The organism is Bacteroides sp. Phil13 (genome assembly GCF_001940965.1).
Classification (GTDB): Bacteria; Bacteroidota; Bacteroidia; order Bacteroidales; family Bacteroidaceae; genus Bacteroides; species Bacteroides intestinalis.
On sequence record NZ_MSHA01000023.1, the window covers coordinates 1 to 57,671 of the forward strand.

A 57,671-nucleotide genomic window follows, 5' to 3' on the forward strand; every position below is an offset into this window, starting at 1 on the left:
CGACTGAGCTAAGGAAGAATGTTGTTTTTTCTCAAATGCGGTGCAAAAGTAATAGGATATTTTGAAATATGCAATATCTTTGCAAAAAAAAAAATCGAAATGGATAAAATAATTGGTATGGGCAACGCCCTTGTTGACGTTCTTGCTACTCTCAACGACGACCAAATTCTAAAAGAAATGGAATTGCCCAAGGGGAGCATGACTTTGATTGATGAAACAAAACTGCTGATAATCAATGAGTATTTCAGTAAACTCGAAACAGAACAGGCTACCGGAGGCTCTGCTGGAAATGCAATTCGTGGTATGGCATGCCTCGGAGCAGGAACAGGATTCATTGGCAAGGTTGGCAACGACGCTTATGGAAAGTTTTATCGGCAAAGTTTGTTGGAACGGGGAACTGAAGCAAATTTATTGGTATCTTCCGAGCTACCTTCGGGGGTAGCTTCCACTTTTATATCGCCTGACGGGGAACGTACTTTCGGTACTTACCTGGGTGCTGCTGCTACATTAAAGGCAGAAGACCTTTCACGGGAGATGTTTAAGGGCTATACTTATTTGTTCATTGAAGGTTATCTGGTACAGGATCATGATATGATACTTCGTGCCATTGAACTGGCAAAAGAAGCCGGATTGCAAATCTGCCTGGATATGGCAAGCTATAATATTGTGGAGCAAGACCATGATTTCTTCTCTTTATTGATAAACAAGTATGTGGATATAGTGTTTGCCAATGAAGAGGAGGCCAAGGCATTTACGGGTAAAGAGCCGGAAGAAGCGCTGGAAGTGATTGCCAAAATGTGTAGCATCGCTATTGTGAAGCTGGGTGCCAAAGGATCACTCATCCGTAAAGGTACGGAAGAAGTGCATGTGCATGCTGTCACTGTGGACAGGGTAATAGATACGACCGGTGCAGGTGATTATTTCGCTGCCGGTTTCTTATATGGACTGACTTGCGGATATTCCCTGGAGAAATGTGGTAAGATAGGTTCTATCCTTTCAGGAAGCATCATCCGGGTGATCGGTGCAGAAATGCCTGCTGAGTGGTGGGAAGATATCAAAACGAGAATCAGTGAACTATAATAAACAGGATATGAAGAAAATACTGAAAGTACGCTGGATAACTGCTTTACTGTTAGTAGTAGGTGCAGTTGGCTTTTTTAGTTTCAAGAGTGGCGATAGCCGCAGTTTCCAGATTGCAAAGAACCTGGATATATTCAACTCCATTGTGAAGGAACTGGATATGTTCTATGTAGATACGTTGGATCCGAATAAGACGATACGTGAGGGTATTGATGCGATGCTGTATTCGCTGGACCCCTATACGGAGTTTTATCCGGAGGAGGATCGTAGTGAACTGGAACAAATGCTTAAGGCTTCTTATGGAGGTATAGGTTCTATCATTCGATATGAGCCGAAACTGAAGCGTACGGTGATTGTAGAACCTTACGAAAATATGCCTGCTGCGGAAGTGGGATTGAAAGCAGGTGATATCTTGCTTGAAATAGATGGAAAGGATTTGACCGGAAATACGGATGTGAGTAAAATGCTTCGTGGACAGGTGGGGACAAGTTTCCAACTGAAGGTTGAGCGTCCCGGTGAGGCAAAGCCATTAGATTTTACAATTGTCCGTAAGAACATCCAGTTGCCGCTTATCCCTTATTACAGCAAACTGGATAACAATATCGGTTATATCAACCTGAGTACTTTTTCCGGAAATCCGTCCAAAGAGTTTAAGAAGGCTTTCCTTGATTTAAAGAAACAAGGTATCACTTCATTGGTGATCGATTTACGTAATAATGGCGGTGGTTTGTTGGAAGAAGCTGTAGAGATAGCCAATTACTTTTTGCCCCGTGGCAAGACGATTGTAACCACGAAAGGCAAGATAAAACAAGCCAGCAATACGTATAAGACCTTGCGCGAACCGTTGGATACGGATATCCCTATTGCTGTATTGGTAAATAGCGGTACGGCTTCAGCTTCGGAAATTCTGGCGGGTGCATTGCAGGATTATGACCGGGCAGTGATTGTGGGTAACCGTACATTTGGAAAAGGTTTGGTGCAGGTTCCGCGTACTTTGCCTTATGGTGGTACGATGAAGGTGACTACTTCCAAATATTATATTCCCAGTGGTCGTTGTGTACAGGCGATAGATTACAAGCATCGTAATCCGGATGGTAGTGTAGGACGTATTCCTGATAGTTTGACTACGGTATTCCATACGGCTATCGGACGTGAAGTGCGTGATGGCGGTGGCGTGACACCGGACGTTGCAGTGGAACAGGAAAAGTTACCTAATATTTTGTTCTATCTGGTGAATGATAATCTGATCTTTAATTATGCTACGCAATACTGCCTGAAGCATCCTACAATCGCTTCTCCCGAGAATTTTGAGGTGACGGATGCTGATTATGCAGAGTTTAAGGAAATGGTGAAGAAGGCGGACTTTAAATATGACCAGCAGAGCGAGAAGATTCTGAAGAACTTGAAAGAAATGGCAGAATTTGAAGGCTATATGAAAGATGCTTCTGAAGAATTTAAGGCACTAGAACAGAAACTTAGCCATAATCTGGACCGTGACCTGGATTACTTTGCAAAAGATATCAAGAACATGATAGCACAAGATATCATCAAACGTTATTATTTCCAGCGTGGCGGCATCATCCAGCAACTGAAGGATGACAATGACCTGAACGAAGCAACGAAGGTACTGGGCAACTCGGAGGAGTATAAGAAAATGCTGAGCGTACCGGAAACTACGGTCATAAAAGAGAAGGGGAAAGAAACAAGCTTGGTGAATTTTAATTCATACCGAAAAAGCAGTCTGATGATTTTTGATTATGTAGTGTAGGCTATAGCTTGTAGTTCTTAAAATAAGTAACCGGATAATTTTACGGCCTATCTTTACCTTCCCGGAAAAGATAATCCATAAAGTTATCCGGTTTTTTGGTGGAAAACAATTACCTTTGCTGGCAGGTTACTTGTAAATCAATATATATGAGAATATCTCTGTTGTTATTTTGCATATTTTCTCTTTTTAGTAGCTTATCACGTGGTTCCTCTATTCCTTTCTCTCCCATCGTGAGGAGCTATTCCGTATCAGATTATAATGCAGGTATTCAGAACTGGTCTATCACCCAGGATGATAGGGGAGTTATGTATATTGGCAATAACAAAGGTCTGCTGGAGTTTGATGGAAATAACTGGGAGCTTCATGAATTACCTTCCAAGAACATAGTACGCTCTGTATATATCGGTAAAGACGGCAAGATATTTGTGGGCTCTTTCGAAGAGTTCGGATATTTCGAACGTAATTCATTGGATAGCCTTGTGTACCACTCTTTAAAAGATGAAGCGAAAGATTTCCGGTTCCATAATGATGAAATCTGGACGATTACGTCGGCACATGGGGAGATTGTATTTCAATCTTTCGGTTCTCTGTTCTTTTATGACGGGCATACCGTGAAGGGGATTCGTACAAAAACTCTTCCTCTGAATCTGTTTCAGGTAGGTGATACGGTTTATTCTCAACAGATAAACGGAGGGCTTTTTATTCTTGCAAAGAATGGGCTGGAAAATCTGATTGAACGAAAATCATTGGGCAACAGTGATGTGGTGGCAGGACTTCCGTATAATGATGGCGTTTTACTCTTGACACAAAAGGGTGGCGGTTTTGTTTATCAAAGTGGAAAGATACTGAAGTGGCATACAGAATGTGATGCCGAGCTTGAAAAGTACTCTGTGAACCGGGCTGTAATGACAAAAGACAGTTGCTATATTATCGGTACGCTTTCTAATGGAATTTATGCAATAGATAAAGAAGGACGTTTACTTTGGAAAGAGAATACGGACAGTCGCTTACAGAATAATACCGTATTAGGGCTGTATTGTGATGCCGATAACAATGTTTGGGCAGCTTTGGATGAAGGTATAGCCTATATACAAAATAACTCCCTGGTATATTATTATGAGCCCCCTTACCGGAAAATAGGAATGGTCTATGATGTGCTGGTGAAAGAGGATGAGGCTTATATCGCTTCCAATCAAGGACTTTACAGGATTAGGAACAGAGTCCCCGAACTTGTGCCGGGACTGGAAGAGCAGGCATGGTTCGTTGGTGAATGGGGAAAACAGATTTTATGCGGACATAATAAAGGAACTTTTCAGATATCGGGTTCGCAGGCATCGCTGATTTCGGATGTGAGAGGAGCGATGTGCATGAAAGAAGTCAATCTGGAAGGACGTTCGTTCTTATTGCAAGGTACCTATACGTTTCTGAATTTATACAATGAGGAGCCTTCGGGTATCTGGAGCTTTCTGCGGTCGTTAGGCGGGTTTACCCACATGGTGCGGGAGATCGAGATGGATCCGCAGGGGAATATCTGGGTGAAGCATTTACGGAAAGGATTATTCCGTTTTCGGATTAATCCGGATCTGAAACGGGTAGAAGATGTCAGAACCTATATGGAACTGGGTGATGTGAAAGATGGGGACTTCTCTTTGTTTAAGATCAACGGACGGGTTGTTTTTTCAAATGGGGAAACGTTTTACACTTACGAAGATATGAATGATTCTATTATTCCTTATGAATCGATGAATGAACAATTGGCGGATTTGAAAGGAATACATAGTGTGAGTCATGCAAAAGGCAATCTATACTGGTTTGTCAGCAGTAAGATGGCATATTTAGTGAAATGTGAGATGAATGTTTTCCGGATTGAACATAGAATTCCGTTTTCTTTGTTTGATGGTTTGTCTATAGAGGAGAGAGCAGCGATGGTTTATGACAAGTCGAGTGGCAGTTCCTATCTCTGCTTAAATAATGCTGTTGCCCGGATTGATTCAGATAGTTCTCTTTTGTACAAGTCCTCTATTAGGCGCTCTTTGTGGATCTCAGCTATAACGACTGAGTCGGAGTGGACGGGAAAAATAAAACGATTGTCGGTGCAAAAAGAGAACAAGATTGATGCAGATTTGAATACCGTATGCTTCTCTTTATGCTATCCGGTTTATAATGACTATACTTACAAGGTAAGGTATAAATTGGAAGGACTATCCGATCAGTGGGTGGAAGGTGACCGCAGCCTGCAGAAGAAATATACCCGTTTGCCATTTGGGTCGTATGTTTTCAAAGCTGAGATTTATAATGAGAATGAAGTATTGGCATCGGTAACGCTACCTTTTGAAGTCTTGAGACCTTGGTATCTATCATATTGGGCTATCATCGGTTATGTTCTGATTGGGTTGTTGCTGTTATTGTTGTTGCAATACGTCGTTTATCAGTCTGTGAAGAAGAAGAAAGACAGGGTGATTGAACAGCAACGCATTGCCCATCAAGCTGAGATAGAAATACAGGAAAAGAAGATTATTGAATTGGAAAAAGAGCAACTGGAAGCTGATTTACGTTTTAAGAGTAAAGAGCTGTCCGGAGTTGTGATGACCAATATTGCCCATCAGGAGTTTTTGAATTCGTTGAAAGAAGAAATACAACAGCAGAAGTTATCAGGGCAGTATACGCGGAAGAATCTGGATAAGCTCTTAGTATTGATTAATCAAAGTATCGTTTCGGATGAGGAAAACTGGAACATGTTTCAGGCGAATTTTGACCGGATACATGAGAACTTCTTCCGAAATCTGAAACAACAGTACCCGGATCTGACGGCAGGTGATTTACGTTTCTGTGCTTTGCTACGCCTGAATATGCCGACAAAGGAGATTGCCAAGCTGCTGAACATATCGGTGAGGGGTGTGGATGCGGCAAGATATCGCTTGCGTAAGAAATTCAATCTATCTCAGGAGGATAGCCTGACAGATTTCATGATTAATTTTAAATAGTTGATTCTTAATGCGATAATGTGAAAGGAAGTACTAAAATAGTACCTCCTTTTTTTGTGTTTTGTACCAAAGGTACTTTTGTTGTAGTTTTGAATTATAGGAGTTTGAGAGACTTTCTCTTTATTTGCAGCGAAATCATTTTTCTCCAAAAATAATAAAGAATGAAAAGCATGAGACAATTAATCCTTAAGGTACAATCGTTTTTAATTTTATTGGTGCTGGTATCTGCCAATATGCAAGCACAAAAATCTCCTGTCGATATGGATCGCTTTATTGATGATCTGATGAAGAAGATGACTCTGGAAGAGAAAATCGGCCAGTTGAACTTGCCTGTTACGGGTGAAATAACCACCGGACAAGCCAAGAGTAGTAATGTGGCTAGGCGTATCCGTGCCGGTGAAGTGGGCGGACTCTTTAACTTGAAAGGCGTGGAGCGTATTCGTGACGTTCAGAAACAGGCAGTAGAAGAAAGTCGTCTGGGTATTCCTCTTTTATTTGGTATGGATGTAATTCATGGATACGAAACGGTATTCCCTATTCCTCTGGGATTATCCTGTACCTGGAACATGACAGCTATTGAAGAATCTGCACGTATTGCTGCTATCGAAGCCAGTGCTGATGGTATTTGCTGGACATTCAGTCCGATGGTGGATGTTTCCCGTGATCCCCGTTGGGGACGAGTTTCCGAAGGGAATGGTGAAGATCCCTTCTTGGGAGCGGAGATTGCGCGTGCTATGGTACGTGGTTATCAAGGGAAAGATATGAGTAGTAATGATGAGATTATGGCTTGCGTGAAGCACTTTGCGTTATATGGGGCATCAGAAGCCGGACGCGACTATAATACAGTGGATATGAGTCATCAACGTATGTTCAATGAATATATGTTACCTTATCAGGCTGCCGTGGAAGAAGGTGTGGGTAGTGTGATGGCTTCATTCAATGAAGTGGATGGTGTACCGGCTACCGGAAATAAGTGGCTGATGACCGATGTACTTCGTAAGCAGTGGAATTTTGATGGGTTCGTTGTGACGGACTATACCGGTATCACTGAAATGACCGATCATGGTATGGGTGATACACAAACAGTTGCAGCCCTGGCTCTGAATGCAGGTGTCGATATGGATATGGTGGGCGATGCTTTTACAAGCACACTTAAAAAATCTCTGGAAGAAGGAAAAGTTTCAGTAAAGGCTGTTGATGCTGCTTGTCGCCGTATTCTGGAAGCTAAGTATAAGCTGGGGCTTTTTGATAATCCCTATAAATATTGTGATATAACCCGTCCTAAAAAACAAATCTTTACAAAAGAACACCGCGCTATAGCCCGTAAGACAGCTTCGGAAAGCTTTGTTCTCTTGAAGAATGAGAATAGTGTACTCCCTCTGGCAAAGAAAGGTACCATTGCTGTAGTAGGTCCTTTGGCCGATAGCCGTAGCAATATGCCGGGCACGTGGAGTGTGGCCGCTGTGATGAACAAATATCCTTCTTTGATTGAAGGCTTGAAAGAAGTAGTGGGAGGCAAGGCTAAAATTCTTACGGCTAAAGGAAGTAATCTGATGAGTGATGCCGAATACGAAGAGCGTGCTACTATGTTTGGCCGTACTCTGCATCGTGACAATCGTACAGATAAGGAACTGCTGGATGAGGCACTTGCTGTAGCTGCCAAGTCTGACGTGATTGTTGCTGCTTTGGGTGAGTCTTCCGAGATGAGCGGTGAAAGTAGTTGTCGTACAGACCTCGAAATGCCGGATACGCAACGTGTACTTTTGCAGGAATTGTTGAAAACCGGCAAACCGGTGGTATTGGTGTTGTTTACCGGTCGTCCGTTAGTATTGAATTGGGAGCAGGAAAATGTACCTGCTATTCTGAATGTGTGGTTTGGTGGTAGTGAAGCTGCTCTTGCCATTGGTGATGTACTGTTTGGAAATGTAAATCCGAGTGGCAAACTTACTACTACTTTTCCGAAGAGTGTAGGACAGATTCCTTTGTTCTATAACCATAAGAATACCGGTCGTCCTTTGCCTCAAGGGGCCTGGTTCCAGAAGTTCCGTAGCAATTATCTGGATGTAGATAACGAACCGCTTTATCCGTTTGGATATGGCTTGAGCTATACTACTTTCTCTTATAGTGATATTACATTGGATAAATCGTCCATGAATATCAATGGAGAGATTATGGCAACTGTAACGGTAACCAATACAGGTAAGTATGACGGTTCGGAAGTAGTGCAGCTATATATCCGCGATCTTATAGGCAGTGTAACACGTCCGGTGAAAGAACTGAAAGGCTTTGAAAAAATCTTCTTGAAAGCCGGTGAATCCAAACAAGTGTCTTTCAAGTTAACAGCTGATATGTTGAAGTTCTACAATTACAATCTGGATTTTGTGTGCGAACCGGGTGACTTTGAAGTAATGATAGGTGGTGATAGCCGTGATGTGAATAAGGCCTTATTTTCGCTTCAATAAGCATCTGCCTGGTAGTAGATAGATAAAGAGGGAATACAGAATCTTTATTAAAAATAAATATCTGATAACTAATTAGTTCTGCGAGCATGTAGTAGTTATAAAGTAGTACCATGTTTAGGCGTGGTACTCTTGTGGTAGCCTGTTTTTTGACTTAAATCAATTATTGCTATACGTTTGCAGAGCAATTTTAAATCAATACAAAATGAAAAGAAATCTATTAATTACATGTGTGATGTTGCTGTTTGCTGTCGTTTCGATGGCGCAGAACAAAATTACAGTTTCGGGTGTCGTTACAGATAAGACAGGCGAAACTGTTATAGGTGCTTCTGTTCGGGTAAAAGGACAGGAGAATATGGGAACTATTACGGATATCGACGGAAAATACCAGATTCCTGGTGTACCGGCGAATGCCACTTTGATATTCAGCTATATTGGTATGAAGGAACAGGAAGTTGCGCTTAATGGGCGTTCTACAGTGAATCTTATGATGGAAGAGGATAGCCAGCTCATTGAAGAAGTTGTAGTAGTAGGTTATGGTAGCGCCAAGAAGCGTGATTTGACCGGTTCTATTGTAACAGTGAAAGCTGCCGAGATTGCTTCAAAACCATCTACCAATCCTTTGGCTTCTATTCAAGGTAAGGTCGCTGGTGTGCAGGTTATCAATACAGGACGTGCCGGGCAGGATCCGGAAATTCGTGTTCGCGGTACAAACTCTATCAATGGTTATACTCCTTTGTATGTAGTGGACGGACTGTTTACGGATAACATCAACTATCTGAATACAGCGGATATTGAATCTATGGAAATCCTGAAAGACCCTTCTTCCTTGGCTATTTTTGGTGTACGTGGTGCTAATGGTGTTATTATCATTACTACTAAGAAAGCGAAAGAAGGTAAGACTCAGGTCAGCATTAATGGTTCGGTGGGTTGGAAAAAGGTTACAGACCGCGTTAGCCTGACTAATGCAGAGCAGTTCAAAATGCTTTATAATGAACAACGCATGAATCAGGGTGGCGATCCGTACGATTATACTGTATGGAATGCAGATACTGACTGGCAGGATGAGATGTTCCAAACAGGTTTCCTTACTAACAATACGGTTAGCATTACAGCCTCGGGAGATAGAAGTAAGTTTTATCTGGGCTTGGGATATGTAATGGAAGAAGGTTCCATCAAGAGTGAAAAGCTGAATAAGTTTACTGTGAATTTGCATAGTGAACATAAAGTAACCGACTTCTTACGTTTTGGTTTCCAGGTGAACGGTGTACGTGCATTATATCCTGATGCAAAAGGTGTAGGTTCTGCTTTGAAAGCAGCTCCGATTGCTCCTGTTTATGATGCAGAAAGCGGACTTTTACATACTCTTCCTGATTTTCAGCGTGCTCAGGTCTGGAATCCTATGATTGAACCCGTGTTGAGAGGTGCTCATAATAAATCTGCAAATTATCGTATGGCAGGAAATATCTACGGAGAACTTGATTTGATGAAGAATTTAACCTTTAAGGCTACTTTCTCCTTGGATTATGCTTCCAGCCAGTCACGTTCTTATTCTCCGCTTATTTATGTGTATAACCCGGATGTAGAAGGTGGTAAAGAAAGATTGACGGATAAAGAAAGTATCAGTCAGTCGAAGTCTACATCAATGGCTGCACAGTCCGATTATGTATTGACTTATATTAATCAGTTTGGTGATCATGGTTTAACTCTGACTGCCGGTCTTACTACGAATTATAATGAATATTCTGCTTTATCGGGTGGCCGCAGTCAATTGCCGGGCTATGGTGTTCCCATTGGCGAAGATATAGATAAGTGGTGGATTACTATGATTGATGATGCTACATCAGCTACTAATGGTGGATCTCAATACAAACGTTTTACAATGTCCTATCTGTTCCGTGCATTGTATAACTATAAAAATCGTTATTTGCTGAATGCTTCTTATCGTCGTGACGGTTCTTCCGTATTTAAGAGAACAGGAAATACATGGGATAATTTTTATTCATTCGGTGCCGGTTGGGTTATGAGTGAAGAGGCATTCATGAAGAAACAGAATGTAATCGATTATCTGAAGCTGAAAGGCTCATGGGGTGTTTTGGGAAGCCAGAATACAGGAGGTTCCCGCTATCCGGCCTATCCTAATATTACAAGTTCAGGTTCTGCTGTCTTTGGTGATAATGTTATTGCAGGTAAGGGACCGGATAAATTGATTTCACAGACATTGGGTTGGGAGCGTAACTATTCATGGGAAGTTGGTTTTGATATGCATCTGTTGGATGCTCGCATGCAGATTTCTCCTGTTTATTACAATAAGACAACCAAAGACTTGCTGACAAGTGTTCCCGGTCTTTCAGGTACGGTTCCTGCATTGCAGAATACAGGAGAGATTCGTAACCGTGGTTTTGAGTTGGCAGCATCCTGGAGCGATAAAATCGGTGAAAACTGGCGTTATGGTGTTTCAGCCAATCTGACGACTATTGATAATGAAGTTGTATCATTGATAAGCAAGGATTATTCAATAATTAATGGCGTTTCCCGTGTATCTGAAGGATATCCTATCGGCTACTTCTATGGATACAAAGTGGCAGGTGTTTATCAGAATGAAACTGATATCGAAACTTCAGCACCTAACCAAGTAGCTTCTGTGAAGCCGGGCGATTTGAAGTTTGCCGATGTAAATGGTGACGGTATTATCTCAGAGAAAGACCGTACTATGATTGGTAATCCTACTCCGGATTTTACTTATGGTTTTAGCGTAAATCTGGGTTACAAGAATTTTGATTTGAGTGTAGATATGATGGGTGTTTATGGAAATGAGGTTTATCGTAACTGGGATAGTAGTGCTTATGCACAATTCAACTATCGTACAGGGCATTTGAACCGTTGGCATGGTGAAGGAACATCCAACTGGGATCCGATTCTTGATCCATCCCGTTCTGTAAATCTGGAAGCTTCTTCTTACTATGTAGAAGACGGAAGTTTCTTCCGTATCCGTAACATAGAGTTGGGATATACCTTTGATCCCCGTTTGTTGAACCGCATCAAACTGCAATCTTTACGTATCTATGGTAATGTGCAGAATCCTAAAACATGGAGCCGCAATACCGGATATACTCCTGAAGTTGGTGGTAGTGCAACAGCGTTTGGTGTAGATGGTGGAGGTTATCCGATGCCTGTAGTTTATACATTAGGCTTTAACTTATCATTCTAAACATGAAATCTAATAAAAGAAAAACGATCAGTATGAAAAAGATATTTTATTATGTGATGGCTTTGGCACTGGGATGTTCCCAGATGTCATGCAGTGACCTGTTAGATCAGAAACCGCAAGGAGTATTGACTGAAGATGACCTGACTGGTGGTACTTATGAAACACAGATTTTCAACATGTATGCCTTGCTTCGCGGTTATCATATTGTTTCCGGAAATACGGCATTGGCTATTCATGGTATGCGTTCGGAAGATGCGGAAAAGGGTAGTACACTATCTGACGGATCTGCAACAGGAAAAATGTTTGATGATTTTGAATATGCTGCAAGTAATGGCATGGTAAAAAGTTACTGGAATGCCAATTATACCTTGATCCATAAAGCAAATGATGTATTGGAGGAGATGAAGTCGAATCCTTCATTGACAGGCGGTGACTTAGTTAATAAGGGAGAGGCTTTATTGATGCGTGCTTTCTGTTATTTCAATTTGGTACGTGCTTTTGGCGAAGTGCCCTTGATTGATTTTAAAGTAGGGAGTGTAGCAGATGCCAATATTCCCAAATCTTCTGTAGCTCAGATATATACTTTGATTGATGAAGATCTGACGAATGCAGAATCTTACCTGCCGAGGACTTGGGAAGCACAATATGTCGGTCGTCTTAGCTGGGGAGCGGCTCGTGCCTTACATGCCCGTACTTATATGATGCGTAATGATTGGAACAATATGCGTGCGGCAGCAGAGGACGTTATTTTTTCCGGTTTATATAATCTGAATACACCTTATGAAGATATTTTCCGTGAGAAAGGTGAAAACTGCGGTGAGTCTGTTCTGGAACTTCAATGTACTGCTACTGCTGCTCTTCCGGGGTCCAACGAAATTGGTAGCCAGTATGCTCAGGTACAGGGCTGTCGTGGGGCCGGTGAATGGAATTTAGGTTGGGGCCAACATACTCCTACTCAATTATTGGCTGATGCATTCGAAGAAGGTGACCCGAGAAAGGATGAGACTTTATTGTATTTTATTAGAACAGGAGAAGATCCTTCGACCATTCCTGCAAATAAGCCTTATGGAGAAAAACCGGTTGCCAATGCCGATGTGATAGCAAAGTACTTTAATAAGAAAGTGTATACAGATCCGGCTTTGCGTGAAAAGTATACGAAGAGTGGGTATTGGGTGAATATTCGTCTGATCCGTTATTCGGATGTCGTACTGATGGCTGCGGAAGCTGCTTGCGAACTGGGTGATAATACAAGTGCAAGAAGATATCTTGAGATGGTACGTGCCCGTGCCCGTGGTACGAATGCTAATATCTTGCCGGAGGTTACCACTGATAATCAGAGTGAATTGCGGGAAGCTATTCGTCATGAACGCCGTGTTGAGTTGGGTATGGAATTCGATCGCTTCTATGATCTTGTACGTTGGGGAATAGCGAAGGAAGTGCTGCATGCAGCCGGAAAGACTGGTTACCAGGATAAGCATGCATTGTTGCCTTTGCCTCAGGACGAAATTGACAAATCAAATGGCGTGTTAGTTCAAAACCCTAATTATTAATTCATATAGTAATGACCATGAAAAGATATATTAATTTATTGTTGGCATTTTGTGTGTCAGCACTCACTTTGCAATCTTGTTTTCAGGATATGGATCATCCGGTTTTTGATTATCCGGATAGTTCTGCTCCCAAAGTGTTCTCACCAATGAAATTGTTCTTGCCTTTTGAGAATGATATGCGTGATAAGGGTAATTACACCTTCCTCATGAGTGCCGGAGGGGATATTACTTATACTGATGGAATCAACGGACAAGCTTATCAAGGTACAAAAGATACGTATCTGTTAGCCCGTGTTCCTTCTTATCTGACCGATTCTATACCCGATTTAGGAAGTTGTACGGTGGCTTTCTGGATGAAAACAACGAGAAATACTTCTGCATATGGTGTCTTCAGTATTCCTAATACCAAGACTTTCTGGGGTAATTTTGATATCTATCTGGAAAATACAAGTAGTGAGACCCAGGCTTTCTTCAAGATGCATCTGTATAACTGTACATCCGTGAAGGATAATGATGAGAGATGGGTAGAAGCTAAGATAGACAATGTTTTTGGTACCGAATGGGTTCATATGGCATTTGTTTATGATGGTAGTAATTCGACAGTAACAGTTTACCGGAATGGTGAAAGTGCATTTACAAAAGAGCTGCCCGGTTATGGAAAGCTTAAATTTAAAGATTTGGGTACATTTGCTATCGGAGCATTTCAGTTTAGCACAAAACCCAGTTTGACAGAAGGTGCAGGAGCACAGAGTTGGGCATCCAATTTTCCGGGACAGTTAGACCAGTTCCGCTTCTATGACAGAGCTATATCTGCTTCTGATATCAAGCAACTTTATTCAGGTAAAGAATGATGACCGTTAGAAATAGAGTGAATATGAGAGCTGTTTATTTCATACTGTCCTTATTACTGATTGCTTGCAGTAAAGATGATGCTTCGGAAGCACCCGGAAAATTTGAACTGCAAAATATATCCATTGGTGAAAAACAGGATCAGAGTTCCTTTGAAAATGTAGCTCCCAATGCCAGTATTGTGCTTACATTCACAGATGCAGTGGATGAAGCTACGATTCAGAGTAATATCATATTGAAACTGAATGATCAGGCGGTGGCATATGATTCAAAACTACAGGGAAAGGATAAACTCTCATTGACTCCAACAGGTGGCTTTAAAAGTTTTTCCTCATATAAACTGGTGATCAATCCGGGGGTGAAATCCACCTCCGGAGTATCTCTTACCAATGGCAAAGTCTATGAAATCCGTACAGGGATGGATGATTCGGATAAGTTTGATCGCATTCCTGACGAGGATTTATTAACTTTGGTGCAGAAACAAACTTTTAAGTATTTCTGGAACTTCGGTCATGCACATTCCGGTATGGCACGCGAAAGAACAACTTCCGGTGATGTTGTTACTACCGGAGGAACAGGATTTGGAGTGATGGCGATGCTGGTAGCGGCTGAAAGAGGATTTGTAACCCGACAGGAAGCTCTTGAAAGAGTGCAGAAGATTGTAACTTTCCTGGATAAAGAGTGTACGAGTTATCATGGAGCCTATGCACACTGGATTAACGGTGCAACCGGTGAGACAAAGCCATTTGGTGATAAAGATGATGGTGCGGATCTGGTAGAAACCTCTTTACTTTTCCAGGGACTGCTTGCAGCACGTGCATACTTCAAGGAGGGTTCGGAAGCTGAGAGTAAATTGCGTTCTGATATAACCCGCCTGTGGGAAGCTATTGAATGGACTTGGTTTCAGAAAAGTGGAGAGTCTGTTCTGTATTGGCATTGGAGTCCGAACTATGGATTTGAGAAGAATCTTCCGATCAGAGGTTGGAATGAGTGCCTGATAACTTATGTGCTTGCAGCTTCTTCTCCTACTCATCCTATCGATAAGGCGGTTTATGAAGCTGGATGGGCAAGGAATGGCGGTTTGAAGAATGGTAATACCTACTATGGATACAAGCTTCCGCTGGGAGCTGATAAGGGTGGACCGTTATTCTTATCTCAATATTCCTTCTTGGGCATTAATCCGAAAGGACTGAAAGATAAATATGCTGATTATTGGGAACAGAATCAAAACCATACTCTGATCAATTATAATTATTGTAAGGAGAATCCTAAGGGATATGCTGGTTATGGAGCCTCTTGTTGGGGGTTGACAGCTAGTGATGGTGATAATGGTTATTCGGCACATTCACCTACAAATGATAAAGGAGTGATTGCTCCTACGGCTGCATTGTCTGCATTTCCTTATACTCCGGAAGAGTCGATGTCTGCATTGCACTTCTATTATTATAAGATGGGTGATAAACTCTGGAGAGATTATGGTTTTGTAGATGCTTTCAACCTGACAGCTAATTGGTATGATAACCAGTGTATAGCTATCGACCAAGGACCGATCATTTGTATGATAGAAAATTATAGGACAGGAATGCTTTGGAATTTATTTATGGCTATTCCGGAAATTCAGCAGGGAATGAAAAAGTTAGGTTTTGAAAGCCCTGCACTAAACTGATAAATAGAATATATGATGAGACTTATAATATATGTGATGCTTCTGCTTTACCCGTTTAGCCTGCTGCCGGCAGCTTCTGGTGGTAAGAAGGAGAAGAACTTGTCTGATGAAGAGCTGATGACCCTCGTGCAGAAACAGACTTTCCGTTATTTCTGGGATTATGGACATCCGGTTTCGGGCTTGGCACGCGAACGTAGTAACGGTAATGACGATATTGTTACCATTGGTGGTTCCGGCTTTGGGGTAATGGCTATTATTGTCGGTGCAGAACGTGGATTTGTAACGCGTGAACAAGCGGCAGAGCGTATGCTGAAAATAGTCAGCTTTCTGAATGATAAGAATACGGACAGTTACCATGGCATTTGGGCGCATTGGATAAATGGGCAGGACGGAGAAACCATTTCTTTCAGCAGGAAAGATGATGGTGCCGATCTGGTAGAGTCTGCTTTCATGTTCGAAGGGTTGTTGGCTGCACATCAGTATTTCAACAAAGATAATCAGGTGGAAAGACGTATCCGCGGTCTTATTAATGACCTGTGGCGTCAGGCTGAATGGAATTGGTTTACTAAAGGTGGTGAAGATGTACTCTATTGGCATTGGTCACCCAATAACGGTTGGTCGATGAACCATCAGATAAAAGGGCATAATGAGTGCCATATTACATATATACTTGCTGCTTCTTCACCCACTTATCCCATTGCAGAGTCGGTATATCATAAAGGGTGGGCCAATTCTATCGTTTTCAAGAATGGTAAGAAGTATTACGACATAACCTTGCCATTGGGAAGTGATTATGGCGGACCTTTGTTCTTTACCCATTATTCTTATATGGGACTTGATCCGCGTGGCTTGAAAGATTATTATGCTGATTATGAAGAACAGATGAAAGCACATACTCTGATTAATCGTGCTTATTGCATAGATAATCCGAAGGGGTATAAAGGGTATGGAGAACAGTGCTGGGGACTGACAGCCAGTGATGGTGATAAAGGGTACTCTGCGCATTGTCCTGGTAATGACCGCGGTGTTATTACTCCAACAGCCGCCTTGTCGTCTATTCCTTATGCACCGGAATATTCATTGCAGGCCATGCGCTATTTCTATGAAGAGCTTGGCGATAAGCTTTGGGGAGAATATGGTTTCAAGGATGCATTTAACCTGACTGCTGACTGGTTTGCGCCATCTTATCTGGCTATAGACCAGGGACCTATTATTGTTATGATAGAAAATTATCGTACAGGTTTAATATGGAAATTGTTTATGAGTCATCCAGATGTACAAAAAGGATTGAAGAAGTTAGGATTTAAAACACCATACTTAAATTAAAAAGGTTTCATAATTATGAAAAACATGTTTTTTAATAGTGTATTAGTTGCTTTCGTTCTGCTTGTTGCTTCGTGTAGCAAGCAGCCGGAAGCTAAAGTTGATGTGATGTCATTCAATATTCGTCTGGATCATGTAGCGGATAGTTTGAACAACTGGAAGTATCGTAAAGATGCTGCGGCACAAATGATTATTTATTATGCTCCGGATGTAGTAGGTATGCAGGAAGTATTAAAGAACCAGTTGGACGATCTGAAGAACCGCCTTCCGCAATATACGGTTTTAGGTGTGGGGCGTGCCGATGGAAAAGAAAAAGGGGAATATTGTTCTCTGTTCTATAAGACCGATCGTTTCGATCTTATGAAGAGTGGCAATTTCGGTTTGAGTGAAACACCCGATTCTATTGGAATAAAAGGCTGGGATGCTGCTTGCGAACGCATTGTGACGTGGGCTGTTCTTAAAGATAAAGTCAGTGGTAAAGAATTGGCTGCTTTTAATACACATTTCGACCATATTGGTAAGGTTGCCCGTCGTGAAAGTGCAGTTTTGTTGCTTGCAAAGATACGTGAGATAGCCTCGGACTTACCGGTGGTTATTACGGGAGATTTTAATGGTACTGTTGATTCAGATCCGATTTCTGTTCTTACGGAAGGGGGAATGCAGAATACTTATTCCGCATCTGACGTAGTTTATGGTCCTACGTGGAGCTTTCATGATTTTGGGCGCATCCCGGTTGAAGAACGCCAGTTGATCGATTTTATTTTTGTCAATGGACAAGTGGTGGCCAATAAATTCAGAGTGATAGCAGACAAGCCGGACAATGGCTATTTATCCGACCATGCGCCTATTCAGGCCAATCTGACAATTCGATAGTACCATGACTTCTAAATTATCCTTGGGGCTTGTCGTTTTACCTTTTGTACCTTCCTCCATTGTGCAAGGTCAAGAGCAGGAAGTCCGTAACGAACGCCCCAATATCATTTTTATTATGAGTGATGACCACGCCCGTCAGGCTATGAGTATTTATGGTCATCCTATAGGGAAAGTGGCGCCGACTCCGAATATTGACCGTATCGGGCATGAAGGAGCGGTTTTCCAGAATAACTATTGTTGCAATTCTATTTCCGGGCCGAGTCGTGCTGCCATACTTACCGGTAAACATAGCCATAAGAATGGTTTCATGAAGAACTGGGCGAAAGGTTTTGACGGTACGCAACAGACCCTTCCAAAGATATTGCAGGCAAATGGTTACGAGACAGCTGTTATTGGTAAGTGGCATCTTATTTCTAAGCCTACAGGTTTCGATCATTGGATGATTCTGGATGATCAGGGAGAATATTGTAATCCGCATTTTATTACTGAAAATGATACCACACGTCATTTGGGGTATGTGACGGATTTGATTACTAAATACACGGAAGAATGGCTCGACGGACGGAAAGACAAGAACAAGCCTTTCTTTCTGATGATGCATCACAAAGCTGTTCATAGAAACTGGGTACCTGCAGAAAGACATTACCATCTGTATGAGCATACTACTTTTCCACTTCCTGATAATTATTTTGATGTTTATGAGGGTCGTTATGCGGCACAGATGCAAAAGATGAATATCTATTGTGACATGTACGAAGGACACGATCTGAAGATGGTTACTGGTATGGATAGTGACAGTTTACTGTTCGACCCTTGGCCGCATGCTTTTCTGGGGACAATGGAACCGGATGAATGCCGTCGTTTTCTTGATGCATATCGTGATAGAAATAATGAATTCCACTCCAGAAAACGTTCATTCAAAGAAGTCGCGGAATGGAAATACCAGCGTTACTTGCAAGATTATATGGGAGTTGTAGCGAGTGTAGACGAAAGTGTGGGAGAGATTCTTGATTATCTGAAACGTACCGGACTGGATAAAAATACGATTGTAGTCTATACTACCGATCAGGGCTTCTATTTGGGAGAACATGGTTGGTTTGATAAGCGTTTCATGTACGAAGAATCTTTCGGCATGCCGATGGTTATGCGCTGGCCCGGACATATCAAGCCGGAAACTCAGGTAACAGGACTGACACAGAACATAGACTTTGCTCCTACTTTTCTGGATATGTGTGGTATCGAAGTGCCACGGGATATGCAGGGCGTATCGTTCCGGGAGTTGGTAGAGACGGGAAAGAAACCGCGTGATTGGCGTAAATCGCTCTATTATCATTATTATGAATTTCCTGGATTTCATAGTGTCCGTGCCCATTATGGTGTAAAGATGGAACGCTACAAATTGATGCACTTTTATGTGGAAGACAAATGGGAACTGTATGATCTGAAAACTGATCCGACAGAAATGCACAATCTGTACGGAAAGCAAGGAATGGAGAAAGTAACTGCTGAACTAATGGCAGAACTTGCACGTTTACAGAAACAATATGAAGTTCCTCAGAATTTGTGCAAGTAATATAAAGAACGAAAGAATGAAACATCTGTTATTGACTATAGTCTGCCTGATTGCGTGGACTACTCTTCCGGCGCAGGATATGCGTCAGGATACATATTGTAATCCCTTGAATATAGATTATACCTATATGATTTATAATTCCGACCGGGATATTTCTTACCGTTCGGGGGCCGATCCGGCAGTAGTGGATTTTCGCGGAGAATATTATATGTTCGTAACGCGTTCGCATGGCTATTGGCGTTCCAAGGATTTATTGAACTGGGAATTTGTACGTCCCGGTAAGAATTGGTATCCTCAGGGATGCAATGCTCCGGCTGCACACAATTATAAGGACTCTGTGCTTTATGTTGCAGGCGATCCTTCAGGTTCTATGAGCATCCTTTATACCGATGATCCTGCTTCCGGTGATTGGGAAGCTACGCCTGCCATTCTGCATAATCTGCAAGATCCTGATTTGTTTATTGATGACGATGGGAAAGCTTATATGTTCTGGGGATCTTCCAATGTTTACCCTATCCGGGGTATGGAATTGGATAAAAATCACCGTTTCACAAAGAAAGGGGAGACGAAAGAACTATTCAATCTGGATATGCCTAAACATGGTTGGGAGCGTTTTGGTGAGAATCATACGGATACAGTATTGGGCGGTTACATTGAAGGCCCCTGGTTGACAAAACATAATGGTAAATACTATATGCAATATGGTGCGCCGGGTACGGAATTCAATGTTTATGCGGACGGAGTATACGTAGCAGATCATCCGATGGGACCTTATACCTACCAGAAACATAATCCGGTATCTTATAAACCGGGTGGTTATATGAATGGTGCCGGGCATGGAAGCACTGTGCTTGGTCCCGGCGGGCAGTATTGGCATTTTGCTTCGATGTCTCTTTCCATTAATGTGAACTGGGAACGTCGTCTCTGCATGTTTCCCGCCGGATTCGATAGAGATGGTATTATGTATGTGGATACCCGTTTTGGAGATTATCCCCGTTATGCTCCTGCCGTGCCGGGTAAGGCAGGGCAGTTCCGAGGGTGGATGTTGCTCTCTTACGGCAAGCCGGTTACCGCTTCTACTGTGAAAGGAGAGTTTCAACCTTCTGCATTGACTGATGAACTGACTAAGACATTCTGGTTGGCTGAGGCTAACGATGAACGCCAATGGGTAATGATCGATCTGGAAAAACCGGCTACTGTATCTGCTATTCAGATCAACTATCATGATTACCAAAGTGATATGTATGGTCGTTATGAAGGGCTTCGTCACCGCTATGTGATTGAGGGGTCACTGGATGGACAGAGTTGGGATATATTGGTTGACCGTAAAGAAAGTTATAAAGATACCCCGAATGATTATGTTGAACTCGGACAATCCCAATCTGCGCGTTATATCCGCTATAAGAACATAGATGTACCGACCCCGAACTTGGCAATTTCTGAACTTCGGGTATTCGGATTGGGTATGGGGAAAACACCGCAACAACCGAAGAAATTAGCCCTTGATCGCCGTGCGGACCGTCGTGATATTACTATCAGTTGGGAACCGGTCAAAGGTGCACAAGGATATAATGTGTTATGGGGTATTGCTCCCGATAAACTTTATAGCTCCTGGATGGTATATGGCAATAATGAATTATTTATGAAATCTCTTACTACCGATCAGGATTATTACTTCTGTGTGGAAGCATTTAATGAGAATGGCGTATCTTTACGTTCAGAAGTGAAACATGTAAAATAACAATGCTATGAAACGATTAATCAGTGCTATTTGTCTTCTTTTCTTCCTGTTACCTTTGCCTGCTCAGGAAACGTACCAGAAAGAAATCTTTATCTCTTCCCGGGGAGATACCTTGCAGTATCGCTTGCTGCAACCGGAAAATATGAAAAAGAGTGAGAAGTATCCTTTGGTGCTTTTTCTGCATGGTGCAGGGGAGCGCGGTAATGATAATGAGAGGCAATTGACCCATGGTGGACAAATGTTTTTGAATCCGGTGAACCGGGAGAAATACCCGGCATTCGTGCTTGCACCACAGTGTCCCGAAACGGGCTATTGGGCATACTCGGCACGTCCTGAATCATTTTTGCCGAATGAGATGCCGTTGAATGAACCGATAACTCCGATTTTTCAGACAGTGAAGGATTTGCTGGATACTTATCTGGCAATGCCTCAGGTTGATAAATCACGTATCTATATCGTTGGACTTTCTATGGGAGGAATGGGAACCTTTGACATGGCTGTCCGTTTCCCGGAGATATTTGCTGCTGCTGTGCCTATTTGCGGTACAGTAAATGTGGCGCGCCTGAAAGCTGCCAAGTCTGTAAAGTTTCGTATTTTCCATGGTGATGCTGACAATGTGGTTACACCTGAAGGTTCGCGTGCGGCATACAGGACTTTGAAGAAGGCAGGTGCTGATGTGGAATACATCGAGTTCCCGGGATGTAATCATGGTAGCTGGAATCCGGCTTTCAATTATCCCGACTTTATGAGTTGGCTGTTCAGTCAGAAGAAATAGTTTAAAGAAAAATGAGGTNNNNACCTCATTTTTCTTTAAACTATTTTTCTTCATAATCCCCGTTAGCTTTAATCAGCTCAATCAGCTTTTCTACAGCTTCTTCTTCGGGAATATTCTTTTCAATGCATTCTTTCTTCTTATACAGACTGATTTTCCCACGTCCGGCACCTACGTAGCCATAGTCAGCATCAGCCATTTCTCCGGGACCATTGACGATGCAGCCCATAATACCTATTTTCAATCCTTTCAGGTGTGAAGTAGCGGCTTTTACACGTGCTATGGTACTTTGAAGATTGAACAGGGTGCGTCCGCATCCGGGACAGGAGATATATTCCGTTTTGCTGGTGCGTATACGTCCTGCTTGCAGAATACCAAAGGCTGTGGCATCTACTACAGCATGACTGAGATCTCCCTGGTTGAACAGGAAAATACCATCGCAAAGGCCGTCGAAGATAAGTGCTCCCATGTCAGCAGCAGATTTTATCTGCAAGTCCTCCGCTTCATTTTCAGCATAATGCTGGAAGAATACAACCGGATTTTTCAGTCCTTCCTGCATCAATTGGTGAACTAAGGCACGATGTTCTCCAAGTCGGTTAGGATGGTTACTCTGTGATATAATGACTACTTCCGGATGATGTTTCAGACAAGTAATCACTTCTTCTGTTTGTGCCATGTAAGGCATAAACATGAATTTCAAATCGGCTTGGCAATTGCCCATAAGTGGCATCTGCTGGTAATTGAAAGCCGGATAGGTTCCGGGCTCTTCTTCCCATACATCCGCATCCAGAATGTATTCCACTCCTTCTTCACGAATTTCTGGTAAGGCACGTCCGGCATAGATGTAATCCGGAATGAATTGAGGGTTCGTATCGAATTTTCCGTCCATGCGTTCGGCAATGACTACAGGCAGGTGATTCCCGCCTATGTTGCGTACGGCAGTTGTTTCACGTCGTACCGGAGAAAGATAATTGAAACCTTCTGCTTCCACTCCGGGTATGTAAGGATGATCCTGGTGCTGCATGATATAATCCACCAACTTTCGTGCTACAGGTATTTCTGCTTCCGGAGCTTCGCTCAGAGAAACACGGATGGTATCACCCAGGCCGTCAGCTAGCAATGCACCGATGCCCAATGCAGATTTGATACGCCCGTCCTCACCATCCCCGGCTTCTGTAACGCCAAGGTGCAGCGGGAATTGCATTCCTTCCTTTTCCATTACAGCAGCTAACAGGCGAACTGTTTTCACCATTACTACTGTATTGGAGGCTTTGATGGAGATAACAACATCTGTAAAATTTTCTTTTACACAGATACGCAGGAACTCCATGCATGATTCCACCATACCTTCCGGTGTATCGCCGTAGCGAGACATAATGCGGTCGGACAGTGAACCATGATTTACACCGATACGGATGGCTGTATGATTCTCCTTGCAGATATTCAGGAAAGGAACGAACCGATCATGTATCTTCTGCAATTCTTGTGCATATTCTTCGTCTGTATATTCCAGATGCTTGAAGGTGCGTGCGGCATCTACATAGTTTCCCGGATTGATACGTACTTTCTCGACATACTGTGCTGCTACATCTGCTACCTTTGGGTTGAAGTGAATGTCGGCAACCAGTGGAACCATATATCCGTCCCGGCGCAAACCGGCATTGATGTTCATCAGGTTTTCCGCTTCTTTAATGCCTTGTGCTGTCAGACGTACATATTCACCTCCGGCATCTACAACACGTTTGGCCTGTGCCACGCTGGCTTCTGTATCCTGCGTGGCGGTGTTTGTCATACTCTGTATGCGTATAGGATTGGAGCCGCCCATAGGGGTGGCTCCAATATTTACTTCTGATGTTTCCCGACGGGAATAGTTGAATAAATCCACTAATTACTCCTTTTTAATTCGTTTTATACTCGTACTTTACTTCTTTCAGTTCCTCGTTCGCTTTTACGATTTTCTTTTTCAGCCCTTCTTTGTAGGCTGCAAAAGTTTCAGCGAGATCGGCATCGCTCAAAGCTAGCATTTGTATAGCAAGAATGGCAGCATTCATGGCGCCATTGATGGCAACTGTGGCTACAGGGATTCCGGGAGGCATCTGAATGATAGAGTAGAGAGCATCTACGCCATCCAGCACAGAACCTTTAACGGGAACTCCGATAACAGGCAGTGTTGTGTTGGCAGCGATGACTCCGGGCAGAGCGGCAGCCATGCCGGCAGCTGCGATTATCACTTTAACGCCGCGTCCGCGGGCGTTCTTTGCAAAATTCTCTACTGCTTCCGGAGTGCGGTGTGCAGAAAGAGCGTTCATTTCGAACGGTACATGTAAATCATTCAGCAGTTGAGCGGCCTTTTCCATAACAGGAAGGTCGGAGGTGCTGCCCATGATGATGCTTACTAATGGAGACATAATTATTTAGTTATTAGTGTTTAGTGATTAGTGATTAGCAAGCTTCTCAATATCAATTTGCTAATCACTAATCACTAATAGTTAATCGTTAATCAACGCTTTGTAGGCAGCAGCATCCAGCAATGAATCGAAGTCTGCATCAGCATCCGGTTTCATTTTGATGAGCCAGCCTTCGCCGTACGGATCTTTGTTTACCAGTTCCGGTTGGTCGGCAAGAGCCTCGTTTTGTTCCAAGATTTCTCCGCCTACGGGCAAGAAAAGATCCGAAATGGTTTTTACTACTTCAATGGTTCCGAATACTTCGTCGGCTGCCAATGTTTCACCCTCTGACTGGATATCTACGAATACGATATCGCCCAATTGTTCCTGAGCGTAATCGGTGATACCTACATAAGCTACATCGCCTTCAAGGCGTATCCACTCGTGTTCTTTGGTGTACTTTACATTTTCTGGGAAATTCATGATCATTATTTTTAAAGGTTAATACTTATATTAATTACAAATTACTAATTATAAATTACGATTCTTTGTTCACTCTTAATTCTTTACTTATCTTAGAATAAGAAAATGCGGAACAGGATATTACTCAGTGGATGAAGCACCAATAAGGAGCAAATCAATCCTACGGCAAAACCTACCAGTACCTCTCCCAATGTATGATGCTGTAAAATAATACGTGCTGTGCCCAAGACACCTGCAATCAGGATGAACAAACATAGCCACCATACCGGATTGTATCCGAACAGGGCACTGAAAGATACCAATCCTCCTACAATAGCCCCTACACCTGCCATATGCTCGCTTAACTTCCATTTCAGATTGACAACAATACAGATAACCATCATGATCAATGCAGCAAGAATAATACCTGTCATGTACCAGGGAATATTCAGGCGATGCATCATCACCAGACAGAATACGTATGAAGTAATAGTAAGTAGGAATGGCATAAAACGCCGTTTACGTTCTCCTAAGTCTTCGGGACTGAAACCGTTGATCTTACGGAACAGGAAGATGGTGAGCGTAGGCATAAGAATGGTGAAGCAGTACACTACTCCCAGCACAATCAGCTTATACTGTATAGGCATGATGCGCAGATATGAGAAAAGGAACAGAATCAGAAACGCCAGGAACGGGATAGAAAACGGCGTGAATATAGCCGATATCACCCGGGCTGTCCGGATTAAGCTCCTGTCTGCCACAATATGTTGTTCTTCAACCATTTTAATTTATAATTTTACAATTGGATTCATTAATCATTTACCACCTTATCATTTTATAATTACTTTCTCAGCCTTGCCACCGGTATGTTCAACTGTTGCCTGTACTTGGCTACCGTGCGGCGTGCTATCGGATATCCTTTTTCTTTCAGTATATCCGTCAGTTCATCATCCGTATAAGGCTTCTTTTTATCTTCATTGTCAATGCATTCCTTCAATATCTTACGAATCTCGCGTACAGACATTTCTTCACCGTCCTCGGTGACATATCCGTCATTGAAGAAAAATTTCAGTGAATAGATGCCGTAGTTGGTTTGCACATATTTGCTGTTGCTGACGCGGGAAATGGTTGAAATGTCCAGTCCGGTACGTTCGGCAACATCTTTCAATATCATAGGACGCAGCAATGATTCGTCTCCTTCGAGGAAGAACGGACGTTGCAGGTCGATAATGGCTTGCATGGTAGTCATTAATGTATTCTGACGTTGCTTCACGGCATCGATAAAGCCTTGTGCTGCATCCATTTTCTGCTTCAGGAACATCATGGCTTCTTTCGACTCTTTCGACTGGTTAGCCCTGTTTTTGGTATGTTCTTCCACCATCTCGGTGAAGTCGCGGCTCATACGCAGTTCCGGAACGTTCCGGTTGTTCAGAGCCAGATTGATGGTACCGTCGTCGTATGTATCTACAATGAAGTCGGGGATGATCTGTTGCATGTTCCGGCCGATGGCTTCACCCAGGGAGGCACCCGGACGCGGATTGAGTTTGCAGATCTCTTTGATAGCCTGTTCAAAAGCGTCTTCTTCCAGTCCGAGCTTCTGCTGTATCTTGTCCCAATGCTTACGGGTGAATTCTTCGTAACATTCGGAGATGATCGCTTCTTCTATATAAAGTAGAGGGTTCGGGGTGAAGTGCTGTTGCTCTATCTTGCGATGAATCTGAATGAGCAGGCATTCTTGCAGGTTGCGTGCGCCAAGTCCGGCGGGGTCAAAGTCCTGGATAATCTTCAGTGCTTCTTCCAATTCCTCCTGGGTGCATTCGATGCCGGCGTAGATGGCAAGTTCATCACAGATGCTATCCAGAGACTTACGTAGCAGGCCGTCGTCATCCAATGATCCGATCAGATATTCCGCCAGTTCACGCTGATGCTCGGTCAGGTCACGTTCGCTTAGTTGCTCCTTCAGAGTTTCGTAAAAAGAAGTAGCATCGGAGAAAGGTATTTCTTCAGCCTGTTCACCTTTGCTACGGTTGTTTTCCTGCAATTTGTAGTCGGGGATATCGTCTTCGCTCAGATAGTCGCTTAATGAATCATATTCATTGGCTCCGTTGTCTTCTGCGGAACCTCCCGTATCGGAATTTTCAGAAAAGTCGTCACTTGCCGTATCTTCCTTTCCTTCTTCCAGAGCCGGATTTTCCAGAAGTTCCGCATGTATACGGTCTTCCAGTTCTACAGCGGGCAATTCCAGTAGCTTCACTACCAGAATCTGCTGGGGCGACAGTGTCTGTACCTGTTGCTGCGCTTGAGTTTGTACTTGTCTGGAACCTTGTGCCATACTTATTCTTTTCTTTTACTCGCCACAAAGATAATGCAAACCGAGACAGAATAAAATGAACGAGTTCATTTTTTATGCCGAGGCGCAGCTTATCTTCGCACTTTTTGCAAAAATAGTGAATAGTTCGGGAACGCGAAATGTTCTCGGTATAAGTTTTTCATGCAAGCATGAAAGTTTGGCGCCTAATTTACATTATCTTCGTTAAAAGCGAAGATAAGCTGCACATCAGCATTAAAAAATAAGCAAGCTTATTTTGTGCTGCTTTTGGTTTGCATTATCTTTGTGCGTATCAACTTAAAAAATTGCAACGTTATGTTTGATAAAGAAACTTATGTGCAGCGCAGAGCCCTGCTGAAAAAAAATGTTGGCTCCGGAGTGTTACTATTCTTGGGAAATGACGAACAAGGACTGAATTATGAAGATAATGCTTTCCGTTATCGTCAGGATTCTACCTTTCTCTACTATTTCGGCTTGTCGTTTGCCGGACTTTCCGCTATCATTGACATCAATGAGAACAAAGAAATCATTTTCGGGGACGAACTGACTATCGACCATATTGTGTGGATGGGCACACAGCCAACTCTGAAAGAGAAGAGCGAACGGGTAGGTATTCGGGAGACACTTCCTTCTGCCGGAATTATCAGCTATCTGCACAAAGCCGTACAAAAGGGGCAGACGGTACATTATCTTCCGCCTTACCGTCCCGAACATAAGTTGAAACTCATGGATTGGCTGGGTGTTCCGCCTGCACGCCAGGAAGGTTCCGTACCGTTTATCCGTGCGGTGGTGGCACAGCGTAATTATAAATCTGCTGAAGAGATTGCAGAAATAGAAAAAGCATGTGATGTGACTGCCGACATGCATATCAAGGCGATGGAAGTGATTCGGCCGGGTATGTACGAATATGAAGTTGTGGCAGAGATGAACCGTGTAGCCGAAATGAATAATTGCGAACTTTCTTTCCCTACGATTGCCACAATCAACGGACAGACTTTGCATAATCATTATCATGGTAATAAAATTAAATCGGGTGACTTGTTCCTGATCGACGCCGGTGCGGAACTTCCGTCGGGTTATTGCGGTGACATGTCGTCTACTGTACCTGCCGATAAAACGTTTACTTCAAAACAACGTGCCGTTTACGAAATTCAGAATGCTATGCATCTGGAATCTGTAAAGGCTCTCCGTCCGGGTATTCCTTATATGGAAGTGTACGACTTATCTGCCCGCGTAATGGTAGAAGGTTTGAAAGGACTGGGCCTGATGAAAGGAAATGCAGATGATGCAGTGCGCGAAGGTGCTCATGCATTGTTCTATCCTCACGGTCTGGGACACATGATGGGACTGGACGTGCATGATATGGAAAACTTGGGAGAAGTGTGGGTAGGTTATGACGGTCAACCCAAGAGCACACAGTTCGGACGTAAGTCTCAACGCCTTGCTATTCCTTTGGAACCGGGCTTTGTACATACTGTTGAGCCGGGTATCTACTTTATTCCTGAATTGATTGACATGTGGAAAGAAGGAAAGAAATTCACAGACTTTATCAATTATGACAAAGTGGAAGAATATCGTGACTTCGGCGGTATCCGCAATGAAGAAGATTATCTTATTACAGAAACCGGTGCCCGCCGCTTAGGCAAGAAGATACCGTTGACTCCGGAAGAGGTGGAAGCGTTGCGATAGTATCAATTTAAGAATGAGTCTAATGAAAAAACTACTATTCTTATTTTGTCTTTTGTCCTGGAGTGTATTGCATGCACAAAAGACGATTAATCGGCCTCCGTTTATAGCAAAGGCAACGGAAACCATTGAGATAGCTGCTATTCATTTGTCGGATACAGCTACCGTGGTTGATGTGGATGCAAAATTTATTCCAAAGAACTGGATACGTATTGCTCCTGCTACTTGTCTGGTTGCAGATAATGGTGAACGTTACCAGGTGCGGCAGGGAGTAGGCATAGAGTTGGGCCAGGAATTTTGGATGCCTGAGTCGGGTGAGGCTACTTTTTCTTTGATATTTCCACCTCTGCCGGCATCTGTAAAGTCGTTTGATTTTGTGGAAGGTGAAGGTGAAAGAGACTTTAATCTTTTTGGTATCAGCCTGATCGGGAAGTTGCCCAAACTCCAATTGCCTAAAGACTTAGGGAAAGCCGGCAAAGCGACTGCTGTTGCTTTGCCGACGCCTGAAATCAAAGAGGGAACCGCTATCATCAGTGGGCGTATTCTGGATTATAAGCCTTCATTTCGCATGAAAGTCGAACTACATTCAGCTGATTTTTTATCTGCTTATGGACAAAAGAATACAGAGTTAAAGTTGGATGAAGCAGGAAATTTTCATACGGAAATGCCTGTTTCACATCCTTCTGTTGCCTATTTAAGTGTGGGTGGCTCTGTTATTTCTTTTTTATTGTCTCCAGGTGGCGAAACCAAGATTACTGTAAATCTTCGTGAGATGACGCGTGCTTCCAGTCGTTTGCGGAAAGATGCGAAACCTGAAGGGAAGAAGGTTTATTTTGAAGGACTGAATGCCGGATTGAATACGGAGATGAATTCCGGATTAGAGATTCCTCTTTGTTCTGTTGAGCTGAAAGACTTGTATGACATGAATCCGGACCAGTACAAGGCATATTGTATGCAGAAGTATGAGGAAGCAGACAAGGCGATCTACGCTAATAAGAAGATAAGTAAGGCTTATGCGGAACTGTTGACGGTGCTGAATAAAGATGCATTGTATGGGTTGTTATGTGGATATGATTATCAGCTATTGCAGGCTTATGCTCAGCAAAAGGGGCTGTCTGTGCGTGATGCAAGTAAAGAGTATCGTTCTCCTGAACCATCAAATGACTATTTCGATTTTCTAAGTGAACTTGGTTATATCAATTCACCCAAGTCTGTGTATTGTTTTAATTATCCTTCCAGGGTAGTTAATACCGGGTATATAAGCTTGCCGTCTGTAAAGCGAGGTGACATCTTTGATTATTTACTCAATTCCCCTAAAGTGGCCCCTAAAGATAAGGAGACGATGAAGAAATATCGCGATAATCCGTCATCGTATGATTCTTCGGTAATGAAAGAACTGAGGAATAGATATGATGCTCTTTTTCAGGAATTTGGTAGACAAGGAATGGAAGCTAACCGAAAAGCGGTTGAAGAACTGATTGGTAGCCAAGGTATCTATTATGATGTACAGAAAGCCATGCAATGTGTTTCGAAACTGGAAGATTTTACACCTTTATCTGAAGATGATTTTGCTGCGTTGCATGCAATTGAAAATTCCTATTTTCTGAACCGGTTGACCGCAATGAATACGGAACTGCTTCGGAGGATAGAAGAGAATAAGAGTAAACGTGGTTTCACGGTTCGTACTTTGGCTGCAGACGTTAAAGATGATGAACTGTTTGAAGCTATGGTCGCTCCGTTCAAAGGTAAAGTGGTGCTTGTTGATTTCTGGGCTACCTGGTGTGGTCCTTGTAAGATGGCAATGAAGATGATGAAGCCTATGAAGGAAGAACTGATAGATAAGGATATCGTGTATGTCTTTATTGCCGGTGAAAATTCTCCGGAGACAACATGGAATAATATGATACCCGATATTCATGGTGAACATTATCGACTTACCAATGCACAATGGGCGGCTATCTGCAATAAATTTGAGGTTCGTGGTGTACCTACCTATCTGGTACTCGACCGTGAAGGAAAACAAACTTATCGGTCGGTCGGTTTTCCGGGAACGGATGCGGTGAAGGGTGAATTACTGAAAACATTAAATTCTTCCGCTGACTGATCATATACTCTAATAAACGAAAAGGGGCAGCTATGGCTGCCCCTTTTCGTTTATTATCTAATCGGTGTTATCAGATAAACTGTCCGTCTTCGTTGATCTTAACTTTCACTTCCTTTTCGCCTTGCTCCAGCTCTATCCAGTAGTAGTTCCCGGCAGGAGTTTCAAAATATTCGGCATCATCTACTACATAGTCGCTATATTGTGACGCTTTAATGGCATCTGTTACTTTTACTGGAAGTACATATACATCCCATGAGGTGGAAATCCATTCATAGTTTGTACTAAGCAATACTTCTTTACTTTGATTTTCGTGTATGATATCCACTTCAATCATTCCTTTCTCCTGCTCAATCTCAATAATACGGGCGTTAGGATAATTCTTCTGTATAAGTTCTGTTACGGCAGTAACCATATTGGATGGAGCATCCGGCAGCAATGATTCATTATTGCCGTTACCGTCATCATTTACGGCTTTAATAAGAATTCCGTCTGCTGAATAATGTAAGTCCATATCTATATCCTGTGCAGATTCCACTTCTATGATGTAGATAACCTCTTTTTCGGTTCCTGCACGTTCAATGCGTTCCACTTCATTATCTTTTTGCCAAGTGGCGTATTCACTGCTCTCAAAGGAGGTCCTTACTGCTTGTGGAATGGCACTATATGGCATTTCTGTCTCCGTCATATGCCACGAACCATCTGCCTTGTACCAAGCTTCTGTTTTATATCCGTTGTCACTCTTGTTGTTGAATTCAGCTTTGTAATATTGCTCTTGCGAGACAGTTTTTGTTTCCCAACTCAGGTTAGCGGTGTTAGAAAAACTACTATCGAATGCCGTGCGTACAGCTTCGGGAACTTTAGAGCTTGGGAGATCGTCGTCGTCGTCATTACAGCTTTGTAGGCTTAACATCCCCATAGCTAATAGGGCTAAATACATTTTCAATTTCATAGTTACTTATTTTTTAGAGTTTTTGATTATTGTTGATTTTATTGCAAAGATGACGGGCAATTCTGGAAGAAATTGGGAATTTGCCTCCAAAAGTGGATAATAAATTCTATATTTGCGATTTTAACATTAAAAAGAGCAGATTGCTAATGAATTTATACTGATTATGGTACAGAAATTGGAAAAACACACCCGTATTGACGTAGCTGACGTGCTGCGTGGGCTCGCCGTTATGGGCATCATTGTATTACACTCCATCGAACACTTTAATTTCTATTCATTTCCTGATACAAGTACTCAAAGTGCATGGCTTAACTTTTCTGATAAAGCCATTTGGGACGGACTCTTTTTCATGTTCGGAGGAAAGGCTTACGCTGTGTTTGCTTTACTTTTTGGTTTTAGTTTCTTCATCCAGGATAATAACCAGCGTATGCGTGGCAATGATTTTCGTTTGCGTTTTTGCTGGCGATTGATCTTATTGTTCATTCTTGGTAATATAAATGCAGCTTTTTTCACGGCCGAAGTATTGGTGCTCTATTCGTTAGTCGGATTCATCTTACCACTTACCTGCAGGCTGAAAGATAAATGGTTGTTTATTCTGGCATGTGTACTTCTGATACAACCATTACCACTTTATTATGTGATATGTGCCTGCATAGATCCTTCTTTTGTGACTCCCTCTATTCCGACAGGTAGTTACTGGGGAGCTGCTTTTCAAGTGCAGAGTCACGGCACTTTCCTTGAAACTCTGCGTGTGAATTTATGGGAAGGGCAGATTGCCAGTCTTGCATGGGCTTGGGATCACGGACGTGTATTCCAGACTGCCGCTCTTTTCCTGTTCGGCTTGCTGATAGGACGTCGGGGACTTTTCCTGAAGGAAAATCTGAAATTCTGGAATAAGGTACTTTGTGGCGCTCTTATCGCTTTCTTCCCCCTATATGGATTGGGTAATATGTTGCCGGGTTTCATCGTTAGTAAGTCTATTCTTACTCCTTTGTTACTAATCATAACTTCCTTGTCCAAATTTGCATTTATGCTGATATTGGTGTCGGGTGTTATCTTTGCTTTCTATCGGACAAACCTGCATGACTGGTTGATGAAGATTACTCCTTACGGTAAGATGAGTCTTACAAATTATATTACTCAGAGTATTATCGGTTCGTTGTTGTTCTATAATTGGGGTCTTGCACTTCACTCTCAGTTGGGTATAACAGCCAGCTTCCTGGTAGGAGTAGTGCTCTTCATCGTGCAGCTTGCTTTCTGCCGTTGGTGGATGAGCCGTCATGCACACGGTCCGCTGGAATACTTGTGGAAACGAGCGACTTGGTTGAAATAAAAGATTTTTTATAGATATTTTTCCCACAGATAGCGGAGCGGACTGAGTAGACGTGCAGTTACGCTCCGTTCGTCTGTCATGACCTCTGCTGTGCCGGAAAGTTCTCCTTTAAAGTCCAACTGCTTGCCATATGAGGTGCATAAATTTTGTGGCAGACTTACCGTGACAGTGTACATATTGTCCTCGCTTGCTAATAGTGAAACAGACAGCACTTCTCCGGTGAGGAAGCCGAATTCCATGTATGGATACCCTGTCACACTGATATTCACTCTTTGTCCGGGGCATACTTTGCCTGATCCGCTGACGGGTAATTTTATTTTTCCTATAATGTCACCGGGAGTAGAGGCTACAATAGAGAACACTTTATCTCCCGCATTGACATTCTGGTTCTTCTGCCAGATATTATTGTAAGATAATATACCACTGGCAGGGCTGGTAAAGAGATATCCCAACTCCCAATCGCTGATGCTTACCTGTAAATCATTGAGGGCTGATTTTAACGAAGTGCTTATTGTATTGGCTTCCCGATTACGTTCCATACGGATTTCTACAATATTCTGTTGTAATTGCGCCTCTTGTATTCTGGCAGATGAAAGTGAAGTCATTAGTTGCTCTCTCCCTTGCCTGCGATTCAGATAGGTTTGTTGTGCTTCTTCATAATCAGCTTTCGATATTAATCCTTTGTCGAAGAGTTTCTTTTCCCGGCTATGGGTAGCGGAAGCTATCTGTACCTGTTCTTCATCAAGTTCTGCTTGTTTATTCAGATGCCGGATGTACTTCTGATACTCTTGCAGTTCTTTGCAGGCGGCCTGCTCTTTCTGGGCGTAGAGGTCTATCGACAGAAAATTACGATAATCTGTCAAGCATTTGATGAAAGAGGCATAAGCATTCTGAATGTTTCCGAGTTCCGGTTTCTCTGGAAACACGGTTTGGCAGATACAACTATCCGTCAGAATGAAAGAAGTAATCCTTTCTTTCAGTTCCAATACATGGGCAGTGATGGCAGGATTCTCCAGTACAGCTATGATATCTCCTGCTTTTATGGTTTCACGGTCTTTTCGATATACCTCCTGAATTTTTCCACTTCCTCTTGCCACGATCCATACGGGCGGATGCTCTGTGGTGATGGTGATCCCGGCACTTACTATATCCGGGTATTTGAAGAAAGAGCCGCCGATGAAGAGCAGTGCCAATACCCCGAAGAATACGGTTATTCCCCACCTGATCAATGCGTGTGGCGGTCGCGTCAATATCTCCTGCACCTCCTCACACCTCAATTCTATGTCCTTTTCTTCTTGTTTCTTCATAACTCTCAACTCTCCATTTTCAACTCTCCACTTATTAAAGTTCCAATTGGTTCTTCACCAGCTTGTAATATCTTCCTTCCAGAGCAATCAGCGCTTCATGCGTTCCGGTCTCTGCTATCCTGCCCTGTTCTATGACGATGATTTGTTCCGCATTCCTTACGGTGCTCAACCGGTGGGCTACCACTACGGATGTCCTGCCTTTGAAGAAGGTTTGCAGGTTGTTCATGATAGTGCGTTCGTTGTTGGCATCCAGTGCATTGGTTGCTTCGTCGAAGAAGATGAATTCCGGGTCTTTGTACACGGCGCGGGCTATGAGTATGCGTTGTTTCTGTCCCTGACTTAATCCGTGCCCTTCCTGTCCTATCTTAGTATTGTATGCTAAAGGCAATTCTTCTATGAAATCGTGTATATTTGCCACTTCAGCAGCATGGCGCAGACGTTTCTTGTCGATATGCTCTACTCCGGGTGCAATGTTACCGGCAATACTGTCGGAGAAGATGAAACCATCCTGCATTACTACGCCGCACCGCTTGCGCCACTCGCGAATACTGTAACTTCCCAGTGGAGTATCCCCGATGAAGATATCGCCGCTTGCGGGCGGGTAGAATCCTAACAGTAGTTTAACGAGTGTTGTCTTTCCGCTTCCGCTCATACCCACGATGGCCGTTTGCTTGCCCGGCGGAATCACTAGGTTGATGTCGTCCAGCGTCGGGTATTCGCTTAGCGGATCATATTTGAAGTTAAGGTTTTGGAGTCTTATTTCTTTTCCTTCCGGTATTTCCCGCAGTAATTCGCGGGTGGGGTCTTCTTCATCCGGCTTGTCGCGCACTTCGCTGAGGCGGTCCATGCTGAGCCGTGCGTCCTGCATATCGCGGGCAAAGGCGATGAGCTCATTTACCGGACTGTTCAACTGTCCGATGATGTATTGCACGGACAGCATCATACCCAGTGTCATTTCCCCTTTCACTACCAAGCTCGCTACGAGTGCGGTAATCAGCAAGTTCTTGCTTTGATTAATCAGCACCGCTCCCGAATCCTGATACTGTCGTAGGGCAAGGCTTTTGATGTTTACTTTGAATAGCTTTGCTTGTATTCGCTCCCATTCCCAACGTTTCTGTTGTTCGCAGGCACTGAGTTTTATTTCCTGCATACCGTTCACCAGTTGCACTACCGTGCTTTGATTGGCACTTTGCTGGGCAAAACGCTTGTGATCCAGTTCGGCGCGCTTCTTCATGAATAGCCAGACGTATGCCACGTACAGGGCGCTTCCGCCCATGAAGATAAGGAATATCATGCCACTGTACACCAACAGTACAATGCCGAAGATGATAATATTGAATACGGAAAAGATAACGCTGAGGCTACTTCCCGTCAGGAAATCCTGTATGCGCTTGTGGTCGTTGATGCGTTGCAGGATGTCTCCTGTCATTTTGCTGTCGAAGTAGCTGATAGGCATCTTCATTAGCTTGATAAGGAAGTCTGATATGAGGGCGATGTTGATGCGTGTGCCCAGATGTAGCAATATCCAGCCCCGTATGAAATCTACGGCACTGCTGCTGAAAGACAGCATCAACTGGGCAATCAGCACCAGATAGATAAAACCGAGATTCTGGTTGTTGATGCCGAAGTCTACTACCGATTGTGTGAGGAAGGGTAACATGAGCTGTATCATACTGCCCAGTAGCAGACCTAAAAGTAGTTGCCCCACCAACCTCCGGTACGGGCGGAGATAGGAGTAGAGGAAGCTAAAACCTCTGCGATTCACTTCGTCTCCCTCGTCCTCTATTGTATAAAATTCGGGTGTGGGCTCCAGCAACAACGCCACACCTGTGTCTTCTTCGTTCTTTCGGGAACTCAGCCAGCAATTACAAAATTCTTCTTTGGTATATTTTAGTTTTCCTGCACCGGGGTCGGCCACCCAAACATGCTTATCGTTGAGCTTATATACTACGACAAAGTGCTGCTGGTTCCAATGTATGATGCAGGGTAAAGGAGCTTCCTGTAGCTTTTCATAACCCACTTGTACGCAAATGCTGCGAAAACCAATCTTTTCTGCCGCTTCGCTGATACCAAGCATGGATACCCCTTCACGGGTGATGAATGACTTTTCCCTTAACCCTTCCAGCGAATAGCGTTTGCCATAGAAGGCTGCTACCATGCGGAGGCAGGTGGGGCCGCAGTCCATGGCGTCATGCTGAGGATAGTAAGGAACAAATGTCATTGCATTATCTTATCTAATACTTCTTTTAAATCTGAAATATGGCTGGGACGTGGTAAATTCCTATGCAGAATTTTACCATCTGAGTTAAGCAATATGTATCGGGGTATTGTAAATTCATCACTTCCATATATTTGTTTCTGAATACTCTTTTGTAATTCGGAGGCTGCCAGTAAGTGAAAGCCGCTTAATTTATAATTATTGATGCATTGTTGCCAACTGTCTTTTTGTGTGGAATTATCGATAGATATATATACTACAGATATGTCTTTATAAGTACTTAGTAGTTCATTCAACTCTTTTTTATACTTGAATTCATGTCTACATGGCATACACCAACTTGCCCATAAATCAATGAATATATATTTGTTTTTAAGCTCCGATATAGTTCTGAGTTGTGATAAGGAATCTATGTTCTGTTTGATGTACGAGCAAAAGAAGTCTTTTGAATCTTCTTCATTTCGGCTTTTATCATTAATAATAGCGGTATATTGACTATCAGGGAATTTCTCATTGAAATATTTTCGGACTTTAGGAAGGTTCATTACTGGCGTGTTGCGTTCCAATTGGCGGAGATATGCTTTCCCCAATAAAACAGGATGCATATCTATAGGTGCATATAAAATATTTCTATAAGGTCCGAATATGTTTTCCTCACATTCTTCTGGTGCTTCTTCCCCGTAGTAGAACACCAGATATTGGGAGACGAATAAATCATAATCATATTTTAATGTTTCCCGGCTAAGTAGTGCAGTGGTTTTAAATAGATTATCTATTTGATTGACTATTTCTGTACTATCTTTAATAGCAGTGACTTTATAATCTTCTATCTCTAATATACTTCTTAGGAGCAAAATTAGATAGCTGTTGTATTGTAGTAGAATTTCTTTTCCTAATTTATCGATAAAGTCCTGAGACGTGGTTGTGCTTAGTGGTATTTCGTTTATGGCTTTCATTGTCGGAAGAATGATATTCTTCTGTATTTCCGGTATAATCGTGTTGAATTCTCTTTTTTGCCCAACATATTCGTTTATTAGTTCTTCCATTGGTCCCATATAGAGGTCATAATGGGAGGCGTTTGTGAATTTGTCCTGTAAGTATTCTAATCCATCTTGATTGCTTCCTTCAAATGTTATTTGTTTATTATTGATGTGTATCTTTAAAGAGTCATTTGGAAAAAGAATAACCTCACATTTCGTTCCTTGTGAGAATTGGCAATATATAAAATTAAATGAGACGATGTCTGTACTATAAATACATGGCTTATTTGTTGTAACTTTAAGTATTGTTGTTGGTAGTTGATTATTGTATCCTCCATCTATAGGCTCATAGATAGAAATTTCGCAATCTTGTTCTGTTGAAAATAGAATAGTTGCGTTTTGCGCATGACCACTTATTGGTAATAAGAGCATGAAAAAAAGAGAGAAGAGTTTGTATTTCATAATTATCTGTTTAAAAAGGGGATGTGCCAGAAGTTATTTAGTATATCACAAACAAATAATTGTTTATCTACATACTGTGTAACTTTTGGCACACTCTCTTTAAGAGTTTTTACTTAGGATCGTCTACTGCTTGCTACAAGCCCAGTCGCCGCCATTGCATCTTTTGGCCATTACATTTGCAACATTTACTGTCTCATTTACTATTATGGTAAATGTTGAACCACCTGCGCAATGACAGTTTTCTACATGTCCGGCTCCTCCTCCTCGGAGTCCATTCATAGCCACTTTGCATAATTGAAATTTTAGAAATTCTTCTTTCATATCATTTAGCATTTTAAGTGAAATAACTTGAGTGATATTTTGCAACCGTCACTCTTATCGGCTATTGTGTCTCGAGAACAATATCTTTATGTTAATACATACTTTAGATTTTCTATCTGATATATGTATGGTAAGTAATGTTTATTTGCAATTATAGTGGGCGTTTCATTTATTTGTTGTTGTAAGCAATATAACTGTTGTTGTTTCCATATTTCCTTCGATTTATCCGTTATACGATTAGGGTTTTCTATGTGGTGGTTTTTGTGCCATTTTAATAATGAATCCATGGCCTTTTTCCAACCTTCTGTAAGATAGATTGAGATTATTATTTGTGCAACTTGTTTCCCCGTGTCATCTCCCGGGAAAGTCAATAGCACTAAAGATATAGGCTGTTCATCAGCAATTTTTTGAACTTGTAAAAGTGTCTTTGCGCAGTTCTTGCAATTAGGATTAGTGACAAATAATAATTGATTCTCACCTGTTACATCATTGTGTAAAGTAATGTCATGCTTCGGCATTTCTCTAATTTGGGGTTCTTGGGCTAAAATGGCTTGAAATATTTGAGGGTTTAGTAAGCCTGAGAAATGAGTCTTGAGCTGCTTTCTTTCTTCATTATAGCTCAGCAATTTCTTTAGTTGTATCCAAATTATTAAATAAATGCAGCTTATAGTAATAATGAGAAATACTGTTTGTATAGAAAGTACCTGATTATATTGATCTTTTATTAAATATAAAGTAAGGCAGTTACTCCATACTATCAAGTTTATAACCATACAGAGCATGCATCCTTTACGGATTATAAAGATCTGATAGATTACGGAGAAGATAGTAAATCCTATTGCGGTAATATTACATATTAAACTGATGTAGTAAAAGTCGTATGGGCGGATAAGGGTAAATAGCAATAAAGTGCTGAAGTAGAATAATGATAATTCTCCTAATCCTATCCCTATAATATGTGAACCTTTAGAATGTAATACTTCATTGCAATCAATAGCTTTGCCTATGTGGCAGAAGTGGTGCAAGAACTTACTATTGACAGTTTCTTTATAGAGAATCGCGGAAGATACGAGAATTCCTATACATAACGTAAATAAGTAGAGTACCATTCCCGTTGAGTAGCTACTACTTGTACTGTATAATATAAGCAGGATAGTAGCGGTGGCAGCTAATAGTAATTGATATCGCTGAATCCAATCGACTGCATTTTTCAGCCAACAGTTCTTTTCTTGATTGGTTCTCTCTGTTACTTCGCTAACTAATACACCGCCTGTCCACTTTTGTAAGAATTGTTGTTTGCTTACTCTCATGTGTTGGGAATGAGGTATAGTAATAGTGATATATGCTTCTTCTATCTCCTCAACCAAGCAAAAAGGAGAATCATTATCATTAGTGATAACAATACATGGAGCTTCCAATTTTTCAAGATATTCTTTGGGAAGTTGATATACCGCATTATTGATGTGAAGTGAGTCCAGTGCATCGCTGATGCCTCGCATACTGTTGCCCAACGGATTGTCGAGCAAACGATGTACGGTCATCTTACTCACTTTTACGTGTAATTCGCGTAAATAGTGATAGAGTATTTCACTGGTGTTATCAACTCCCAACATAATGTCCCTCTTTTAAATTTAAAGCATAAATTCACCCTCTAAAGAAATAGTATCTGAAACAATTTCTATATAGTATGTTCCTGAATCTTGCATAGTCAGGTTTACGGAGAGTGCAGCCGGGCTTATATATTCCTGTGAGTAAATAGTTTCACCGGTAGATTCTTTGGTAATCTTGATGGTGACTGCTGGCATCACTTCTTCAAAAGATATGGATACTACTTTATTATATAAGTAAGCATGTGCAACTTGTGGGATAAGACTTCTATTTATAGGTTTGTTCGGTTTAAAATCCTTTAGTGGAATTTCTCTTTCTGTATTGTTATATTCCATCGTACTTCCATTTTCCTGTGCTTGGATGGAGCAAACAATAGTAAATGCGGTGATTAATATGATCAAAAGTGTTTTCATAAAATTATTTTTTTGATTATGTTATGTGTGCAAATTAAGAGATTGTTATTCATAAAAACAACTTTGGAGGTGTGTAGTTTTTGTGTAGTTTTGCTTTCTCAGATGTAGTTTCTGTGTAATATGAAGCCTCTTTTTCAGATAGAAGTGATAGCTTTAATGAAATTATCATTTTTGTCAAGTTGCATTTTCTTTTCAAGAATGCTACTCCGTCTTTTATATATGCTATTAGGGGTTCTGCTTAAAATGGCTCCAAGTTCCTGTATGGAAAAGCCTGACAAGTGGATGCAACAAAAGAAAATGTCTTTATCAGTCAGTAATGGAAAGTTCTTTCTCAGGTGTGAAGTATATTCGGGAATCAAACAATTAATCTCCTTTATTAAGGACTTCTGGTCATCATTTGTTAATTCCGGTTTTTCTGTTAGCTTGGCATTAATGTCATTTTGATGATTCAATATGCTTTGTGCTTTCATATAGAAGGTCGTTTCTTGTAATTGGCCTTTTACTTTTTCTATATCTATTTCCATTGTCCTTATATTATTTTTCTCAGATGATACTTTCTTGTATTTATATTGTCTTATAAATAGATAGCTCCCTACTATAAGTATGCATATACTGATATATAATATCCATCTTTTTATGGGGATATCAGACCTATATTGGGGTGGGGTAGGAGAATAAAACGTGCTTGTCGACAATATATAGAGATTTTGATTGTGTGCACTATCTTGATAGGCAGAGTAAAGCCTCTCCAGTTCAAGCGATTCTTCTAATTCGTTTAATTTTTTTGCAATATCGGCAAGGCGCATATAAGCATTGGCTTTGGTGACGTATTCTTGGGTATGCAAGGCTTTATTGAAATAGAACTGGGCAGAATCATATAGTTGTGCTTTATAGTAGGCGTCTCCTAACAAGAGGTATCCTTTGGTATATAATGTAGTGTCAGTTAAGAGGGTAAAGTTTTCTTTGGCGTATTCTATAGCCTCTTTACCTTTTTGCATTCTACTATACAAAGCACTTAAGGAAGATGCAATGTCAGCTTTCAACATATTGTAGGGAAAGTGTTTTGTAAGTTCTGAGGCTTGTAATAGTAATGATTCAGCGTGCTGGTAATGTGCTTTTCCTTTTTCTATATTTATACTTCCGCGTTTGGATAAGGCTTCAACCAAGTTGATTGTGTCTTTCTGCAAGGTCGCTTGCTGCTGCATCAACTGATATATGGAATCCGCATTGTTATAATGGTTTTCTTGATAGTAAATGTTGCCAATATTATTATATATCAATGATAATAGTTTTGACCTTTCACTGTTCTTAGCATAATAGCTTGCATTTACATATAGGTTTAGTGCATGAGAATAGTTCCTTTGATCCCTTAAAACTCCTCCCCAATGGTAATACGCTTTCGCCTGCATCTGTACATCTCCAATAGAATCATAATACTGCACAGCCGTCCGTATCAGTGAATCATCCGTTTGTACAATGTAGTTTTTGTCTCTGGCTTGTGTCAGTAGCAGAGCATAGTAAGCGCGATCCGCGTGTACTGTCAGTTGTTGAGATTCTATGCTTTCCAGAATATGCAATGCACTGTCTGGATATTCTTCCATTAACGAATCTGCTTGTACTAACAGTATATTGTGATTGTGCTGTCGTGTACATGAGTTTAGTAAAAGAAAACTTATTAGCCATATTGTAACATAAATGCCCTGCTTCATTTTGATGAGTATTTGGTTAGTAGTATACAAAGGTATCTCTTTTGAGAAATATTACCAAGTCAACTGTATGTTTTTTGAGTTCTCTTTCTTCTTATCTTTCTCAACACGTTGAGAATCTTTTCTCACATAATTAAGAGTTTATTCTCATCGTATTGAGAAGAAACTCTCACCGTATTGAGAAAAGATTCTCTATAAAGGGAGAATACTTTCTTTATAAAGCTTCTATTTGCTTCTTATCTGTTATCCGAGGATACTAATAAATACTTCAATTCGGCCAATTGATAAACGCTTGGCATATAGTGTCCGTTGACAATAACCGCTGGTGTATGACTGATATTATTTCGCTCACAATATTCTTGTTGCTGTCTCCAAAGTAGCTGTGCAACGTCATTGATGTAGTATTTCTCTACACCCGGTATTTCCTGAATCTCGAACCATTCCTCCAGTAAATAAGTAGCCTTTTCCCAACCTTCGGAGAGATAGGCGGAGAGAATTGTCTGTGCAATATGTGCTCCCAGACGATCATTGGTGTATATGACTAATGAGATGGATATATCCGCTGAGATCTCCCGAATGTGGTGGTGAACTTTGGCGCATGCCTTGCAGTTGGGATTCACAACTACCATCAGTCTGTCTTTTGTATGATCGGCAGAATTGTGTAAAGCTATATCAGGATGGATCATCGTTCTGACTTTAGGCTTTAACGCCAGTAGCTTCTGGAAAGTGATTGGATTGAGTAGACCGGATAATTTGACCTTCATGAAACGCTTCTCCTTGTCCGAAGAAACAAGTGCTTTTGCCTGTATCCAGAATATCAGGCAGATAACGCTGACTGCAATCATAGAAAAGAGAATCCGGATGGAAAATCTCCATTCAAAGTTATTCCGTATGATATAAAGCGATGCTGCTGTCAGCCAGACCGAGAAGGTGGTGAGCATACAAAATAGACAGGCTTTATGAATAAAGAATATCTGATATATAATAGAGTATAGCGTAAATGCAATTGCTATGAAAACAGACAGGGCAGCCAAAAGATGAAACTCTTCGGGACAGACGGCTGTGAAGAAGAACATCGTGGTGAAATACATCCACGATAGCTCTCCAATTCCTATTCCTGCAATACTTGCACCTTTGGATTTGAGCACTTCATTGCAATCTATAACTTTGCCTATATGGCAGAAACGGTGTAGAAAATGATGGTCTACCATCTCTTTGTATAGGATTATAGTAGAAATGAGAATACCGCAAGTTAATGCAGAGAGATAGAGTGGTAATCCGGGGGGATAATTTCTGCTCCAGATTGAAGAGAAAACTAAGAGGACAGATATGATCCCGGCAATTAGTATTCTGTGTTGCCGACACATATAATTAATATTTTTGATCAGGCAATGAGATTCACAGATGGTTTCCCGAGTGGTTTCACCCAACAGGACAACTCCTGTCCATTGGTGAATAAATAATTTTCTACTTATGGGCATGTGGCTGACTTCGGAAGTAGTGATAATGAGCCGATCCTGTTCTATCTTTTCAACAAGACAGAATGTAGAATGGCTTGTTTCCAATTGGGTAATGAACGGGCCGTGCAGCTTCTCCAGATATTGGGGTTGAAGTTGGTAAACTACGTTCTTTACATGAAGTGCATCTAAAGCGTCACTAATACCTTGCATGGTGTTGCCCAACGGATTGTCGAGCAGACGGCATATAGTAGTCCTGCTCACTTTTACGGTCAATGACCGTAAAAAGTGATGGACTACTTCACTGGTGGCATAATCATCTCCCAGCATAGTCTGAATTTATAGTTAAAGTTTAGGTTAGGTTCTTTGTTAAAGAGTAAAGTATCCGCTTAAGCGAATTTCATCTGATACAATCTCTATCTGATATTCTCCGGAATTTTCTGCACTTACATTGATTGTGATAAGTGTAGGCATGGAATAAATCTCAGAATAAATGACTGCTCCTGTAGAAACATTTGTAATGGTAATACTTGCAGAAGGCAAATCCTTGTTGAAAACTATAGTGACTATATCACTATCGACATAGGCACTGGCGGGCTGGATGATGATGCTCCGAGCTATAGGACCACCTTCTTTAGATCCTACCGGGTCTAAGGGAATCTCCCTTTCATCATCATCGGCAAATGAAAAACGATCCTGGGCTTGCAATGAAATACTGCCCAATACTACAGTTAATACAAAAAATGCAAATAATAACTTTTTCATAAGATATACTTTTAATTTGTTACGACGGTGGCAAATTTAGAGAGAAATTATCCAATGAAAGTGTATAAAAAGTGTAGAAATGTAGGGAAAAGGTTCTATAATCTGGAATTTGCTCTTATTTTTATAGAAGTTTCTCCAGAATATCACGAAGTGACATTGATTTATCGGTGTATTTCATTTTCTGTTCTAATATTTTCTTAGTCTTTTTATATATGGCATCTCTGCTACATTCCATAATATATCTGAAATGGCTGGTAGGTATGTCTGTCAGATATAGACAGCAAAGGTGTATTTCATCTTGCGACAGGGGATATTTTGTAGCAAGACGGATAGTTATGTTATTCCAGCGTATATCAGTTTCTGCAATTAGCTGCCTCCAATCTTCTTCATCGAAATACTCGCTCGATTTATCTGTTTTCTTATATGATTGGATGATTCGTTTCATTTTTACATATACTTCAGAGTGTTCATAGGATTCTTTAAGTAATGCTTGACGTTCTGTTTTTAAAGTGTATAGTTCTTCTTCTAGGATTTGTTTTTCTGTTTGGCTGTAGTTATGTAGGGTGATCTCTTTTTGTAGAAAGTTGATTTGCTCATTTTTCTGTTGAAGCAGTTCTTCTGTCTGCTTGTTTATTTCTATTTCTTTTCGTTTGAAGTTGATTACTTCTTTTTTGTGTCTTTTCCATAATGCGAGAAATAGTGTCAAGAAAATCACTATTCCTATGGCTATATAATAATAAACTTGATCTAAGTTTGCTTTGAATTCTGATTGTTTGCGCTGTATTAGTATATTTTTCTCAGCTGTAACGATTTCAGCACTCTGTTGCTTTTGTTGGGCGCTATCCAGATAAGAAGAGTATTTTCTTTCCATCTCAAGTGCCTTTTCCAATAATCCCTGCTTTTTGGCAATATCAGCTAAACGCATATAGGCACCTGCTTTGGTATAGTGGTCTTCGCTATGAAGGCTTTTATTTAAGTAAATTGAGGCGGAATCATATTGAGATATTTTGTAATAAGCGTCACCCAAAACCAGATAGGCCCTGTCCAGTGCATTTGAATTATCTTGATTGTTGATATTGAGTTTTGCGAATTCAACAGCTTTTTCCCCCATGTTCATACGTCCGTATAATAGACTTAATGAATAAGCTGTTTTGGCTATCATACTTCTTTGATTCATGTTACATGAAATATTGAAAGCATGGAGTATTTTTTCTTCTGCTTTTTGATAGCATTCTCTTCCTTTTCTTATGTTTATCATCCCTCGTTGGGATAGTGCATCAGCCCAAAGGATAGAGTCTTTCTCCAATATTGCTAATTTTTCTGTTATTTGATAGATTGAATCGGCTTGTTCATTTAATCTTTGTAAATAGTATAAATAGGCTATATTGTTGTATATATGCCCTGTTAAACTATTGTCAAAGATTCTTTTTGAATAGGTTATGGCTTTAAAGAATTCTTTTAGAGCTTCTGGATGATCGTCTTTGTTTCTCCAAATGCATCCTAAATAATAATGTGCCCTTGCCTGCATGGCTGTATTTTTAGTGGAATCATAATATTGCACTGCAATACGTATTAGAGAATCCTCAGTTTGATGGATGAAATTCTTGTCTTTGACTTGTGTCAATAATAGTGCATAATATGCGCGGTCGGCTGCTAAGTGTAATCCCTTTGGTTGAATACCCTGTAAGAAATGTAAGGCGCTGTCAGGGAACTTTTGTATGAGAGAATCGGCTTGTACAAGTTGGATGTTCGGGCTGGAACGAGTACAAGCCGCTAATATACAAGATGCAAGTAATAACATAGCTAAGATAGTGGTTTTCATTGATTTATCATTTGTTGTTGCAGCCTGCAAAAGTACCCGTTTCTGGTGATAAAACAATGTAATGTAGGTGTGGAAAATAAACAACCCCTATTCCTGAAAATAAATCAGAAATAGGGGCTTATTAATTTTAGGTGTATTTTTTATCAGGTATGTAGTTCCAATACAAAACGGCACCCCTTGGTATAACTGCTGTCCAGCGTCAGGCTACCATTCATTTTAGTAGCAATTAGAGAACAGATAGGTAGTCCCAAACCGTCACCTTCTGTAAGGTCTTTCACTTTGGTGAAAGGCTTGAACAGGTCTGCCTGTTCTTCTTCGGCAATGCCGGTTCCTGTGTCGCTTATGATGAACTGATGAGTGTGTGCTCCACGTTTTTTGAAATCCAGCCAGATTTTACCACCTTCGGGAGTAAACTCGGCTGCATTGTTCAGCAAGTGGAGAAGAATGCGCTCAAGTTGTTCCGGATTCGTTTTTACGCTGAGCTTCGGTGCATTGACGGCAGTAGTTATGTCTGGTTTTAAGCCGCTTTTAATCTTATCCATAACACTTTCACAGAAAGTATTGATGTTGATTTCACGCATTTCGTAAGTCTCTGATAACGTATTTTCCAGGTCAGACAGTTCTTGGATGTGTTCTGCAAAACCCTTCAGGGCACGAACGCCCGGTTGCGTTGCATCCAGAGTATTCAGAGTTGGTTCCATTTGTGCTGAGATATTCTGGATAAACTGGGTTTTCAGTTCATTGTGCTCGTTCGCAATCTGGATGGCTTTCTTTTGCTTCCGGGTAAGGAGAACGAAACGCAGCAATACGATGCCGGCCAGTACTAATACAGCAGCAAGGAGTCCGGCGAGGATGCAAAGACCAATGATGATGTACTGCTTGGCGGAGAGAGAGCTGTCTTTCTCTTCGATAGTTTGCAGGCTCTCGTCATACTTCCGTTTCAGAACATTCAGTTCATCCTGGGCGGTAAGTGCTTTTACAGAATCCGTCCAAAGAATGTACTTGTCGTAAGTGCGGGCCACCAGTCCGGCATTATTTGCTTTGCGGGCAATGTCGATCAATGTCTTATAAGACTCGTCTACTTTAGCGTAGTTTTTCTGTTCCTTATATTGACCGATCAGGCGGTTGATATAGGCATCTCCTTGCGAATTCATGCCGAAAGTATAATAATAATTGGCCTGAGTATAGAGCAAATCATTATTGAGAGAGTCATTTTTGGCTGCTTTAGCAGTTTCTTCCAGCTTGGTCAGTTGCTCTTTGGCTCGGGCAGGGTTCTTAAGGTTGATGTACATTTGCAGGCGCTCCTTATTGATACGGAAGCGCAGATCCGGCATAGCCTTGCCACTTTTCTGTTCGCCTCCTGTAACCAATAGTTCCGCACCGCGCAACAGCTCGAAAGCTTCCTTATAATAGTTTTCCCGATGATAGAGGGCACTGGCGTTAACACCGCACTCTACAGCTTTGTCATACTTTTCTTGCGAGGAGAAAGCATTGTAAGCTTGCAGGAAAAGGTAACGGGCTTTAATATATTCTTTTTGTTTCAGGTTAGTTTGTGCCTGTTGCATTAGCTCATCGGCGCGGCTGGTGCTTTGCGCGAAAGTCACTGTGCTTAAACACAATACGAGAGATAGAATGAAAGCAAATTGTTTCATGAGCATAACTATTTATATGAATTTGCAAGCAAAAGTAAAATAATCTTTTAGTATTTGAAACTACTTCCGCCTAAAAATTCACGTAATAATGAGGTAAACGGTATTTCTTTGTCTTGTATGGGTGTAAAATATTTGATGAACTTCAACAAACGGTACGCTTCGGCATACTCAGGGCAGTTGCGAGGCACACTGGTCAATATGGGTTCGGCATGGCAGCGCAGTACGGCAAATTCAAACAACAGTGCGGAGTTGAACATCACATCAGCATTTTCCTGATAAGGGAATATCCATTTGTCTTCTCCGGCTCGTACACTGGGCCAGCGGGAAATGGTTTCCCGTGCCGAGTAGCCGCGGTAGTTGAAGTCTCGGATAATACGGCGCAACAAACGGTTGTCCGTAGTGGGAATCCAGTTATGGTCGTCCAGGGAAATAGTAGTCAGGGCGGACACATAGATTTTGTATTTATTCTCTGCCGGTATTTGCGGGGTGAGTTCAGGATTCAGTGCATGAATACCTTCCAGAATAAGGATGGTATGCTCGTCTATCCGTAACTTGTCACCTTTATATTCACGCTGCCCGGTGGTGAAGTTGAAACTCGGCAAGTCTATTTCTTCACCTCTTAACAGAGCTTTCAGGTCTTCCTCAAACTTTTTGAGATCGAGTGCGTAAAGTGATTCGTAATCATAATCGCCATTCGCATCTCTTGGGGTATCTTCCCGGTTCACAAAGTAATTATCCAAGGCTATAGGATATGGGCGAAGTCCGTTCGTCATAAGCTGTACGGAAAGACGTTTGCTGAAAGTGGTCTTACCCGAAGAAGAGGGACCGGAGATAAGTACCAGTTTCACACGATTGCCATTTTCACCACGGTGATAAATATCATCGGCAATTTGGGCTATCTTTTTTTCTTGCAGTGCTTCGGCTACGTTGATCAGGTCGGTGGCATGCCCCTGTTCACAGGCAAGATTGAAGTCTCCTACATTGCCCAATCCCATGATGTAGTTCCAACGGAGATGTTCTTTGAAGACATCGAGCATTTTTTCTTGCTTGACAACTTCTTCCAAAACATTGGGATTTGCTTTGTTGGGTATGCGCAGTAACAAGCCATCGTAGTATTTTACGATATCGAACAGCCAGATAAAACCGGTACTGGGTAACAGGTTACCATAATAATAGTCGATGGTGTCGCCTAACGAATAATAATAGGTATAGATAGAACCTGAGGTTTCCAGTAGTTTCACTTTGTCCGTCATTCCCCGTTCATTGAAGATGCGTACTGCTTCGGTGGTATGACATTCTGTGCGGCGGTATGTGATATTTTCATCTATGATTTTCTGCATACGCTTTTTAATGGCGGATACATCTTCCAGGGTAATTGGGCGTCCGATGCGGAGATTGCAAAAATATCCTTTGGAGACAGGGTGTTCCACAAAAAGTTTGCCATCGGGAAACAGTTCGCTGACAGCTTTATAAAGTACGAAACAAAGGCTGCGTACGTATGTCCGCAAGCCGGATGAGTCGCGTATATCGAGGAATTCTACATCTTTATTATTATATACCCGGAAATTCAATCCTTCGGACCGGTTATTAACTTTCGCACTGACAACCTGATAGGGAAAATTAAGATTAAAACCGTAATAAATATCCAAAAGTGAACTCCCGATGGGGAATTCTTTAGAAATATTATTATTTTTGCAACAAATTTGTAACATGTGTTTCATGACGTCTCCTTTTTAGGTGATTAATACGTTAAATATAGATATAATAACAGATGTGGCATAAAACCTTCTAATTAATTAAAGATGGAATATTCTTTTTATGATTTTTTAAAGCTGCTTGGCTCACTGGCATTATTCTTGTACGGAATGAAGATAATGAGTGAAGGACTTCAAAAGTTTGCCGGCGACAGGCTCCGGAAAATTCTAACGGCAATGACTACCAACCGGGTAACCGGGGTGCTGACGGGTGTGCTGATCACAGCACTGATTCAATCTTCTTCTGCAACTACCGTTATGGTGGTGAGTTTTGTAAACGCCGGACTACTCACTTTATCCCAATCCATTGGTGTAATAATGGGAGCCAATATCGGTACTACCGTTACAGCATGGATTATCTCGGCATTAGGCTTCAAAGTTGATATAGCCGCTTTCGCACTTCCTCTACTTGCCTTTGGCATCCCTCTTCTCTTCTCTCAAAAAAGTCATCGTAAGTCTATCGGTGAATTTATTTTCGGTTTCTCTTTCCTTTTTATGGGACTTTCTATGTTACAATCCAATGCACCGGATTTGAAAGCAAATCCGGAAATGCTGGCTTTTGTACAAAGCTATACCGATATGGGATATATTTCTATTCTGTTGTTTGTGTTTATTGGTACTATTTTGACTATGGTTGTGCAGGCATCGGCAGCGACGATGGCTATTACGCTTATCATGTGTGCCAATGGATGGATAAGCTTTGAATTGGGGGCGGCATTAGTATTGGGCGAGAATATCGGTACTACTATTACTGCCAATCTTGCTGCTTTAACCGGTAATACGCAGGCGAGGAGGGCTGCATTGGCTCACCTGGTATTCAATGTCTTCGGTGTTATCTGGGTGCTCTGTCTCTTTACACCGTTCACGAGTGGTGTATCGTGGTTTGTGGAAAACGTGATGGGAACGAAAGATCCTGCTGTAGCCGTTTCATTTAAGTTATCAGCATTCCATACTTGCTTTAATATCTGCAATGTATTGATCCTTATCTGGTTTGTGAGACTGATAGAGCGTACTGTTTGCGCTATTATTCCACAGAAAGAAGCCGACGAGGAATATCGTCTCCGCTTTATCTCCGGTGGTATGCTTTCTACAGCGGAGCTTTCCATATTGCAGGCACGCAAGGAAATTCACCTCTTTGCAGAGCGCACTCATCGTATGTTCAATATGGTGCAAGATTTGCTGCATACGGATAAAGACGACGATTATAATAAGCTGTTCAGCCGTATCGAGAAATATGAGAATATCAGCGATAATATGGAATTGGAGATAGCCAATTATCTGAACCAGGTGTCCGACGGACGTTTGAGTTCAGAAAGTAAGCTGCAGATTCGTGCCATGCTTCGTGAGGTCACGGAAATTGAAAGTATTGGTGATAGTTGCTATAATCTTGCTCGTACTATCAATCGTAAACGTCAGACCAATCAGGACTTCACAGAAAAGCAATATGATCATATTCACTTTATGATGAAACTGACGGATGATGCGTTGGCACAAATGATTGTCGTTGTGGAACGCTCCGACCACCAAAGTATTGACGTGAATAAGTCATTCAATATTGAGAATGAAATTAATAACTATCGCAATCAGCTGAAGAATCAGAATATTCTGGATGTAAATAATAAAGAATATGATTATCAGATGGGCGTTTACTATATGGATATTATCGCAGAGTGCGAAAAGCTGGGCGATTATGTGGTAAATGTAGTAGAAGCAAGTAGTGATGTAAAAGAAAAGAAAGCGTCTTAAGACGCTTTCTCAAATTCTTCTTTTCCGACTCCACATAGCGGGCAAACCCAATCTTCAGGAAGGTCTTCAAACGATGTTCCCGGCTCAATGCCGTTTTCCGGATCGCCCATTTCGGGATCGTAAACGTAGTCACAAACTGTGCAAATGTACTTGTCCATAAAACTATTTTTTAGGTTTTCTTTATAAATAACAATAAATACCGCTCTTTTGTTTCCGGTTTTGATTTGAAAGAGATATATTTGTTTCGTTTTTATTGTAAATGAACTCTTTATGACGATACTAATTCTGATCGGTATGGCGGTACTTGTGGGAGTATTGCTATTGTATGTGTTTGAACTCGGTAGAAGTAGACGTCTGCTGCTTAAAGCAGGAAACGCCAGAAAAGCATTGCGCAGCTCAGAAGAACTGTTTCGTTCCATTATGCAAAATGTTCATGCTTTTATTCTTTTGATAAACAGGGATTTTGTTGTTACCCGGACAAACTATTATGATATCACCAAAGCCCGTAAGCCGGAAGGTAGATTACCCCGTGTAGGAGATTTGCTGCGTTGTAATAACGCATTGTCCGCCGAAGGAGGATGCGGAACGCATGAACTTTGCGGCAGTTGCCCTATCCGGAGAAAGATAGAAGAGACTTATCGTGCAAAAAGTAGTTTTACAGACTTGGAGGCTACACTCAATATACGGGATAGGCGAGGAGAGGTATCTGAATGTGATACGTATGTTTCCGGCGAATATATGGAGATAGATGACAAGGAAGGCATGGTAATTACTGTACATGATATTACACGCTTGAAGAAAGCGGAAGTGGAATTGCATAAAGCCCGTGAAAAAGCGGAGAATGCAGATCGTTCCAAATCTGCTTTTCTTGCTAATATGAGCCATGAGATACGTACGCCACTGAATGCTATCGTCGGCTTTTCCGAATTGCTGGCTTCTGCCGGTACGGAAGAGGAGAAGACACAGTTTTTGGAAATAGTTCATTCTAATAACGAGTTATTGCAGCAATTGATTGCTGATATTCTTGACCTTTCTAAAATAGAAGCAGGTACATTGGAGTTTACGTTCTCTGAGGTGGACGTCAAGCAACTGATGCTTGATATAGAACAATTGTTCCGTATGAGACTGGAAGATAAAGCTGCTGTTATCCAGATTATCAGAGAAACTCCTGCGGATGAATGTATTATGTATACAGATAGAAACCGCTTGCAACAGGTTATCTCCAATTTTATGACCAACGCGGTGAAGTTTACGGATGAAGGTAGCATTACTTTGGGCTATAAATGTTGTACAGAGGGGCTTTACTTTTACGTAAAAGATACCGGTAGCGGTATTCCGGAAGACAAGGTTAATCATATTTTTGAACGCTTTGTTCGGGTGGAACAGAATAAAAAAGGTACTGGTCTGGGATTGGCTATTTGTGAAATGATTATCCGTAAACTGGGGGGGAAGATTGGTGTGGAATCTGAATATGGTAAGGGATCTACATTCTGGTTTACACTTCCGATCAATGGTCGTCAGATTAAGGAACAGGGCACAGAGATTGATGGCAAGACTAACTTATAAAAAGATTTAATAACATTCGGTATCCCAAATTAATATTGTACTTTTGTGGCTCTTAATTAAAGCTAACAATTTGCATGACTGCAATGAAGGATGATTTTTATCATGGCGGACTTACTGACGACGAAGTAAGAAAAAGCCGCGAGAAGTACGGAGTCAATCTGTTAACGCCTCCCAAGCGTCCCTCCCTATGGAAGTTATATCTTGAAAAGTTTGAAGACCCTGTTGTCAGGGTGCTTTTAGTTGCTGCACTATTTTCTTTGATCATCTCGATCATAGAGAATGAATATGCCGAAACAATCGGTATTATTGCCGCCATATTGCTGGCTACCGGAATCGGCTTCTTCTTTGAATATGATGCTAATAAAAAATTTGATTTGCTGAATGCGGTCAATGAGGAAACTTTGGTGAAAGTTATCCGTAATGGTCGCGTGCAGGAGATTCCCCGGAAAGATGTGGTAGTAGGAGATATTATCGTTCTGGAAACAGGAGAAGAAATTCCTGCTGACGGTGAACTGCTGGAAGCTATTTCTTTGCAAATCAATGAATCCAATCTGACTGGTGAACCTGTAGTTAGTAAAACGACTGTAGAAGCAGATTTTGATGAAGAAGCTACATATGCTTCCAATCGTGTGTTGCGTGGTACTACGGTTGTAGACGGTCATGGAACAATGCGGGTGCTTAGTGTGGGGGATGATACGGAAATCGGAAAGGTAGCCCGGCAGAGTACGGAACAGAGTACGGAGCCTACTCCGCTGAACATACAGCTTACCAAGCTTGCCAATCTGATTGGTAAGATCGGTTTCTCGGTAGCCGGATTGGCATTTGCCATTTTCTTTATTAAAGATGTAATACTGGTATATCCTTTCTCTACTTTCCATACTTTTGCAGACTGGCTTCCGGCATTGAAAGCTACCTTGCAATACTTTATGATGGCAGTAACCCTGATTGTGGTTGCAGTGCCCGAAGGGTTGCCGATGAGTGTGACATTGAGTCTGGCATTGAATATGCGCCGTATGCTTTCTACCAACAATCTGGTTCGGAAAATGCATGCTTGCGAGACGATGGGTGCCATCACTGTGATTTGTACGGATAAGACAGGTACATTGACTCAAAATCTGATGCAAGTTTATGAACCGAGTTTCTATGGTTTGAAAAATGGCGGAGAAGTCGGTGAAGATGATATCAGCAAATTGGTGGTGGAAGGTATTAGTACCAATTCTACAGCTTTTCTGGAAGAGATAGCCGAAGGTGAAAAACCGAAAGGAGTAGGGAATCCGACAGAGGTAGCCTTGCTTTTATGGTTGAACAGCAGGAACAGGGATTATCTGGAATTACGTGAGAATGCTCCGGTTGTGGATCAGTTGACTTTCTCTACCGAACGTAAATTCATGGCGACTTTGGTGAAGTCTCCTTTGATGGGTAAGAAGGTATTGTACGTGAAAGGTGCTCCTGAAATTGTTTTAGGCAAATGTAAAGATGTTATTCTGGATGGCAAACGGGTCGATGCGGTAGAGTATCGCTCTACGGTAGAAAAACAATTGCTGGGTTATCAGAACATGGCGATGCGTACCCTTGGTTTTGCTTTCAAGATCGTAGAAGATACGGATACAAGAGATTGTGTGGAATTGGTTGCCGATCATGATTTGTCATTCCTGGGTGTGGTTGCTATCAGTGATCCTATTCGTCAGGATGTGCCTGCGGCGGTATCGAAATGCCAGTCGGCCGGTATCGATATCAAGATTGTAACGGGAGATACACCGGGTACGGCTACGGAAATTGCACGCCAGATTGGTCTGTGGAAACCGGAAGATACGGAACGTAACCGGATAACAGGTGCTGCCTTTGCGGAACTGGCAGATGAAGAAGCACTCGACCGTGTGATGGATCTGAAAATTATGTCGCGTGCGCGGCCTACAGATAAGCAACGCCTGGTACAGTTGTTACAACAAAAAGGTGCGGTGGTAGCCGTAACGGGAGACGGTACGAATGATGCCCCTGCATTGAACCATGCACAGGTGGGTCTGTCTATGGGTACGGGAACGTCAGTGGCCAAGGAAGCCAGTGATATAACTCTGCTTGACGATTCTTTTAATAGTATCGGCACTGCCGTGATGTGGGGACGTTCGCTGTACAAGAATATCCAACGTTTCATCGTTTTCCAGTTGACTATTAATTTTGTGGCCTTGCTTATCGTTTTGCTTGGCTCATTGATAGGTACGGAATTACCGCTTACTGTAACTCAAATGTTATGGGTAAATCTTATTATGGATACTTTTGCCGCTTTGGCTCTGGCTTCTATTCCGCCCAGCGAGAGTGTCATGCAAGAGAAGCCTCGCAGTAGCAATGACTTTATTATTTCGAAAGCCATGCGCTCCTATATTTTAGGTGTAGGTGGTGCTTTCCTGATTATACTCATGGGAATGTTGTACTGGTTTAATCATGCCGAGGGCGGTATGACACCGGAACGCCTGACCATATTCTTCACATTCTTCGTGATGCTGCAATTCTGGAACCTTTTCAATGCGCGTGTGTTTGGTACTACAGACTCCGCTTTCAAAGGGATTTCCAAATCGTATGGTATGGAACTGATAGTACTTGCTATCTTAATAGGACAGTTCCTTATTGTACAATTCGGTGGTGCCGTATTCCGTACTGTGCCGCTTGATTTAGTCACTTGGGTGATTATTATTGCTTCCACTTCACTGGTATTATGGGTGGGTGAGGCGATACGTTTCATCCGACGTTTAACTCAGAAGTAAAATGAAAGAAAAAGGAATTAAAAACCTTATTATTGATTTTGGCGGTGTGTTGATCGACTTGGACCGTCAGCGTTGTATCGAGAATTTTGCAAAGTTAGGCATGCCTAATGTAGAGGCTATGCTTGATGTTTGTCATCAGCAAGGTTTCTTCTTGCAGCATGAAAAAGGATTGATTACCAGTGCGGAGTTCCGGAATGAGATCCGCGAGCAAATAGGGAAGATTGTGACCGATGCCCGTATAGATGCTGCCTGGAATAGTTTTTTGGGAGGTATTCCTACCTATAAATTGGATTTGTTGTTGAAACTGCGTGAGAAATATGTGGTCTATCTGTTGAGCAACACCAATGAAATTCACTGGAAGTGGTCGTGTAAGCATGCTTTCCACTACAAGGCTTTCCAGGTAGAAGATTATTTTGAGAAGATTTTCCTTTCTTATGAAATGAAGATGGTAAAGCCAGACGTTGCTATTTTTGAGGAACTGTTGGAAGAAACAGGCATAGATCCGAGAGAGACTTTCTTTATAGATGATTCTGCCGAGAATTGCCGTGTGGCGGAAACATTGGGTATTTCTACCTATACGCCGAAAGCATGTGAAGACTGGAGCCATTTATTTAGTTGAGAGTTGAGAATTGAAAATTGAGAGTTAAAATGCAGTTGCTTCGTAACATACCGGAAGTGCTTCCTCAGCCTTGTGTTGCTACCATAGGCTTTTTTGACGGAGTGCATCGAGGACATCGCTACCTGATAGAACAGGTGCGTGAAGCAGCTGTTGCATGCGGTTTTGCTTCGGGGGTGGTGACTTTTCCGGTGCATCCGCGCAAAGTTGTGCAGCCGGAGTATCGCCCCGAACTACTGACTACATATGAAGAAAAGGTTTCCTTACTTGCTGAAACCGGTTTGGATTACTGCATGATGCTTGATTTTACTCCTGAAATTGCTATATTGTCGGCACGGGAGTTTATGCTTTTCCTTCGTAATCATTATAACATACGTGCTCTTGTCATAGGCTACGACCATCGTTTCGGACACAACCGTAGCGAAGGGTTTGATGACTATGTGCGCTATGGACAGGAATTGGGGATAAAAGTTATTCTTGCGCGTGCATATATAAATAAGGAGACTACGGTAAGTTCCTCTGTCATCCGCCAACTGTTATTGGAAGGTAATGTTTCGGAAGCGGCCGATTGTCTGGGTTATGATTACTTTTTGAATGGCTCGGTGGTAAGCGGTTATCGCGTCGGACGTAAAATAGGTTTCCCCACCGCAAATCTTCGGGTGGATGATCCTGATAAATTGGTTCCTTCCGATGGGGTATATGCTGTCCGTGTCATTGTTGCGGGGCAGACTTATGGCGGTATGCTTAGTATCGGCTACCGTCCTACAATGGCTAATGGCACCGACCGTAGCATTGAAGTGAATATCTTTAATTTCCATTCGGACATTTACGAACAGCATATTCGCCTTTTTTTTGTCCGCTACCTGCGCTCCGAATTGAAGTTCGATTCCATAGACGAACTAATTGCTCAGCTCCATAAGGATGCTGAAAATGCTTCCCGCTATCTTTAATATCCGTAAAGAATAGTCTTTTACCTCTATATTTTTTGCATTATTATCGAAAAACATACTTATTTTATTGTTTTTCGATAAATATTTTCTGTTTTTCTTGTTAGTCTCAAAAAATACCTTTTTATTTGCATATCGAAAAACGATAAATTATTATTGAATAACAAAACATATAAAGGTTGACGATTATGAAAAAGGCATTTATGAGTATCTCTTTGTTAGTGATTTCCCTCTCCATGTTGATGGCAGTTCTTTGTGGTATAGGAGCTACAGTTTGATGGTTTAATAGAGAAAATATATCTTTGTAGACTCTAAAAGGACAACAACGATGAAAACTGCAATAAAACTGGCTTTTATCTACTTGGCGATGCAAATTCTCGGGGCATTGGCAGTGGGGCCGTTTACTATGATTTATGCGTACGTAAAATACGGTACTATAGACAGAGCAAATGAATTTGCTTTAGCTCCTACTC

Annotated in this window: 41 protein-coding genes (1 of these 41 running past the window's edge); 22 read left to right on the top strand and 19 right to left on the bottom strand. The window is 41.8% G+C overall.

The window, feature by feature from the left end; translation table 11 throughout:
* Window positions 1–99: 99 nt before the first annotated feature.
* The 13 genes from BWI44_RS03480 to BWI44_RS03540 all read left to right on the top strand — a co-directional run bounded on the left by BWI44_RS03480 (window position 100) and on the right by BWI44_RS03540 (window position 21,852).
* Entirely contained in the window at window positions 100–1,080 is a 981-nt protein-coding gene (locus BWI44_RS03480) for an adenosine kinase (protein ID WP_138293267.1), read from the top strand.
* Between the two features lie 10 nt (window positions 1,081–1,090).
* Window positions 1,091–2,848 (top strand): S41 family peptidase, encoded by a 1,758-nt coding sequence (locus BWI44_RS03485; RefSeq protein ID WP_195209061.1) that lies wholly within the window; start codon window positions 1,091–1,093, stop codon window positions 2,846–2,848.
* A 146-nt stretch (window positions 2,849–2,994) separates the two neighbouring features.
* A complete protein-coding gene (locus BWI44_RS03490) occupies window positions 2,995–5,832 on the top strand; it encodes a triple tyrosine motif-containing protein (RefSeq protein ID WP_195209062.1) in 2,838 nt (945 codons plus the stop codon).
* Window positions 5,833–6,002: 170 nt separating this feature from the next.
* Window positions 6,003–8,294, top strand: coding sequence for a beta-glucosidase BglX (gene bglX, locus BWI44_RS03495; protein ID WP_195209063.1), 2,292 nt, complete (start codon window positions 6,003–6,005; stop codon window positions 8,292–8,294).
* 202 nt (window positions 8,295–8,496) lie between these two features.
* The gene (locus tag BWI44_RS03500; RefSeq protein WP_229036149.1) at window positions 8,497–11,502 is read left to right on the top strand and encodes a SusC/RagA family TonB-linked outer membrane protein; all 3,006 of its coding nucleotides are present in this window, start codon (window positions 8,497–8,499) and stop codon (window positions 11,500–11,502) included.
* Between the two features lie 32 nt (window positions 11,503–11,534).
* On the top strand, window positions 11,535–13,052 hold the full coding sequence (locus tag BWI44_RS03505; RefSeq protein ID WP_195209064.1) for a RagB/SusD family nutrient uptake outer membrane protein: 1,518 nt from the start codon (window positions 11,535–11,537) through the stop codon (window positions 13,050–13,052).
* A 17-nt stretch (window positions 13,053–13,069) separates the two neighbouring features.
* A complete protein-coding gene (locus tag BWI44_RS03510; protein WP_229036150.1) occupies window positions 13,070–13,903 on the top strand; it encodes a LamG domain-containing protein in 834 nt (277 codons plus the stop codon).
* Window positions 13,900–15,567 carry a glucoamylase family protein gene (locus BWI44_RS03515; RefSeq protein WP_007661977.1) on the top strand — a complete coding sequence of 556 codons (1,668 nt, stop codon included), beginning with the start codon at window positions 13,900–13,902 and terminating at the stop codon, window positions 15,565–15,567. The genes BWI44_RS03510 and BWI44_RS03515 overlap by 4 nt, the downstream gene beginning before the upstream one ends.
* A 12-nt stretch (window positions 15,568–15,579) precedes the next feature.
* Window positions 15,580–16,893, top strand: coding sequence for a glucoamylase family protein (locus BWI44_RS03520; RefSeq protein ID WP_390393719.1), 1,314 nt, complete (start codon window positions 15,580–15,582; stop codon window positions 16,891–16,893).
* 15 nt (window positions 16,894–16,908) lie between these two features.
* Complete coding sequence (locus BWI44_RS03525; RefSeq protein ID WP_138293270.1) at window positions 16,909–17,763, top strand: endonuclease/exonuclease/phosphatase family protein; 855 nt, start codon at window positions 16,909–16,911, stop codon at window positions 17,761–17,763.
* A gap of 4 nt (window positions 17,764–17,767) precedes the next feature.
* Window positions 17,768–19,336 (top strand): sulfatase family protein, encoded by a 1,569-nt coding sequence (locus BWI44_RS03530; RefSeq protein ID WP_118422688.1) that lies wholly within the window; start codon window positions 17,768–17,770, stop codon window positions 19,334–19,336.
* A 16-nt stretch (window positions 19,337–19,352) separates the two neighbouring features.
* Window positions 19,353–21,077: a family 43 glycosylhydrolase gene (locus tag BWI44_RS03535; protein ID WP_044154944.1), complete on the top strand. Its 1,725-nt coding sequence runs from the start codon at window positions 19,353–19,355 to the stop codon at window positions 21,075–21,077.
* A 7-nt stretch (window positions 21,078–21,084) separates the two neighbouring features.
* Window positions 21,085–21,852: a carboxylesterase family protein gene (locus BWI44_RS03540; RefSeq protein ID WP_007661982.1), complete on the top strand. Its 768-nt coding sequence runs from the start codon at window positions 21,085–21,087 to the stop codon at window positions 21,850–21,852.
* Between the two features lie 40 nt (window positions 21,853–21,892).
* Here BWI44_RS03540 and BWI44_RS03545 read toward each other — a convergent pair whose 3' ends face one another.
* From BWI44_RS03545 to rpoN, 5 genes are all read right to left on the bottom strand, one after another.
* A complete protein-coding gene (locus BWI44_RS03545) occupies window positions 21,893–23,734 on the bottom strand; it encodes a 4-hydroxy-3-methylbut-2-en-1-yl diphosphate synthase (protein ID WP_195209066.1) in 1,842 nt (613 codons plus the stop codon).
* Window positions 23,735–23,747: 13 nt separating this feature from the next.
* Window positions 23,748–24,257: a 5-(carboxyamino)imidazole ribonucleotide mutase gene (purE, locus tag BWI44_RS03550; protein WP_118216376.1), complete on the bottom strand. Its 510-nt coding sequence runs from the start codon at window positions 24,255–24,257 to the stop codon at window positions 23,748–23,750.
* 81 nt (window positions 24,258–24,338) lie between these two features.
* Window positions 24,339–24,719, bottom strand: a complete 381-nt coding sequence (gcvH, locus tag BWI44_RS03555; RefSeq protein ID WP_118216410.1) for a glycine cleavage system protein GcvH — start codon at window positions 24,717–24,719, stop codon at window positions 24,339–24,341.
* 92 nt (window positions 24,720–24,811) lie between these two features.
* The gene (locus tag BWI44_RS03560) at window positions 24,812–25,480 is read right to left on the bottom strand and encodes a membrane protein (RefSeq protein ID WP_007661986.1); all 669 of its coding nucleotides are present in this window, start codon (window positions 25,478–25,480) and stop codon (window positions 24,812–24,814) included.
* Window positions 25,481–25,539: 59 nt separating this feature from the next.
* Window positions 25,540–27,030, bottom strand: a complete 1,491-nt coding sequence (rpoN, locus tag BWI44_RS03565) for an RNA polymerase factor sigma-54 (protein WP_007661987.1) — start codon at window positions 27,028–27,030, stop codon at window positions 25,540–25,542.
* A gap of 312 nt (window positions 27,031–27,342) precedes the next feature.
* On the opposite strand from rpoN, the gene BWI44_RS03570 reads away from it, so the two are divergent.
* The gene (locus tag BWI44_RS03570; RefSeq protein WP_138293274.1) at window positions 27,343–28,716 is read left to right on the top strand and encodes an aminopeptidase P family protein; all 1,374 of its coding nucleotides are present in this window, start codon (window positions 27,343–27,345) and stop codon (window positions 28,714–28,716) included.
* A gap of 22 nt (window positions 28,717–28,738) precedes the next feature.
* Window positions 28,739–30,817 (top strand): TlpA family protein disulfide reductase, encoded by a 2,079-nt coding sequence (locus BWI44_RS03575; protein WP_278705912.1) that lies wholly within the window; start codon window positions 28,739–28,741, stop codon window positions 30,815–30,817.
* A gap of 70 nt (window positions 30,818–30,887) precedes the next feature.
* Here the strand turns inward: BWI44_RS03575 and BWI44_RS03580 are convergent, their stop codons facing one another.
* Window positions 30,888–31,766 carry a PepSY-like domain-containing protein gene (locus tag BWI44_RS03580; RefSeq protein ID WP_138292435.1) on the bottom strand — a complete coding sequence of 293 codons (879 nt, stop codon included), beginning with the start codon at window positions 31,764–31,766 and terminating at the stop codon, window positions 30,888–30,890.
* A 163-nt stretch (window positions 31,767–31,929) separates the two neighbouring features.
* On the opposite strand from BWI44_RS03580, the gene BWI44_RS03585 reads away from it, so the two are divergent.
* A complete protein-coding gene (locus BWI44_RS03585) occupies window positions 31,930–33,099 on the top strand; it encodes a DUF418 domain-containing protein (protein WP_195209068.1) in 1,170 nt (389 codons plus the stop codon).
* 8 nt (window positions 33,100–33,107) lie between these two features.
* On the opposite strand, the gene BWI44_RS03590 is transcribed toward BWI44_RS03585, so the two are convergent.
* From BWI44_RS03590 to BWI44_RS03645, 12 genes are all read right to left on the bottom strand, one after another.
* Entirely contained in the window at window positions 33,108–34,406 is a 1,299-nt protein-coding gene (locus BWI44_RS03590) for an HlyD family secretion protein (RefSeq protein WP_007661992.1), read from the bottom strand.
* A gap of 34 nt (window positions 34,407–34,440) precedes the next feature.
* Window positions 34,441–36,627: a peptidase domain-containing ABC transporter gene (locus tag BWI44_RS03595; protein WP_195209069.1), complete on the bottom strand. Its 2,187-nt coding sequence runs from the start codon at window positions 36,625–36,627 to the stop codon at window positions 34,441–34,443.
* Window positions 36,624–38,066 carry a TlpA family protein disulfide reductase gene (locus BWI44_RS03600; protein ID WP_195209070.1) on the bottom strand — a complete coding sequence of 481 codons (1,443 nt, stop codon included), beginning with the start codon at window positions 38,064–38,066 and terminating at the stop codon, window positions 36,624–36,626. The genes BWI44_RS03595 and BWI44_RS03600 overlap by 4 nt, the downstream gene beginning before the upstream one ends.
* A gap of 123 nt (window positions 38,067–38,189) precedes the next feature.
* Window positions 38,190–38,345: a hypothetical protein gene (locus BWI44_RS03605; protein WP_182424475.1), complete on the bottom strand. Its 156-nt coding sequence runs from the start codon at window positions 38,343–38,345 to the stop codon at window positions 38,190–38,192.
* 128 nt (window positions 38,346–38,473) lie between these two features.
* Complete coding sequence (locus tag BWI44_RS03610) at window positions 38,474–40,000, bottom strand: cysteine peptidase family C39 domain-containing protein (protein WP_195209071.1); 1,527 nt, start codon at window positions 39,998–40,000, stop codon at window positions 38,474–38,476.
* 18 nt (window positions 40,001–40,018) lie between these two features.
* The gene (locus BWI44_RS03615; protein WP_195209072.1) at window positions 40,019–40,408 is read right to left on the bottom strand and encodes a DUF3244 domain-containing protein; all 390 of its coding nucleotides are present in this window, start codon (window positions 40,406–40,408) and stop codon (window positions 40,019–40,021) included.
* A 134-nt stretch (window positions 40,409–40,542) separates the two neighbouring features.
* Complete coding sequence (locus BWI44_RS03620) at window positions 40,543–42,009, bottom strand: tetratricopeptide repeat protein (protein WP_286811615.1); 1,467 nt, start codon at window positions 42,007–42,009, stop codon at window positions 40,543–40,545.
* Between the two features lie 341 nt (window positions 42,010–42,350).
* Window positions 42,351–43,901: a vitamin K epoxide reductase family protein gene (locus tag BWI44_RS03625; protein ID WP_138292429.1), complete on the bottom strand. Its 1,551-nt coding sequence runs from the start codon at window positions 43,899–43,901 to the stop codon at window positions 42,351–42,353.
* 39 nt (window positions 43,902–43,940) lie between these two features.
* Complete coding sequence (locus tag BWI44_RS03630; protein ID WP_195209074.1) at window positions 43,941–44,336, bottom strand: DUF3244 domain-containing protein; 396 nt, start codon at window positions 44,334–44,336, stop codon at window positions 43,941–43,943.
* A 121-nt stretch (window positions 44,337–44,457) separates the two neighbouring features.
* Window positions 44,458–46,158: a tetratricopeptide repeat protein gene (locus BWI44_RS03635; RefSeq protein ID WP_195209075.1), complete on the bottom strand. Its 1,701-nt coding sequence runs from the start codon at window positions 46,156–46,158 to the stop codon at window positions 44,458–44,460.
* Window positions 46,159–46,301: 143 nt separating this feature from the next.
* Window positions 46,302–47,810, bottom strand: a complete 1,509-nt coding sequence (locus BWI44_RS03640; protein WP_195209076.1) for a sensor histidine kinase — start codon at window positions 47,808–47,810, stop codon at window positions 46,302–46,304.
* Window positions 47,811–47,857: 47 nt separating this feature from the next.
* Window positions 47,858–49,531: a nucleoside kinase gene (locus BWI44_RS03645; protein WP_044534440.1), complete on the bottom strand. Its 1,674-nt coding sequence runs from the start codon at window positions 49,529–49,531 to the stop codon at window positions 47,858–47,860.
* 81 nt (window positions 49,532–49,612) lie between these two features.
* On the opposite strand from BWI44_RS03645, the gene BWI44_RS03650 reads away from it, so the two are divergent.
* Window positions 49,613–51,310, top strand: a complete 1,698-nt coding sequence (locus tag BWI44_RS03650) for a Na/Pi cotransporter family protein (RefSeq protein WP_021967230.1) — start codon at window positions 49,613–49,615, stop codon at window positions 51,308–51,310.
* On the opposite strand, the gene rd is transcribed toward BWI44_RS03650, so the two are convergent.
* Entirely contained in the window at window positions 51,307–51,468 is a 162-nt protein-coding gene (gene rd / locus BWI44_RS03655) for a rubredoxin (RefSeq protein ID WP_021967231.1), read from the bottom strand. The genes BWI44_RS03650 and rd overlap by 4 nt on opposite strands.
* 112 nt (window positions 51,469–51,580) lie before the next feature.
* Between rd and BWI44_RS03660 the strand changes: the two genes are divergently transcribed.
* The 5 genes from BWI44_RS03660 to BWI44_RS03680 form a co-directional block, all read left to right on the top strand.
* Complete coding sequence (locus BWI44_RS03660; RefSeq protein ID WP_195209077.1) at window positions 51,581–52,876, top strand: PAS domain-containing sensor histidine kinase; 1,296 nt, start codon at window positions 51,581–51,583, stop codon at window positions 52,874–52,876.
* A 74-nt stretch (window positions 52,877–52,950) separates the two neighbouring features.
* On the top strand, window positions 52,951–55,635 hold the full coding sequence (locus BWI44_RS03665) for a calcium-translocating P-type ATPase, PMCA-type (RefSeq protein WP_195209078.1): 2,685 nt from the start codon (window positions 52,951–52,953) through the stop codon (window positions 55,633–55,635).
* Window position 55,636: 1 nt separating this feature from the next.
* Entirely contained in the window at window positions 55,637–56,254 is a 618-nt protein-coding gene (locus BWI44_RS03670; protein ID WP_195209079.1) for an HAD family hydrolase, read from the top strand.
* Between the two features lie 29 nt (window positions 56,255–56,283).
* Window positions 56,284–57,201, top strand: coding sequence for a bifunctional riboflavin kinase/FAD synthetase (locus tag BWI44_RS03675; protein WP_007662009.1), 918 nt, complete (start codon window positions 56,284–56,286; stop codon window positions 57,199–57,201).
* A 325-nt stretch (window positions 57,202–57,526) separates the two neighbouring features.
* Window positions 57,527–57,671, top strand: partial view of a type II CAAX endopeptidase family protein gene (locus BWI44_RS03680; RefSeq protein ID WP_007662010.1) — the start only. 635 nt of this gene lie beyond the right edge of the window; only the first 145 of its 780 coding nucleotides appear in the window; its start codon is at window positions 57,527–57,529; its stop codon lies off the right edge, out of view.

Bases quoted from the DNA above. Each gene is read 5' to 3' on its own strand.
- BWI44_RS03675 (WP_007662009.1), top strand. From the start codon at position 56,284: ATGCAGTTGCTTCGTAACATACCGGAAGTGCTTCCTCAGCCTTGTGTT.
- BWI44_RS03560 (WP_007661986.1), bottom strand. From the start codon at position 25,480: ATGGTTGAAGAACAACATATTGTGGCAGACAGGAGCTTAATCCGGACA.
- BWI44_RS03600 (WP_195209070.1), bottom strand. From the start codon at position 38,066: ATGAAATACAAACTCTTCTCTCTTTTTTTCATGCTCTTATTACCAATA.
- gcvH (WP_118216410.1), bottom strand. From the start codon at position 24,719: ATGAATTTCCCAGAAAATGTAAAGTACACCAAAGAACACGAGTGGATA.
- BWI44_RS03615 (WP_195209072.1), bottom strand. From the start codon at position 40,408: ATGAAAACACTTTTGATCATATTAATCACCGCATTTACTATTGTTTGC.
- BWI44_RS03635 (WP_195209075.1), bottom strand. From the start codon at position 46,158: ATGAAAACCACTATCTTAGCTATGTTATTACTTGCATCTTGTATATTA.
- BWI44_RS03540 (WP_007661982.1), top strand. From the start codon at position 21,085: ATGAAACGATTAATCAGTGCTATTTGTCTTCTTTTCTTCCTGTTACCT.
- BWI44_RS03650 (WP_021967230.1), top strand. From the start codon at position 49,613: ATGGAATATTCTTTTTATGATTTTTTAAAGCTGCTTGGCTCACTGGCA.
- bglX (WP_195209063.1), top strand. From the start codon at position 6,003: ATGAGACAATTAATCCTTAAGGTACAATCGTTTTTAATTTTATTGGTG.
- BWI44_RS03625 (WP_138292429.1), bottom strand. From the start codon at position 43,901: ATGCTGGGAGATGATTATGCCACCAGTGAAGTAGTCCATCACTTTTTA.
- BWI44_RS03585 (WP_195209068.1), top strand. From the start codon at position 31,930: ATGGTACAGAAATTGGAAAAACACACCCGTATTGACGTAGCTGACGTG.
- BWI44_RS03660 (WP_195209077.1), top strand. From the start codon at position 51,581: ATGACGATACTAATTCTGATCGGTATGGCGGTACTTGTGGGAGTATTG.
- BWI44_RS03515 (WP_007661977.1), top strand. From the start codon at position 13,900: ATGATGACCGTTAGAAATAGAGTGAATATGAGAGCTGTTTATTTCATA.
- BWI44_RS03630 (WP_195209074.1), bottom strand. From the start codon at position 44,336: ATGAAAAAGTTATTATTTGCATTTTTTGTATTAACTGTAGTATTGGGC.
- purE (WP_118216376.1), bottom strand. From the start codon at position 24,257: ATGTCTCCATTAGTAAGCATCATCATGGGCAGCACCTCCGACCTTCCT.
- BWI44_RS03480 (WP_138293267.1), top strand. From the start codon at position 100: ATGGATAAAATAATTGGTATGGGCAACGCCCTTGTTGACGTTCTTGCT.
- BWI44_RS03530 (WP_118422688.1), top strand. From the start codon at position 17,768: ATGACTTCTAAATTATCCTTGGGGCTTGTCGTTTTACCTTTTGTACCT.
- BWI44_RS03610 (WP_195209071.1), bottom strand. From the start codon at position 40,000: ATGTTGGGAGTTGATAACACCAGTGAAATACTCTATCACTATTTACGC.
- BWI44_RS03500 (WP_229036149.1), top strand. From the start codon at position 8,497: ATGAAAAGAAATCTATTAATTACATGTGTGATGTTGCTGTTTGCTGTC.
- BWI44_RS03590 (WP_007661992.1), bottom strand. From the start codon at position 34,406: ATGAAGAAACAAGAAGAAAAGGACATAGAATTGAGGTGTGAGGAGGTG.
- BWI44_RS03520 (WP_390393719.1), top strand. From the start codon at position 15,580: ATGATGAGACTTATAATATATGTGATGCTTCTGCTTTACCCGTTTAGC.
- BWI44_RS03485 (WP_195209061.1), top strand. From the start codon at position 1,091: ATGAAGAAAATACTGAAAGTACGCTGGATAACTGCTTTACTGTTAGTA.
- BWI44_RS03670 (WP_195209079.1), top strand. From the start codon at position 55,637: ATGAAAGAAAAAGGAATTAAAAACCTTATTATTGATTTTGGCGGTGTG.
- rpoN (WP_007661987.1), bottom strand. From the start codon at position 27,030: ATGGCACAAGGTTCCAGACAAGTACAAACTCAAGCGCAGCAACAGGTA.
- BWI44_RS03665 (WP_195209078.1), top strand. From the start codon at position 52,951: ATGACTGCAATGAAGGATGATTTTTATCATGGCGGACTTACTGACGAC.
- BWI44_RS03640 (WP_195209076.1), bottom strand. From the start codon at position 47,810: ATGAAACAATTTGCTTTCATTCTATCTCTCGTATTGTGTTTAAGCACA.
- BWI44_RS03605 (WP_182424475.1), bottom strand. From the start codon at position 38,345: ATGAATGGACTCCGAGGAGGAGGAGCCGGACATGTAGAAAACTGTCAT.
- BWI44_RS03505 (WP_195209064.1), top strand. From the start codon at position 11,535: ATGAAAAAGATATTTTATTATGTGATGGCTTTGGCACTGGGATGTTCC.
- BWI44_RS03645 (WP_044534440.1), bottom strand. From the start codon at position 49,531: ATGAAACACATGTTACAAATTTGTTGCAAAAATAATAATATTTCTAAA.
- BWI44_RS03570 (WP_138293274.1), top strand. From the start codon at position 27,343: ATGTTTGATAAAGAAACTTATGTGCAGCGCAGAGCCCTGCTGAAAAAA.
- BWI44_RS03580 (WP_138292435.1), bottom strand. From the start codon at position 31,766: ATGAAATTGAAAATGTATTTAGCCCTATTAGCTATGGGGATGTTAAGC.
- BWI44_RS03525 (WP_138293270.1), top strand. From the start codon at position 16,909: ATGAAAAACATGTTTTTTAATAGTGTATTAGTTGCTTTCGTTCTGCTT.
- BWI44_RS03490 (WP_195209062.1), top strand. From the start codon at position 2,995: ATGAGAATATCTCTGTTGTTATTTTGCATATTTTCTCTTTTTAGTAGC.
- BWI44_RS03620 (WP_286811615.1), bottom strand. From the start codon at position 42,009: ATGGAAGAATATCCAGACAGTGCATTGCATATTCTGGAAAGCATAGAA.
- BWI44_RS03510 (WP_229036150.1), top strand. From the start codon at position 13,070: ATGAAAAGATATATTAATTTATTGTTGGCATTTTGTGTGTCAGCACTC.
- BWI44_RS03575 (WP_278705912.1), top strand. From the start codon at position 28,739: ATGAAAAAACTACTATTCTTATTTTGTCTTTTGTCCTGGAGTGTATTG.
- rd (WP_021967231.1), bottom strand. From the start codon at position 51,468: ATGGACAAGTACATTTGCACAGTTTGTGACTACGTTTACGATCCCGAA.
- BWI44_RS03535 (WP_044154944.1), top strand. From the start codon at position 19,353: ATGAAACATCTGTTATTGACTATAGTCTGCCTGATTGCGTGGACTACT.
- BWI44_RS03595 (WP_195209069.1), bottom strand. From the start codon at position 36,627: ATGACATTTGTTCCTTACTATCCTCAGCATGACGCCATGGACTGCGGC.